The organism is Mesorhizobium sp. P2_C4, assembly GCF_056404575.1.
This window is the reverse complement of sequence record NZ_JBFUDT010000001.1, coordinates 1,075,334-1,130,170: the sequence shown is the minus strand read 5'-3', so window position 1 is coordinate 1,130,170 and position 54,837 is coordinate 1,075,334. Positions and strand designations below refer to the sequence as shown.

Here is a 54,837-nt window from a genome sequence, read left to right as displayed (position 1 = left end):
CTTCAGCTTGACCTCGATGATGTCGCAGGTGAGCCGACAGGCATCGGGTTCGAGTTCCGCCCAGGGTGTGTCGCGGAAGGTTTCGATGCCGCCTTGCAGGATCGCCTCGCCGACGCGCAGATTGTTGATGCCGGCGGGCAATTTGCCTTCGAGCAGAAGGGTCAGCGACGACGATGCGCCGCCGGAAATCAAATCGAGCCTTGTGCCGGCAAGACGCTCGGTCTTGTAGGCATGAGCGACGAGCTGACCGAGATTTTCCTGCGTCGGCATGATGGCGCCGAAGCAGCCGAGATTGGTGCCGATGCCGGCAATGCGCACGCCCTTGAGCGCCAGTATCTGCTCGACCGTCGGCACAAGATCGTTCGGCCAGATGCCTTCGCGGAGGTCGCCGAGATCGATCATCAGCATGATGTCGTGGACGCGGCCCATGCGCTCGGCGATGCGCGACAGTTCGCGGATGGTGGCGAGCTCGGATTGCAGGCTGATGTCGACGGTGCGAACCACCTCCTCGATGCGCGCCATAGGCGGGCTGCGCAGCAGCATGATCGGCGCGTTGATGCCGCTGTCGCGCAAGCGGCGGATGTTTTCGAAGCGCGATTCGGCGATGCCCGCGACGCCGCCGCGCAGCATGGCCCGCGCCACTTGCGGCATGCCGCATGTGCCTTTGGTGACGCCGAAGACCTTGATGCCCGACAGCGCGCAGCGTTCGACGATGGTGCGTGCGTTGCGCTCGATGCGGCCAAGATCGATGGCGACTTGCGGTCCCGACATCGCCTAGTTCCTGTAGACCAGCCCTTGCGGGTCGATCTCCGGCTTGCGGCCGGCGACCACGTCGGCGAGGAATTTTCCCGAGCCGCAGGCCATGGTCCAGCCGACATGGCCGTGGCCGGTGTCGAGATAGAGGTTTTTGTAGCGCGCCTGGCCGATGACCGGCACCGAGTTCGGCATCATCGGCCGCAAGCCCGCCCACAGCACGGCCTTCTTCTCGTCGAAGGCGCCAGGGAAAAGATCCTTGCCGGTCCTGAACATGGTGGCGAAGTCGCCTGGTTTGTGGGTGCGGTCGAAGCCGGTGAACTCGGCGGTCGAAGCGAGCCGCAGTCGGTTGCCGAGCCTGGAATAGCCGATCAGCTGGTCCTCGTCGGCGCCGCCCATAGTCGGCCCCTTGCTCTCGTCCTCCAGGGGAATGGTCGCGGTGTAACCCTTGACGGGATAGACGGGCAGGTCGATGCCGTAGCGGCGGCCGAGCAGGCCGCTCTCCGGCCCCATCGAGATCACCACGGCGTCGCCCGCTATCGGTCCGGCCGAGGTCATCACCGCGCGCACCCGGTCGCCTTCGATGTCGAGGCCTTCGACCGTCGTGCCATAGAGAAATTTCACGCCGAGTTTTTCAGCGGCGTAGGCGGCGAGGTTTTGCGTGAACTGGCTGGAATCACCGGTCTGGTCGATCGGCGAATAGACGCCGCCGGCGATCTTGTCTTTCACGCCGGCAAGGCCCGGTTCGATCTCGACAAGCCGGTCGCGGCCGACGATCTCGATCGGCAGGCCATGTTCGGCAAGAAAACGGTAATTGTCGGTACCGGTGTCGAGACTGTGCTGCGAGCGGAAGAAATAGAGAATGCCCTTCTTGCGCTCGTCATAGTGGATGCCGGCGTCGGACGAGATGGCATTGATGCAGTCGCGGGAATAGAGCGCCAGCCGCAGCTTGACCCGGCTGTTGGCGCGCAGACGCTCTTTCGTGCACTGGCGCAGGAAACGCAGGCTCCAGGCGATGAAGTACGGATCGAAGCGCAACCGCACCTTGATGCCGAGATCGTGGTTGTAGAGCGCGCGCAGGAACGTCTTCAGCGCCGCGGGCGAGGCCCAAGCGGTGGCGTCGCCGGGCGAGACCAGGCCGGCATTCGACTGGCTGGTGCCGCGCGCCGCCGCCGGATGGCGCTCGATCACGGTCACGTCGTGGCCGTCGCTGGCCAGATAGTAGGCCGCCGCCGTGCCGACCACGCCGGCTCCGAGCACCAATATCTTCATGCGCCCCCCAAAACTCTTCGCCGCGGCGCCTCCACGCCGCGAATGCCTTCAATAGCGCGTCTCGGCGTGTGGGACGAGCCCTTGTAATAGTAGAGGGCAGCAGCGCCGCCCCTCATTGCCCTGCCGGGCATTTCTCCCCGTATAGTGACGGGGAGAAAGGGCTTGCCGCACCCTCGGCACTTGTTCCTGCAACGTCGAAGATTGGCGAAATCGGCGATGATACGCCCCTCTCCCCGTCACTATACGGGGAGAGGATGCCGGCAGGCAGGTGAGGGGCAGCGCCGGCGGATGGAGAAAAGCCTTATGCCACGCGAAGGCGACGTCAGCCCCGCGCCGAATTCTTGCTGGTCAGGATGCGTTCCCAGGCCAGCGCATCAGCGACGATGAGGTCGAGGTCGTCGCGCTGCGGCGTCCAGCCGAGTTCGCCGCGCGCCAGTTCCGAATTGGCGACCACGGCGGCGGCATCGCCGGGACGGCGATCGCCCATCTTCACCTCGAAATCATGGCCGAAAGCGCGGCGCACGCTGTCGATCACCTCGAGCACCGAATAGCCGTGGCTGTAGCCGCAATTGGCGACCAGGCTGGTGCCACCGGCACGCAGGCGCTGCAGGGCCAGCCGATGTGCCGCCACCAGGTCGCTGACATGGATATAGTCGCGCATGCAGGTGCCGTCCGGCGTCGCATAGTCGGTGCCAAATACCTGCATGAAGGGGCGCTTGCCGAGCGCGGTCTCGCAGGCGACCTTGATCAGATGCGTGGCGCCCGGCGTCGACTGGCCGGTGCGGCCCTTCGGATCGGCGCCGGCAACGTTGAAGTAGCGTAGCGCCGTATAGCGCAGCCCGTGCGCAATGGCAGCATCGCGCAGCATCCATTCGCTCATCAGCTTGGACAGGCCGTAGGGCGATTCGGGCGCCAGGCGGGCATCCTCGCGCACCGGCTCCAGCCCGGCGGCGCCATAGACGGCGGCTGTCGAGGAAAAGATGAAATTGGGCACGCCTTCGCGCACCGCGGTCTCGATCAGCGTGCGCGTCTTGCTAGTGTTGTTCTCGTAATAGCCAAGCGGATCGGAGACCGATTCGGGAACCACGATCGAGCCGGCGAAATGAATGATGGCATCGACCTTGTTGTCGCGAATGACCTGGCCGACCAGTTCCTTGTCGGCGACGTCGCCGACGACCAGCTTGGCCTCGGGCGCCACTGCCCATTCAAAACCGGTCGAAAGCCGGTCGAGCACGACGACGCTCTCGCCCGCATCCAGCAATTCCCAGACCATATGGCTGCCGATATAGCCGGCGCCGCCTGTTACCAAAACCGTCATCCGCGTCCTCTTTTACTCATGATTTATCGGAAACTGTCTCAACGACCGCCTTACTGGAAAGCCTGTGGCAAGGCCATTAGAAACTCCCGAATGTAAAATCCGTAACAGTCTCATCGGTCCGTGGCATCGTACGGAAACAAAATTGATCCACATCAAGGGAATAGGCCACGATCTGGGATCGTTAGGAACAGGCTTGGGGCGTGGCATTTTGACCAAAAAGGTCCGGTGGACGCCGAATGGGGCAATGATTATGATCCCGCGCAAAATTGGAAAGTCGACATGAATTATCAGCGGTTCTTCGAGGAAGCGATCGACCAGCTCCATGCAGAGCGTCGCTACCGCGTCTTCGCCGATCTCGAGCGCATCGTAGGGAAGTTCCCTCAAGCCATCTGGCGTTCCAACGGCCGCGCCGAGGAAATAACCGTCTGGTGCTCCAACGACTATCTCGGCATGGGCCAGCACCCCGACGTCATCGCCGCGTTCCAGGCCGCAGCCGGCAAGATGGGCTCCGGCGCCGGCGGCACCCGCAACATTTCCGGCACCAGCAACCCGCTGGTCGAGCTCGAGCTGGAACTGGCCGACCTGCACGACAAGGAAGCCGCCCTGGTCTTCACCTCGGGCTTCGTCTCTAACGAAGCCTCGATCTCGACCATTGCGCGGCTTTTGCCCAATTGCCTGATCATCTCGGACGAGCTGAACCACGCTTCGATGATCGAGGGCGTGCGGCGCTCGGGCGCCGAGAAGAAGATTTTCCGCCACAACGACGTCGCCCATCTCGAAAGCCTGCTGCAGGCGGCCGGCCGCGAGCGCGCCAAGCTGATCGTCTTTGAGAGCGTCTATTCGATGGATGGCGACATCGCGCCAATCCGGCAGATCGTCGAGCTGGCCGAGCGCTACAACGCCATGACCTATATCGACGAGGTTCACGCCGTCGGCATGTACGGACCGCGCGGCGGCGGCATCACCGAGCGCGAAGGCCTGGCCGACCGCATCGACATCATCGAAGGCACGCTGGCCAAGGCGTTCGGTACGCTCGGCGGCTACATCACCGGCACCAATGCGGTGATCGATGCCGTGCGCTCCTATGCGCCGGGCTTCATCTTCACCACGGCGCTGCCGCCGGCCGTCGCCGCTGCCGCCACCACCTCGATCCGCCACCTGAAGCGCTCGCAGGCTGAGCGCGACGCGCAACTGCGCCAGGCGACGCGGACCAAGCAGGTTCTGGCCGCCGCCGGCCTGCCGGTGCTGGAGTCGCCCACCCACATCGTGCCGCTGCTGGTCGGCGATCCCGAGCTCTGCAAGATGGCCAGCGACCGCCTGCTCGGCGTGCACGGCATCTACATCCAGCCGATCAACTATCCGACCGTACCGCGCGGCACCGAACGGCTGCGCATCACGCCGACGCCGTTCCATACCGATGCGCTGATCGCCTCGCTGCAGGACGCACTGGTCGAGACCTGGGACGCGCTTGGCATCCCCTACGGTTCGGCAGGCCGTCCCTCGGTTGCCAAGAGCGACCGCATCATTCCGCTATTGGTGCCGAAGTCAGGCGGCTAGACGCCGGGCGGCCAGGCGCCGCCGCCTGCTCAAACAGTCTTCATCCACTTTGCCAGGCGGTGTGCGGCTTCCTCGAGCTGGTCGAGGCGGCGGTGGAAGCACAGCCTGAGGAAGGCTTCGCCGCCGGGTCCGAAGGCGGTGCCGGGCGCCAGGCCGACATTAGCCTTGTCGACGATGTCGAAGGCCGCGGTTCGGGAATCGGTGATGCCGTCGACGGTGAAGAACAGATAGAACGCGCCCTGCGGCACGGTGAACCGCGCCTTGCCGGTTGCGCCAAGGATGTCGCAGACTAGGTCGCGCGCCGCCCTTGCCCGCTCGACCTGTTCGACGATGAAGGCATCGCCCTCGTCCAGTGCCGCAACTGCGCCGCGCTGCATGAACTGGGCAACGCCCGAGGTCGAGTACTGGATCAGGTTCTCGAACACCTGCTGCAGAGCGGGATGGGTCTTGATCCAGCCAACACGCCAACCGGTCATCGCCCAGTTCTTGGAAAAGCTGTTGACGAACAGAATGCGGTCTTCCGCCGTCGCAATGTCGAGGAAGGACGGTGCGCGGCCATGGCTGTAGTGGAACAGCGAATAGATCTCGTCGGCGATAATCCACAGGCCCTTTTCGCGGGCGAGATCGAGGATCGCCTGCAGCGTCTGGTGATCGGCGGTCCAGCCGGTCGGGTTGGACGGCGTGTTGACGAACAGCGCCTTGGTCCTCGGCGTGATCGCCGCCGCGATCTTGTCAACGTCGCAGGACCAGCCATTGCCGGATTGGTCGAGCGTGACCGCAACCGGCACGGCGCCCGCCACACCGGCGGCGGCGGCGAAATTCGGCCAGGCCGGCGACAGATAGACGACCTCGTCGCCATGGCCGGCGACCGCATCGAGCGCCAGCTGGATGGCGTGCATGCCGGATGCGGTGACGATGAATTCTTCCTCGGCGAAGCTCTTGCCGAAATGCCTGACATAGTATCGGGCCAGCGCCTGCCTGAGCTCCGGAATGCCCTTCTGCCAGGTGTAGAAGGTCTCGCCTGCGGACAGTCCTCGGGCAGCGGCATCGCTGATGAAGGCAGGCGTCGGCAGGTCGCCCTCACCGGCCCAGAGCGGGATCATGCCGTCGCGCAGCCGGCCGTAGTTGACGACGGCGACGATGCCGCTTTCGGGCGCAGCCACCGCTTCGGCGCGCAAGCTATCGATCAGGGTCATGAACAGGTCCGTTTTGATGTCTGTTTTGATGCATGTCGTTGTCCCAGAACCGCTGCACACTTCTGGGCGACATGCATTGGCGGATGCTCTTAGCAGATGCGAAAACAGAAAACCCCGGCCGCGAACGACCGGGGTTTTGGTCCAAGAACCTGCCTTGCAGCTATTTCTTGGCGAGGAGATCGCGAATTTGCGTCAACAGCGCGATATCGGCCGGCGGCGGCGCGGCGGCCGGTGCGGGCTTCTCTGCTTCCAGCCGCTTGCGCAGATTGTTCACCGCCTTGACCATCAGGAAGATGATGAAGGCGAGAATGACGAAGTTCAGCGCCACGGTGATGAAGCTGCCATAGGCAAAGACCGCGCCTTGCTTCTTGGCCTCGGCCAGCGAGGTCGCGTTGACGGCCGAGGAAAGCCCAAAGAAATAGTTGTTGAAGTCCAGCCCGCCGAAAATCGCGCCGACGATCGGCATGATGATGTCGTTGACAAGAGAATCGACGATCTTGCCGAAGGCGCCGCCGATGATGACGCCGACGGCCAAGTCCATCACATTGCCCTTGGAAATGAACTCCTGGAATTCTTTCAGCATTCGACCCTCCTTGTCACGACAGGCCGCGCTGCCGCCGTCCTCCGGTGCCGGCCCACGCATACCATAACAAAAACCTGCGGTTGCAACAGAAGCAAAAGCGCAAAGCAGCCGCTTTCTGCTTACCCCGGGTCACCGACCGAGTGGGTGACCTATGCAGCCAGTATGCGCCGAAAGCCGCGATGGACTTGATCCCCAAGCTGTGATTGCGTCCTGGGGTGGCCGGATGGAAAACGGCACAGGGAGGTTTCTTCAGGCGTGCAAGGCTGGTTCATCGTCATCATTGCGGTCGCCTATGTGACGCTGCTGTTCGCCATCGCCAGCCTGGGCGACCGGCGTTCGACGGCATCGGGGCCTGGCCGCGCCCGCCCGTTCATCTATGCGCTCAGCCTCGCCATCTACTGCACCTCCTGGACCTTTTTCGGTTCGGTCGGTCTGTCCTCCGAGCGCGGCCTCGAGTTCCTCGGCATCTATATCGGTCCTGTGCTGGTGTTCGTGTTCGGCTTTCCGCTGCTGCAGCGCATCGTCAAGCTGGCCAAGACCGAGAAGATCACCTCGATCGCCGACTTCCTCGGCGCGCGCTATGGCAAGAGCTTCACCGTCTCGGCGATCGCCACGCTGATCGCGACCATCGGTGCTGTGCCCTATATCGCGCTGCAGCTGAAGGCGATCTCCGGCTCGGTCAGCCTGATGGTCGAGCACTATACCGGCTCGCCACCCTCCTTCGATCCCTTCGTCAGCGACATCTCGCTGGTTGTCGCCATGCTTCTGGCGCTGTTTGCGGTGCTGTTCGGCACCCGCCACGCCGACGCCACCGAGCACCAGGACGGGCTGGTGCTGGCGGTGGCGGTCGAAACCGTGGTCAAGCTCGCCGCCTTCCTGGCGATCGGTCTGATGGTAACCTTCCTGATCTATGGCGGGCCGGGCGACATGGTCGACAAGCTCGCCCAGAACCCTGAAGTGCAGCAGGCGATGGGCTACTCGACCTCGCTCGCCACCTGGCTGGTGCTGACCGGCTTGAGCGGCTTTGCCATCATCATGCTGCCGCGCCAATTCTACGTCACCATCGTCGAGAACCGCGGCGAGGCCGAATTGCGCACCGCGACATGGGTGTTTCCGCTCTACCTCCTGGCCATCAACCTGTTCGTGCTGCCGATCGCGCTTGCCGGCCTGTCGCTGGTCGGCACCAGGACCAGCAGCGACCTCTATGTTTTGTCGCTGCCCCTGTTCAGCGGTCACGACGTGCTGGCCATGGCGGCCTTCATCGGTGGCCTGTCGGCGGCAACCGCGATGGTGATCGTCGAAAGCGTCGCACTGTCGATCATGATCTCCAACGACCTCGTCATCCCGCTGTTCGTGCGCAGGCTGCTCAAGACCACGACCTCCGAGAACGAGGACTGGTCGACGCTGATCCTCAATGTGCGGCGGGCGGCGATCTTCATCATGCTGTTCATCGCCTTCCTCTATTATCGCGAGAGCACCAACAGTGCGCGGCTGTCCTCCATCGGCCTGATGTCCTTCGCGGCCATCGCGCAGTTCGCGCCGGCATTGATCGGCGGCCTGATCTGGCGCGGCGCCAATGGCAGGGGTGCCGCGCTCGGCATGGTCGCCGGCATCGCCGTCTGGGGCTACACCCTGCTTTTGCCTTCGCTCGCCGCGTCCGATGCCGGCATCCTGGTCCACGGCCTGTTCGGTTTCGAGGCGCTGCGGCCGCAGGCGCTGTTCGGCACCAGTGCCGAGCCGCTGAACCACGGCGTGCTGTGGAGCCTGTCGATCAACACGCTGTTCTTCGTGTTCGGATCGCTATCACGTGCTTCGGTGCCGCTGGAACGCATCCAGGCCTCGATCTTCGTGCCGCGCGAGGCCGGCCCGATGCCGAGCCTGCGCCGCTTCCGCACCGCCATCACCGTCAACGACCTCAAGGACACCATCTCGCGCTATCTCGGCGTCGAACGTACGGAACGCTCGTTCCAGTCGTTCGAAAAAAGCAGCAACACGTCGCTGCATGGCAACGAGCAGGCCAGCATGGACGTCATCCGCTTCTCCGAGCAGCTTTTGGCCAGTGCCGTCGGCTCGTCTTCGGCGCGGCTGATCCTGTCCTTGCTGTTTCGCCGCAACGACCGCGAATCCAAGGATGCCTTCCGCCTGCTCGACGACGCCACCGAGGCGCTGCAGCACAATCGCGACCTGTTGCAGATCGCGCTCGACCAGATGGAACAGGGCATCACCGTCTTCGACCGGGATTTCCGGCTGATCTGCTGGAACCGCCAGTACCGGGCGCTGTTCGACCTGCCCGACGAAATGGGCCAGGTCGGCGTCTCGCTCGACCGCATCCTGCATCACCTGGCCGAGCGCGGCGACATTCCGGCGGAGCAGCGGGTGGCGATGCTCAACCGCCTCACCAGTTTCGTCAGCCCCTGGCAGATGGAATTGAAGACCAGCGGCCGGATCCTGGAGTTGCGTTCCAACCCGATGCCCGATGGCGGCATGGTCGCCACCTATGCCGACATTTCGGGGCGCGTCGAGCAGGACCTGGCGCTGAAGCGCGCCAATGAATCGCTCGAGCAGCGGGTCAAGACGCGCACCGTCGAACTGACCCGCGTCAACGAGGAACTGGCGCAGGCGCAGATGCTGGCCGAGGAGGCCAACCTCGGCAAGACGCGCTTCCTTGCCGCCGCCGGCCACGACATCCTGCAGCCGTTGAATGCTGCCCGCCTCTATTGCTCGTCGCTGATCGAAAAGGCCGGCAAGGGGGCGGCGGGCAAGGCGGCAAGCAACATCGAATCCTCGCTGGAATCGGTCGAGACCATTTTGGGCGCCGTGCTCGACATCTCCCGCCTCGACGCCGGCGCCATGAAGCCTGACGACAGCGCCTTCCGTCTCGACGGGCTGCTCAGCCAGATCGGCAACGACTTCCGGCCGCTCGCCGCCGAAAAGAAGCTTGTGCTGACCATCATGCCGTCGTCGCTCAGCGTCATGACCGACCGCAATCTGTTGCGCCGCCTGATCCAGAACCTGGTCTCCAACGCCATCAAATACACGCGCCATGGCCGCATCCTGGTCGGCGTGCGCCGGCGAGGCGAACTGGCCGAAATCCAGGTAATCGACACCGGCATCGGCATTGCTGGCGACAAGCTGAACACGGTGTTTCACGAATTCACCCGGCTCGACGAAGGCGCGCGCGAAGCCGAGGGCCTCGGTCTCGGCCTCTCCATCGTCGACCGCATCGCCAGGGTGCTGCGGCTGGAAATCCGCATCTTTTCGAACCCGGGCAAAGGCACGCGCTTTTCCGTCCTGCTGCCGGTGGTGGCGGTGCAAGCGCCGCAGCGCGAGATCGAAAGCAAGGCGCCGGCGCGGGTGACCGCTTCGCTTGCAGGCCTGCACGTGCTGTGCATCGACAACGACGCCCGCATCCTCGACGGCATGCGGCTTCTGCTCGAAGGCTGGGGCTGCAGCGTCGACACGGTTTCAGGCTCGAAGGATTTCGAAGCATCGGACATCCGCCGCCCGGACATCGTGCTTGCCGACTATCATCTCGACGGCGAGACCGGGCTTGGCGTGATCAGGAAGCTGCGCGCCGTCTATGGCGAGGGCATGCCGGCGGTGCTGGTCACCGCTGACCGCTCAAACGAAGTGCGCACCGCCGCCGAAAGGCTCGACGTACCGGTGATCAACAAGCCGCTGAAGCCGGCCGTGCTGCGCTCGATGATGGCCAGGGTCAGGCCGCTGGCTTCGGCGGCTGAATAACCGCCAGGGATCCGGCCCTATCTCAGCGGTGTCCAAGGCCTGCGATGTAGGCGCAGAACATGTCGGCCATGGCATCGGCATAGGCTTCGATTTCCGCGTCGGTGCGGGGGCTTCCTGAAAAATCCTTTCCCACCGCGCTCAGCGTCATCGTGATCAAATCGCCGGCCAATTCCCGGACTGCGTCAGGGACTTGGGGCAGCACCTCGCGCATGAACACCTGGACGGTGCGCTCCCCCGACGCTCTCGCCTCGTGGGCCTCGGGCGCGTCACGGTAAAGCGGGGCGGCGTCACTGAGCGCCACGCGCACGGCGGCCTCCGCGCACTCTGAGCGGATGAAGGCATGGACCAGCGTGCGCAGCCGTTCGAGGGGTGGCCGCTGGTCGTCCTCGAGGATGGTGCGCAGCAAGCCGCCTGTCTGCCGCCACTCGTCGCTCTGCAGCCTGAACAGCAGCGCCGCCTTGTTGGGGAAATACTGGTAGAGCGAGCCGACGCTCACACCGGCCCTTTCGGCCACGCGCGTGGTGGTGAAACGTTGCGCCCCCTCGCTCGCCAAAACCTGAACAGCAGCCTCGAGGATCGCCGAAACAAGCTCCGTCGCTCGGGCCTGTTTTGGTTGTTTTCGTGTGGAAATTGAATGGCTTGGGCGTTCGATCATGGCACGGCTCGGCAATGCGAATTGGAAACCTGAAGGACTATTCGTATTTTCAGCACGACACAAGAACGCAGTCATTTCTGGATTGGAGACTTTTCATGACAACGCTCACCAACGCCCCGCTCGCTCCCCTGCTCGCCCGCCTCTTCAAGGAAGCCAAGGCGGCGACGAGCCCCGCAGCGGCCGGCTTCTCGCCCGAGGAGCGGGAACGCCTGCTGCGCAGCAAGACGGAATATGTCGATCTCTACGGACGGCTGAAGGATCTCTGGCTCGCGGTTTCGCCGGATACCGGCACGCTGCTCTACATGCTGGCGCGCAGCAGCGGCGCCCGCGTCATCATCGAATTCGGCACCTCGTTCGGCATCTCGGCGCTCTATCTCGCTGCCGCACTCAGGGACAATGGCGGCGGCCGTCTGATCACAACCGAGTTCGAACCGTCCAAGGTGATGCGGGCCAAGGCCAATCTGACCGAAGGCGGCCTCATCGATCTGGTGGAAGTGCGCGAGGGCGATGCGCTGCAGACGCTGAGCGCCGATCTCCCTGAAGCGATCGACCTGCTGCTGCTCGACGGCGCCAAGGCGATCTATCCGGAGATATTGAGCCTGGTCGAAAGCCGGCTGCGGCCCGGCGCGCTGGTCATCGCCGACAATGCCGATTTCAGCCCCGAATATCTGGAGCGCGTGCGCTCACCGGCATCGGGCTACATGTCGACGCCTTTCGGCGAGGACGTCGAGCTGTCGGTGCGGCTCGGCTGACGCCGCCCGAAATAGCCATGTTGCTCCCGAGGCGGCCGTAGGCTGAGCGCTCCCGACGCTCAGTTCACCGGCTGCAGCGGATCGTTGCCGATCTTGGACAAGAGGATCACCGCCTGGGTGCGGCTGTCGACGCCAAGTTTTTGCAGGATCGCCGAGACATGTGCCTTGATCGTCGCTTCGGAGACGCTGAGCTCATAGGCGATCTGCTTGTTAAGCAGGCCTTCCGCCAGCATGCCGAGCACGCGTGTCTGCTGCGGCGTCAGCGCCTGCAGCCGCTTGATCAGGTCAGAAATTTCGGGGTCGCGCTCGACGCCGAGATCGATGCCGATGGGGGCGGCGATATCGCCGGCCAGCACCGATTGCACAGCGCCGCGGATTTCCTCCATGCTGGCCGATTTGGAGATGAAGCCGGAGGCGCCGAGATCGAGCGCACGCCTGATCGTCACCGGGTCGTCATGCGCCGAAACCACCACCAGCGGCACTGCCGGGTGGATGCCGCGCAACGAGATCAGTCCGGAAAGGCCGCTGGCGCCCGGCATCGACAAATCGAGCAGCACCAGATCGACATCCTCATTGGCCACGACCAGCGCCTTGGCGCTTTCGAAATCGCCGGCCTCGTGGATGGCGGCAACGTTGCCGATACCGGCAAGCGCCTCTCTCAAGGCGCCGCGAAAAAGCGGATGGTCGTCGGCGATGACGAAAGTGTAGCCCGACGGCAAATATCCCTCCCCGAATCCCATTGATGGTTTTCTGCTTTTGCGGGATCAGTCGAACGATTATGCGGCGTTGCCAGCTGTTTTCAAGCGGCAAAGCCCCAGACAAATCGCCATTCGGCGATTTTGTCTAGCGGCGCTCAGGTCTTTTGCGGACTGAGCTGCGCGCCGTCGCCATTGTCCTTGTCCATATCCTTGACGATGCCCATGAAGCCCTTCAGGAAGCGTTCCATGTAGCTCATCGTCTTGTCGAAATCCTCTTCGCTGGGCAGCTTCGATTCGAGGCGGGCGGACAGCGAGTTTTCGAGCTTGGTGACGCGCTCGTCCATCGCCTTCATCGAGCTCTGCAAACGGTCCACCTCGTCCTGGAAGGCGGCGCGTTCGTCGGCCGCCATCTTGCAGACGAGCTGGCCGGTGCGTTCCTCGCAAATCGACATGGCGCCGGTCTGCGTGTCCATGCGGACATAGCCGTTGGCCGACTTTTCCAGCCGGTAGCGATCGGTTTCCTCGGAAAAGGCTGATGCCGCAACCAGCGAGACCAGTGCTGCGGGGATCAAGACGTGCTGCAGACGCATGTTGTCCTCCATGGGCAAGTGAACACAATCTAGCGCATGTTTGCGCCGGAAATGGGGAAGAGCTTACGAGTGCCCTTCCCCGCCTGATTGGTTCGGACTATAGCGCAACCATGTCTCAGTTTATCTACAAGATAGCCCCTGAAGCGCTGTGGCGCGAGGCGGAAACAAACGGTCGCTTCACCGGTGCGCCGATCGATGTCGCCGACGGCTTCATCCATTTTTCCACCGCCGGGCAGGTTCGCGAAACGGCGGCCAAACATTTCACCGGCCAGACCGAGCTGCTGCTGGTCGCCATCGACGGTACCAAGCTCGGCGATGCGCTGAAATACGAGGTCTCGCGGGGCGGTGCGCTGTTCCCGCATCTTTATGGTCCGCTCGACCTCAAGGCTGTGCTGTGGGTTCGCCCCCTGCCGCTTGGCGCCGACGGCACGCACCAGTTCCCGGCACTGGAGGCCGAATGAGCGTGCTCGACCGGCTCGGCCAAAAACTGCTGTTCACATTCGATCCGGAAACCGCGCATGGGCTGTCGATCGCGGCGCTGCGATGCGGGCTGCCCATGACCGGAAGTCCACCGCGTGACGTCAGGCTGAAGGTCAGCGTCTGCGGCCTCGAGTTTCCAAACCCGCTCGGCATGGCGGCCGGCTATGACAAGAACGCCGAAGTGCCGGACGCGCTGCTTGGCCTCGGCTTCGGCTTTGCCGAAGTCGGCACCATCACGCCGCTGCCGCAGGCCGGCAACCCGAAGCCGCGCATCTTTCGGCTGACCCAGGACGACGCGGTGATCAACCGGCTGGGTTTCAACAATGAGGGCCACGCGGCTGCCGAAAAACGCCTTGCCGCGCGCAAGGGGCGCAGCGGCATTGTCGGCGTCAACATCGGCGCCAACAAGGACAGTGAGGACCGCATTGGCGACTATGAGCGCGGTGTCTCCCGGTTTGCGAAATATGCCAGCTATCTGACGGTCAACATCTCGTCGCCCAACACGCCGGGCCTGCGCACCATGCAGGCACGCGAGCAGCTCGGCGAGCTTTTGTCCCGGGTCGTCGCCGCGCGCGCGGCAGCATCGGTCAAGCCGCCGATTTTCCTCAAGATCGCGCCGGATTTGGTCGAGGCCGAACTGGAAGACATCGCCGCAGAGGTAACCGAGAAGCAGATAGACGGCGTCATCGTCTCCAACACCACCATTGCGCGGCTAGGCCTGCGCAGCGGCGCTGTATCAGGCGAAACCGGCGGGCTCTCCGGAAAGCCGCTGTTCGAGCGTTCCACTATCGTGCTGGCCAGGATGCGCAAACTGCTTGGTCCGCACCGCGCCATCGTCGGTGTCGGCGGCGTCGATTCCGCTGAGGCGGCGCTGGAAAAGATCCGCGCCGGCGCCGATCTTGTGCAGCTCTACACCGGCATGATCTATGCCGGGCCGGCGTTGCCGGGGCGCATTCTCCAAGGCATGGTCCGTTTCGCCGAGAAGGAAGGGCTTTCGTCGATCAGCGCATTGCGCGATATCAGGCTCGATCACTGGGCGTCCAAGCCGCTCTAAGCGCTAGAACGCTGTGCGCATCCTCAGCCGCAAAATGGCGAGCAGGCTGAAGCCGCGCACCAGCAGGAAGACGTGCAGCGACGCCCACAGTCCGTGATTGCCAAAGGCAGGCGCCAGCGTCAGCAGCGCCGCTGTGAAGGCGAGGAACGACAAAAGCATCATGTTGCGCATGTCGCGCGACCAAGTGGCGCCGATGAAGACGCCGTCCATCTGGAAGGCGAGCACACCGCTGAGCGCGGTGAACGCCGCCCAGGGCATGTAGGTGTCGGCCACCGCGCGAACGTCTTGCGACGTGGAGATCACGGCAACCAGATCGGCGCCGCCAAACAACAGGACGAGTGTCGCTGCACCGGCGAGGCCAAAGCCCCAGAACAGGGTCAGCCGCACCGCCTGACGGAAGGGGGTGGCCGCACGCGCACCGACGGCACGCCCCGCGAGTTGTTCGGCGGCGGTGGCGAAGCCATCGAGGAAATAGCCGGCAACGAGGAAGAAGTTCATCAGCACGGCATTGGCGGCCAGCGTCACCGTGCCGAACTGCGCGCCCTGGCGGGTGAACAGCGCGAAGGCGGCGAGCAGCGAGAACGAGCGGATCATGATGTCGCGGTTGAGCGACAGCATGTGCAGGAATGCCGGCATGTCGAGCACGCGATGGCGCGGCAGCCGGGGCGCTTTCCAGAAGCGCCTGACAACGATCGCCAGGCCAAGCAGCATGGCCAGGAATTCGCCGGTGACGGTCGCCCAGGCGACGCCGGCAACGCCCCAGCCGAGTTTCAGCCCAAGCAGGATGCAGAGCGCGATGTTGATGCCGTTGAGCACCAGTTGCAGCATCAGCCCAAGCCCGCCCTCGCCGCGCCCCAGCACATAGCCGAGGATGGCGTAGTTGATCAGCGAGAAGGGTGCGGCGAGCAGCCTGATGCGGATGTAGATGGCCATCGCCTCGCTGACGCGCGCTTCGGCGCCCATGAATTTTTGGCCGGCAATGGCGAACAGGGGCGCAAGCGCTGCCAGCACGATGCCGGCGACGACCGCGATCAGCACGGCGCGCCAGAACACCGCTTGTTCCTCCAGCTCGTCGCCGCGCCCGAACGCCTGGGCGACGAGGCCGGTGGTGCCGGAGCGCAGGAAGTTGAAGGTGGTGAAGACGACATCGAAAACAAGCGAGCCGGCCGCCAGCCCGCCGAGCAGCGCCGCATCGCCGAACTGGCCGACCACAGCCGTGTCGACGAGGCCGAGCAGCGGCGTCGTCAGATAGGCCAGCGTCATCGGCACCGCGATGGCGAGCACCGTGCGGTTGGTGACGACGAAATATCTGGCGTCGGCTGGGGATACACCCTTGTCCAAGGATTGCTGCCTTGCTGATTGCGGCTTGATCGAGCCGCCGATGTGCCCCAGTTTCCTCCCGCTGCGCAACCATCCATCCCCTGATGGTCAACCGAAACCCGCCTCTGGTGCACCGGCCGTAATCCGTTCCATGCCTCTGCAGATCGTCCATCACCCCGATTATGATGCCGGCTTCGCCGTCAATCATCGCTTTCCGATGAGCAAGTATCCGCTGCTGATGCAGGCCTTGGCTGCGCGCGGACTGGCCCGGCGCGACGCACTCAACCTGCCTGAGCCGGCGCCGGCTTCATGGCTGAAGCTCGCCCATGCCGCCGACTATGTCGACCAGGTGATCTCCTGCACGGTGCCCGAAAAGATCGAGCGCGAGATCGGCTTTCCCGTGGGACCGCGTGTGTCGCTGCGCGCGCAACTCGCCACCGGAGGCACGGTGCTGGCAGCGCGGCTGGCATTGCTCAACGGCATTGCCTGCAACAGCGCCGGTGGCAGCCATCATGCGCGGCGCGCGCAAGGCGCCGGCTTCTGCACCTTCAACGACGTTGCCGTCGCCGCCTTGGTGCTGCTGGCCGAGGGTGCCGCGCAAAACATCTTGATCGTCGATCTCGACGTGCACCAGGGCGACGGTACGGCGGATATTCTGAGGGATGAGCCACGCGCGTTCACCTTTTCCATGCATGGCGACCGCAATTACCCGGTGCGCAAGATCGCTTCCGACCTCGACGTCGCCTTGCCGGACGGCACTGGCGATACGGCCTATCTCGAGCGGCTGAGCAGCATCCTGCCCGAGCTACCCGCCAGGGCGCACTGGGATATCGTGTTTTACAATGCCGGGGTCGATATCCATGCCGAGGACCGTCTTGGCCGGCTGTCGCTGTCGGACGACGGCCTACGCGCCCGTGACGAGATGGTGATCCGCCACTTTCGCGCGCTCGGCACTCCGGTCTGCGGCGTCATCGGCGGCGGCTATTCGACGGACGTGGCGACACTTGCGGCGCGCCATGCCATCCTGTTCGAGGTGGCATCCCGCTACGCTTGACGCTTCACTTGCGGTAGCTGGCCAGCCTCAGCAGGATGAAGGCCGGCACCACGATCGCCGCGCCCAGCAGAATATAGCCGAGGAAACGATCGATGGCGTGGAAGCCGAGATTCCACAGGTCGATGAAGAATTTCCGGATGCCGTAGAACACGTCCATCGGCGACCAGCCGAAGGCGTTCATGACCAGGCCGACGAGGAATGACACCACAAGCAGCTTCAGGATCACCCTAAGCGGCGAGTCGCCGAGAAAGCGCGTCAATGCGGACAAGGCCTGTCTCCCGATTGGGGTACCCGGATTCGGGCACGGATCCAGAAATACTGACTTAGCTGGCTCGCAGCAAGCCGGACCGCATTGTTCGGCCGCAAGTGACGCAGAGTGGCTTCATCACCAAGCGTCGCATTCTTGTCTCCAGTGAAGGCCACCCCCTGAACCCTTAAATATGCGTAAACATGTTGGGTACAATTTATTGAAAATAAAGCGAAAAACCTTCTTTTCCAAATTTCGCGCAATGTGCACGCAATTTTCGCCTGCAAAACAAGCGATGTCTTTCAAGCAGTAGGTTGCACGGAAAATCCGATCCGACAGGTCAAGCGGTCCACGCCAGTCCGCGTGGCGCATCTGCGGACGATTGCCGGCGAGAGACATCCGAGCGGGAGCATGACCGCGCAAATGGTCAGGCTCTCAAAGGTTCAATATGCGCATCGATCCCTATGCGCATGCGTGTTTTGGAGTAATGCAGTGCCCTCTCAAAGAATGACTATCCTGGCCGCCCTTGCACTCGCAGTGTGTTTGAACGGGGCGGCGATGGCCGCCGATCTCACGCCGGCCTACAACGATCCTCCGGCCTTCCAGTGGAGCGGCGCCTATGTCGGTGTGCATGGCGGGACCGCGTTCACCAAAATGCCGAACCCGTTCGCCGATCGCAACGGCTGGAGCGGCGGCGTCCAGGCGGGCTACAACATCCAGACGGGTCCCGCTGTGTTCGGCGCCGAGATCGAAGGCTCCTATCTGGGCGGCGCAGAGCACGCTGTCGAAGGCGGCAAGATCAAGGAAAAGTGGCGCGCCGCCGCCAAGGCCAGGGCCGGCGTCTCCTTTGACCAGACGCTGCTCTTCGGCACCGCTGGCCTGGCGATGACCACTTTCGACAAGAGCGGCGGCCTCAAAGATAGCGACGGACGCAAGCTCGGCTATCTCGTCGGAGGAGGCATTGAGCAAGCCTTTGCCGGCGGTCTCTCGGCCAAGATCGAGTACAACTACATTCGCACTTCCGGGGTGGAAACGACCTCGGCCTTCGGCAAGGCCAAGACCGACATCGGCAGCCAGGAATTGAAGGCCGGTCTCAACTACCGGTTCTAAAGCCCGTCGCGTTGAAAAAGGATTCAGTCGACGTGCTTTAAGCCTTTGTTTTTATGCATGTCGTTATCCCAAAACCGCTGCGCACTTTTGGGCGACATGCATTAGAGCCCGTCCCATCCGAACCCGAACAACCCCGCCTCGCGCTCACCCGCGCGAGGCGGCAATCCATGCCCTGCCTGTAATGTCGGTGCAATCTTCGCGGCTTAGGTGCGGGCAGCATTTTCATGACAGGAACCAAACATGTCCAAGCCCTGTACGGGTCGCCTCGGCCCGGCCCTGAATGCATCTTTCGTGGCGATAATCCTGACGCTGGCGGGATGCGCCTCCGACATCATGAAAAACTACATCGGACAGCCGATTGAATCGATCGTTCTGGACTATGGCCCTCCGACCGCTGTCATTGATGTCGGTCAGGGCGAACGTGCCTATCAGTGGCGCAAGGTATCCACCAACGTCGTCTCCGGCTCGTCCAGCAGCGAAGTTCGCCACACAAAGCACGGCACGGAATATGAGACGACGGAGACGCCGGGCTATCTGGAACGACAGGAATGCTTCTACACCTTCTACGCCCGCTCTTCCGGCGGTCGCTGGTTCGTCACCAATTTTCGCCAACCGAAGCTGGAGTGTGAATGAGCGGCATCAGGCGGCTTCTGGCTCTTGTCGGGGGACCGTTTCTGCTTCACAGGCATGCGATGACTGCCGCATCGTTACCCGGGCAGAGGCCGCCGGCGGCGCCGACGGAGACTTTTCAGCTGACGGAGTTCGGGCATGCGCATCCTGCTGATCGAGGATGAGCCGGAGATGGCGTCCGTGCTGAAGACCGCGCTGGAACGCCGGGACATCGTCGTCGATCACGTTTCGACATTGGCCGACGCCGAGGCCATGGCACGGCTGGGGTCCTTCGATGCCGTGGTGCTCGATCGCCGGCTGCCCGATGGCGACGGCCTCAGCCTGATCCCTCGCCTGCGTGCATTGCATATGGATGCACCGGTGATCGCGTTGACGGCGATGAGCGGTCTCGACGATCGCGTCAGCGGGCTGAATGCCGGCGCCGATGACTACATGGTCAAGCCGTTCGCGACCGAGGAACTGGTCGCAAGGCTCCATGCCTTGCATCGGCGCCAGTTCGCCTTGCGGGCGGAACAAGCGGTGGTCGGCCGCCTCACCTATGATTTCCGCCACCGCGAAGCGCTGGTGGAGGACCAGGCGCTCGATCTGCCGCGGCGTGAACGCCTGGTGCTCGAAACGCTCATCCGCAGGCCGGGCCGGGCGATCATGCGCAGCGCCCTCGAAGGGGCGGTCTATGCGCTGGACGACGAGATCGGCTCCAACGCACTGGATGCGCATATATCGCGGCTGCGCCGCAAACTCGAGGATGTCGCCGCCGGCATCGAGATCATGGCGATCCGCAATATCGGCTACCTGTTGCGAGCGGTGCCATGAAAGAGCCGCGCACGCGATCGCTGCAATGGGTGCTGGTGCGGCGGCTGATCCTGCTGCAGGCGGCGACGCTGGCCATTTTCATCGTGCTGTGCGCCGCCGCGCTGTGGATCTCCAATCCGCACTGGCTGGTCGACAACGAGGCCGCGGTCGCGGCGTTGAAGGGTGCCGTCGAGCGCAGCGACGACGGCGGGCTGGTGGTGCGTGAAACGGAAGAGCTTCGCCAGTTCCGCGAGCGCTTCCCGCACCTCTGGTACATCATCCGCGACAGCAACGGCCAAGCCCTTCGTGCCGGCGCCGTTCCCGATGTCTATGCCAAGACCCCAGGCGATTTGCTGAGTGGCGTGGACCGCGCGACCCTTGAATTCTCCAGGGACGATGCGCGGCCCGAGGCCTATGTCGAAAACGTCGCTACCAAGGCCGGCCTGGTGCAGATCGTCACCTCGACACGTTCATCGCGCGGCGAGACCGACGGGCTTGAGATCAACATCTCGGCAACGGTCGACGTCGCTCATAATCCCGACGGCAGTAGAAACTGGGAGCGAGCCTTGCCGGCGCTTGCGCTGATCATTGCCATACTGCTTTTGCCCATCGTCGTGGTCATGGGCGTTACAACGCTGGTGACGACACCGGCCGTGGTTCGCCGGTCTTTTGCCGGGCTTGTCGATACCGCAAAGCAGGCGGCGCGGATCGACATCAGCACCCGGGCAATGCAGCTTCCGGTCAGCCAGGTGCCGCTGGAAATCGCGCCGCTGGTTCATGCCTTCAACCAGACGCTGGCGCGCCTGGCTCAGGGCTATGACCGCCACAACCGCTTTCTAACCGATGCCGCGCATGAGCTGCGCACGCCGATCGCCATTCTGCGCACACGCGCCGAATTGCTGACAAAGGAGCCGCAGAGCATGCGGCTGCTGCAGGATATCGAACGCCTGTCGCATCTGGCGCAGCAGCTGCTCGACCACCAGATGCTCGAGCGCCCGGCCAGCGAGCGCCAGATGGTCGATCTGAGCGAGCTTGCCAGCCGGGTCGCCGCCGATTTCGCCCCGCTGGCCATCGAAGCCGGCTACGATCTTGCCTTCGAGCCGCCGTCCTGCAAGGTCGAGATCGAGGCAAATGCGTTGCAGATCGAGCGCGCTCTGGCCAATCTCGTTCGCAACGCCATCGACCATGGCGGCGGTTCAGGCATGATCACCATCGCAGCCGACACAACAGGTGGCCTCGAAGTGCGCGACGAAGGGCCCGGCATCCCCCTGGCAGAGCACGAGAACATTTTCGAGCCGTTCTATCGCCTGCGGCCGCAATCGCGCGGCGCGGGCCTCGGATTGAATCTCGCCCGGCAGATCGCCCAGTTGCACCACGGGACGATCAAGATCGTGAACGGTTCATGGCGGGGCGCTCGCGTGCGCATGGAACTCCCCGTTCGGCAATGATCCGCACCGCGGGCTTCGCCAATGCAACCTAGCTCGCTCCTCCGAGAGGCGCGACGAAGTTGGACCTATAGGTATCCATCGTCGCGCCACTGCGATCTTCGTCGAACAGCGTTCCGGTGCCAAAGCTGGCGCGCAAGCCGATCATGTACTTGTTGCCGGTGAAGTCGTGGAATTGGATCGAAGTCCGATCAAATTGATAGCGGCCAAACAGCGACCACGGCGTGCCCTCGAAACGGTACATGGCCTGGGCCGCAACGCTGACCGTGTCGAAATTCGCAGACCCTGCGTCGAAGCTGTTGAAGGCGATTTCACCGTCGAACCTGAGGTTCGGCTGCACGAAATAGCGCACGACACCTCGCGCTCCCCACTCGTTCGGATGGTCGAAATCCAGATCGAACTTGCCGTAGTAAGCCTGTCCATAGAGCGTCAGATTGCCGAAATAGACCTGCGCCTCCGGCCCGACCGTATAGTCGCTGATATCATCCGAGAAGTTGTTGCCGTAGCGCTTGTAGGTCCCGAACAAACCAGCTGCGAAACGCTGTGGATCGCGGTAATAGGCATGGACGGCCCCGCCGAGCCCGTCGATGTAGTCGCCATCGTCCCAGAGGCGATCATAAGTGCCGTCGACCTGGACATTCCATTTGTCGGCGAAGGGAATGTTCACGCGCCCGGCGCCACCGCCGGCCCGAAGGCTGTTCTCGTCTCCGAAAAATGAAAGCTGCAGGCCGCCGAGATACAATTCCCCATATCCGGAGATGTGCGGCACGACTGGCTCTATGGCGATCGGCTGCACCGCGTCGGCGGCGAAAGCGGCAGAGGTCGCGACCAGCGAAGCAGCAAGAATGAATGGACGAAGCATGAAATCCCCTTGGTATCTGGCATCCTCTTCGACGCCGTTGGTTGAACTCGACGTTGTTGCGTCGTTGACCACTTCCGCCGCGCCTTGCCGGCCGCGCGCCCCAATCTCCGCTTGGCCGGGAGGCCGTGGCGGCGGATTTCAGGTCGCGCGTGCCGGTGCCCCAATGGGAGCGATCGAAGCGCATCTCAACCCGCTGTAGAGGCGTGGCATCTGCCGCGCATCCCCCGCGCGGGGGATGCTGCTCACCTGAATGACAGGGCGATCAATCGCTTGCATGAGAGGTGATTTTTGCGTGCAAGCCGGCAATCTGGACCGGAGCAAAGATAGTCAGGGACAGGCCAAAACACCCGGCTCCAGCGAGGTTTTCCTGTGGTAGAGCTTGCCGGAACTACATAAGCCCAGCCTTAATTATTCAGAGAGGAACGGTACATGCTTCAGCGACGTGGCGGAAAATTTTCCAGGGCTGTTTTCAGTCTGGCCTGGGCGCTGCATCTTGCTGCAATTCCTGTCTCCTATTCGACCAACGCCTATGCGCTGAAGGGCGATGTCAAATTGCCCGAACCCTATATTTCCAGGGCGATCGAAGCGGTTCTGCTGCCGATCAACGACACCGTGCGCAAGGAGTTCAAACTCGGGTCACACGCCCACGGTGTCCTCGTCCTGTCGGTCAAGCCTGGTGGCACAGGCGAAAAGCAAGGCATCAAGCCGGGCGACGTGATCACCAAGGTCCACGGCCATAAGATCAAAGAGCCGATCGACGTGGATACGGTGGTCTACTACTGGGCAAAGGCGGGCAAATCCGACTTCCGCTTCGATTCCTATCGTGACGGCAAGGCCTACAACTCCACCGGCACCATCACGCTCAGCACCTACGAAACCGTCATCGATGTCGTCACCGTCGCGACATGGACAAGCTGGTCGGTTGCCACGGCCTTCAGCTATTCCGAGTTCTACAGCGAATACAGTCAGGAAATGACGACAAGCTACGAATCATCCGAGACGACAATCGAGGAGACTGCCTCTTCCGAGGAATTCACCGCCGAGGCCAAGAGCGAGGCTACCGACGAGAGTTCGGACGCGGACACGACAGCCGACGACGCGAGCGACTCGGCGACGGAGCCGGACGCTTCGGGAACCGATGACAATGATGCTCCCGCGGCGGAAGACCCTGCCGACGCTGGTGATGACGGCGCCGACGACAATTCCGGCGGCGATGATTCCGACAGCGGTGACGACGGCGGCAGCGATGACGGTGGCAGCGACGACGGCGGCGATAGTGGCGGCGACGACAACTAACCCGCCGACAACGACGTCTCCGCCTTCGGCTGCCCGACCTGGCTCAAAATCGAGCCCGGCGGGACGGCGCGGCTGGAGCAGCCGTCAGTTCTTCCGGCGGAAGATGCGGGTCCAGGGCGACCGCTTGCGATAGACTTCCCGCGAACGCCAAAGCCGGTTGTAGCGATTGCCGCTGGAAATCCCGAGCTGCGACATCGGCCCGCCTCCGCGCTTGCGCTTGATCGCCACAAGATCCCCCTTGTGGCTGAGGCAATGACTGGACTTGTCTAAGGGTTCGGGCGCCGACGGCGGCTGCGCCAGCCGGACCGCCTCTCCGACAATCAGGTCCTCGGGCTCGCATGTCAGGGCGATGGCCTTGCCGAACAGGGTCGGACCGGTGGTGCACAGCGCGGTCGGTCCATAATATTCGCGTTTGACATTGGCGCAGACGAGATCGATGGCTTTTGCCAGAGCCTTGTGGCGCCGCGGCGCGGCAACCACGCCGACGCTGGTATCCCATGGGGTCGAGCTGAGGAAGTCGCGAAAGACCGACAGCCGTTGCTCGTCGCGAGGAACGCCGCGTACGAAGAAATAGGCAAGATCGGCATAGATGCCGCCGCGCTCGTAAAGCAGGCAGTATTTGGCGAGATCCGCCTTATAGGCATAGGGCCGCAGCGTTCGGAACGCTGCAAGCACGTCGGCGTCGAAATGGGCGCCAATGAACTCGATCAACGCCGCTTCCCTGAACAGCACATGCTCTTCGCCTGGGTGGCAGGCCTTGAACGACTCGATGTTTTCCGCGACCAGCTCGGAAAGATCGTCGCCGTCGCCGTCCGTTATGAGAATGCTAAACAGCATTTGATCTTTCCTGGCCGTCAGCCGGGTTGAAAGCCGTCAGTTTCTCCCAGTCTCGCCATTGATGCGGCCGGCTATGAAGATACGGCAAATGCCGGTTGGCGAAGTCCTGCGCCGCACTCTGGATCAGTTCGGCCTTGTCCTGGTGACGGCTGAGATCGATGGGCCGCTCCACGGTCACATGGAACTTGCCTGTGCTGTCATCGCGCAGGACAAAGACCGGCAACAGCGGAGCGCCGGCGATCCTGGCCAGCCGGGGCGCGCCGCTGGCCATTTCCAGGGCGGCTTCGCCGATGCGCGCCTTGACCAGCAGTTCGCCCTGCCAGGCGCCGGCGGTTATCGAAACGAACTTGCCCTGGTGCAGCAGCCGCCTGGCTTCATTCATGCTGGCCGCGGGATTGCCGCGGTCGATGACGATCCGGCCCGCCGCATATTTCAGCTCGGCGCCGGTTCTGATCGGATTGAGGAAACGCACGCCGAAGCGCGACTTGGTGAAGCCGTGCTCGGGCCTGCTGACATGGAACACCTCGAACCCGGCCTTGGCAAAAGCCATCTTGGCCGCCAGCGAATTGAAGCTGAAATGCGCGATCCACAACACCGCGCCATGGCCGGCATGTCGCGCCGCTTCGAGATGCTCGAGGCCCTGCATCTCGATATCCGGTGTCCACCTGGCGAGCCGCTCGCGCACGATCTGGATATGGTGCTCGTGGCGCGTCGCGCGCACCCGGCTGAGATCGTCGGCGCTAGCCAATCCGAAGCAGGCAAGGGTCTGTCGAACGCGGTCGTCGCCCGGGCCGGAAGCAGCACGGATCAGCCGCTCCATCGACAGGCAAACAGCTCGCCAGCGCCTTTCGGACAAGAAAAGCGAGACGACCGCAAAGACAGGAAGCTGTAGCAGAAACCCAAGGTCTGCCGACGCAAACATGGTTCTGCGCTCAGAGGCTTTTTTCCTCTTGCGTATGCTGAATTCCAAGCTGGGTCCCCACCCATTCACCATTTGGACTGCAGGACCGCCGGACAAAACAGGTTGCCGATTCCCGAAGCGTAGCCGCTTCTAGCATGGCCGACGCCGGCATAAAAAGCGGCGTTGCCGTATTTGGCGGCTTCCTGATTGCCCGAGGCCAGCCCATCATGGTAACGAGGGCCGACGCGGGTATGATGTAATGGTAGCTTGTCAGCTTCCCAAGCTGAACGCGCGGGTTCGATTCCCGCTACCCGCTCCAGCAAAAATCAATGATTTAGACGGATCGCCCTGCCGCAGGCCGCACATTGGTGTTCATGCCAGCACCTCGGCGCATGTGGGAAGGTGCATTGCCACCTCGTCGGCATCCATCCGTATCAGGGTGTGCGACAGGCCGCCGTGCTCTTCGATCCACTGCCGCACCCAATCGGGATATTGCGAGAGCAGGTAGTTGGCAGCGACGGCGTTCTCATGAGCGCCGACGCCGTACGGCAGGTGGAAGCCGAAGGATGCACGCGGGGTAGCGCAAAGCTGCTCGGCAGGCAGGGACAAATAGAGCGTACAGGCGCTGTCGCATTCCCCGTCAAAGTGCACCGGCTCGTCGGCGGCGCGCAGTTTGGCGACGTGCAAAGCGAAGGTCACGATCTGGCCACCGGGATTGCCGCGCACCGTCTCCGCGTTCGCGGGCGGCATCGTCAGGACGGCGAAGAACCCAATCGCCATGGCCACCGTCCATCCAACCCATGCAGGCGGCAGATTGGTGGGCATTGCTGTTAACCTCGCGCTCGTCACATGACATCCACGCTAACATCGAGATGGTTAACAACAGGCTGCCTTTGAATTGTAGCCGGCGCTAATATATATCGAAGGCGGTCTTTGCAACCGACGCAATCGCGGCATTTAAGCGCGTGGAAAAAATCATTTTCGTAGGCAGTGGCTTGATGAGAAGTTGGAGGCTCTTCGGGAGGTCCCCATCGGCCGAATAGCTCGTAGTGGAGCACCGGCCACCTTGTGATGGCCGGTGCTTCAGTCGCCGGCTCTCAGAGCCAGATGCCCAACCAGACACGCCTGCGCCAGCAGCGGACGTGACGCCGGCCGTGGCGCCAATAGTGGCGGCAGACTCGTCTCCAGACGTGCCGCCGATGATAGTGGTGGTGATGCCGGCGATGGGAGACCTGCTCCACTTCGGCCCGATCGTCTCCCTCGAAAAACGCTGGATCCGGTTTGTCGAGTTCATCGAGAATTCCGTTGCCGTCCGGAATGCCGGCAACCGCCTTGCCGGGTCTGGCTATGCCAGCAAGCGTGACCATCCCCGCTACGCCAAGCATTCCGGTGAGAAACAAGCGACGTTCCATCGAAACCTCCCTGGTTGTTGACCACCGGCAATCTCGCCCCCCGGCTTAGAACAGGCTCCAGTGCGAAATGCCGATTGGATTGAACGCAGGATTTCGATTCTCGTTCCAATCAGCCCACTTCCCGCAGAATGAAGTCGTGCAGCATCTTGGCTGCCGGCGACAGCACGCGGTTCTTCACCGTGATCAGGCTGTAGGGCCTGACCTCGATGTCGAACTCGGTCTGGACAACATCGATGGCGCCTGCCAGCCCATCGGGGCTCTGGATGAATTTCGCCACCTGGATTGAGACCGGCGCGATGGCGTCGGACTGAGCGACCATGACCAGGGTCAACAGCAGCGAGCTGGTGTTGAGGATGCGGTCCGGCAGCGCGATGTTGCGGTTCAAGAAATTGCTTTCCATTGCCTGGCGCAGCGGCGAGCCACCCGACTGAAAAACCCAGTCATAGGCGGCAGTGTCCTCCAGCCGCACCGCTTTGCCGTTGCTCAGCGGGTGGCCGCGGCGCACGATCAGGCAGGCCTTTTCGACGCCGATGACGCGCGATTCGAACAGCCGCGGATTGAGGTCGTCGGGGATGCGGGCGATGATGAAATCATGGCGCGTGGCGATCAGTTCGCGCGCCAGCACGTTGGAGGTCTCGACCTGCATGGTGATCTCGATGCGCGGGTAGATACGGCGTATCTCGCGGATCGCTGGCACCGCCAGCTCGATCGCCGGCGCGGTTACAGCGCCGAGGAACACCGCGCCGCCCTTGCCCGCCTTGAGCTCGGAAATCTCGCGGTCGGCCTCGCGCATCTCGAGCAGGATCGAGCGCGCGCGCCTGGCCAGCGCCTTGCCGTAGGGGGTGAGCGTGATGCCGCGCGGCAGCCTTTCGCACAGCTTGACGTCGAGCACGGCTTCCATCTCGGCGATCATGCGCGACGCCGCCGGCTGCGAGATATTCATCACCTGCGCCGCCGCGCTCACGCGGCCGTGGTCGTCGAGCGCGACGATCATGCGCATGTGGCGCAAGCTGAGGCCGCTGCGCAAAAGGGTTTCGCTGTTCCCCGGGAGCTCGTCGTAACCATTTGAGATTCCATCGGGATTGCGCAGCGCTGCCATGATTTTCCCCTGCTCTCCGCTTGCGACCAGCCGGCAGTCCGGCCATGCCTTCAGCTGCATCTAATATATATCAGTTTCGATATAGCAACTATCAAAGATCGCATTTGACAGTTATGGCAAAGGGACACACTTTGAGCGCGTCTTGAGACTTGACGGTCGGTGATGAGCAAAATCGTATCGATTGAAATCAGCGTCTCGGGACGATTGGGAGGATACCAGAGATCGATATGCCGGCGGTGGCGCGTTTGCGCTTCCGCTCGACTGCGCGGCCCGCGAAGCCCCGGGGTGCCGCGTCCATCAACCAGGGAGAGTTAAGTGAAAATCATCAAGACGCTGGCCGCCGTCGCGGCCCTTGGCATCGCTGCCATGACCTACTCGGCGCACGCAGCAGACAAAGGGCTGATCGGCGTGCTGATGCCCACCAAGGAATCGCAGCGCTGGATCAATGACGGCGACGCCGTCAAGTCCCAGCTCGAGGCTCTCGGCTACACGGTCGACCTGCAGTATGCGCAGAACGACATTCCGAACCAGCTCAGCCAGTTGGAAAACGAAATCACCAAGGGCCCGAAGGCGCTGATCATCGCCTCGATCGACGGCACCACCCTGTCGGACGCGCTGCAGAAGGCCGCTGACGCCGGTGTCGTCGTCGTTGCCTATGACCGCCTGATCAAGAAGACCGCCAATGTCGACTACTACACCACCTTCGACAATTTCGGCGTCGGCGTGATCCAGGCGAACTCCCTGGTCAAGGGCCTCAAGGAGCGTTTCCCGAACACCAAGCCGTGGAACGTTGAACTGTTCGGCGGCTCGCCGGACGACAACAACGCCTTCTTCTTCTACAACGGTGCGATTTCCGTCCTGCAGCCGCTGATCGATGACGGTTCGATCAAGATCAAGTCTGGCCAGACTGGCATGGACAAGGTCGGCACGCTGCGTTGGCTCGCCGCCACCGCCCAGGCGCGCATGGACAACCTGCTCTCCGCCAACTACTCGGACGGCAGCCGCGTCGATGGCGTTCTGTCGCCCTATGACGGCCTGTCGCGCGGCATCACCGCCTCGCTGCGCGCTGTCGGCTACGGCACGGACGCTCAGCCCTGGCCGATCGTGACCGGCCAGGACGCCGAGACCGCTTCGGTCAAGCTGATCATCTCGGGCGAGCAGTACTCGACCGTGTTCAAGGACACCCGCGAACTGGCCAAGGCGACTGTCGGCCTGATCGACAAGGTGCTCTCGGGCGGCAAGCCGGAAGGCCTCGACGAAAAGACCTACAACAACGACGTCAAGGTCGTTCCTTCGATCCTTTTGACGCCGCATGATGTCGACAAGTCGAACTACCAGGCGCTGGTCGTCGACTCCGGCTACATCAAGGCCGAAGACCTGAAGTAATCTCGGTTACAAAGCCTGGGGTCCCGCGTACAGCGGGGCCCCTTTTTGCTAGCGCGGCGAATCCAAAATTCGCATACTAGCCTTCCGGCATTGATCCGGACCTCGAAGGAGCGGTATTCCTGATGGCCTCGACGATTTTGGAGATGCGCGACATCACCAAGACGTTCCCCGGCGTGAAGGCGCTGTCGAACGTCAACCTCAGCGTCGAGGAAGGCGAGATCCATGCCGTGGTCGGCGAGAACGGCGCCGGCAAATCGACGCTGATGAAGGTGCTGTCGGGCGTCTATGCATCCGGCACCTATGATGGCGCGATCGTCTACCGTGGTGAGGAATGCCATTTCAAAGGCATTCACGACAGCGAACACAAGGGCATCGTCATCATCCACCAGGAACTTGCGCTGGTGCCGATGCTGTCGATCGCCGAAAACATTTTCCTCGGCAACGAACACGCCAAATTCGGCGTCATCGACTGGAATGCCAACGAGACGCGCACCAGCGCCTTGCTGAAGAAGGTGGGCCTCAAGGAGGATCCCAAGACGCTGATCACCAATATCGGCGTCGGCAAGCAGCAGCTGGTCGAGATCGCCAAGGCGCTCAGCAAGGAAGTCAAGCTGCTGATCCTCGACGAGCCGACGGCATCGCTCAGCGAAAAGGACAGCCAGACGCTGCTCGACCTTTTGCTCGAATTCAAGCGGCAAGGCATCACCTCGATCCTGATCTCGCACAAGCTCAACGAGATAAACCGGGTCGCCGACAAGGTCACCATCATCCGCGACGGGCGGACCATCGAGACGCTGGCCAAGAAAGACATTTCCGAAGACCGCATCATCACCTCGATGGTCGGGCGTTCGCTCGACGACCGCTATCCGCCGCGCGAACCGAAGATCGGCGACGTCGTGCTGCAAGTGAAGAACTGGTCGGTCTATCATCCGATCCATGCCGAACGGCAGGTGATCAAGGGCATCGATATTACCGCGCGCAAGGGCGAGGTGGTGGGTATCGCCGGGCTGATGGGCGCCGGACGCACCGAATTCGCGATGAGCCTGTTCGGCCGCTCCTATGGCCGCCGCATCACCGGCGAAGTGCTGCTCAACGGCAAGCCGATCGATGTCTCCTCGGTCAGCAAGGCGGTAGCCCATGGCATTGCCTATGTCACCGAGGACCGCAAGACCTACGGTCTCAACCTGATCGATCATATCAAGCACAACATCACGCTGGCCAACCTTGGCGGCGTCTCGCGCCACGCGGTGATCGACGATTTGCGCGAACTCGCCGTCGCCAACGACTACAAGGCCAAGACCAACATCCGCTCGTCCAGCGTCTATCAGATGACCGGCAATCTATCGGGCGGCAACCAGCAGAAGGTGGTGCTGTCGAAATGGCTGTTTGCCAATCCGGAAGTGCTGATCCTCGACGAGCCGACGCGCGGCATCGACGTCGGCGCCAAGTATGAAATCTACACCATCATCGCCCGCCTCGCCTCCGAGGGTAAGGCGATCATCGTCATCTCTTCGGAGATGCCTGAATTGCTCGGCATCACCGACCGCATCTACGTCATGAATGAAGGGCGCATGGTTGGAGAAATGGCGGCGAGCGACGCCAGCCAGGAAAAGATCATGCGCGCCATCGTTCGGGGAGAAGGAAAAGCATCATGACCACAGAAAGCGCTCCCGCGCCGAAAAGCGGCGTCGCCGAAGATGTGCAGCAGGGGCCGCGCGTTGCCGTCTCGGCGCTGATCACCAATTTGCGCGACTACGGCCTGATCCTGGCGCTGATCGCCATCATGGTGTTCTTCCAGTTCACCACCTCAGGCACCCTGTTCAAGCCGGTGAACCTGAGCAATCTGGTGCAGCAGAACTCGTTCATCATCGTGATGGCGCTGGGCATGCTTCTGGTCATCGTCTCCGGCCATATCGACCTCAGCGTCGGCTCCGTCGCCGGTTTCATCGGCGCGCTGGCGGCGATGATGATGGTCATCTGGCCGCTCGGACCGTTCAGCAATCCGCTGGTGGTGTCGATCATCTGCCTCATCATCGGCGGCGGCATCGGCGCGGCACAAGGCTACTGGATTGCCTATCACCGAATACCGAGCTTCATCGTCACGCTGGCGGGAATGCTGATCTTTCGCGGCATCTGCCAGGCGCTGCTGGGTGGCGGGTCGTCGGTCGGGCCGCTTCCAGACGGCTTCAAGGCGCTCAGCTCCGGCTTCATTCCAGACCTGATCGGCCCCTTGACGCTGATACCGCCGACGGTGAACGCCGCCGGCAAGACCATTATCGGCAGCGGCATGACCCTGCACATGACGACGATCGTGCTGGGCCTGATCGCCGTGCTCGCCTATGCCTATTTCGGGCTGAAGGCACGGCGTACTCGCGAAGCGCATGGCTATCAGGCCGAGCCCTTCACGCTGTTCGTCGTCAAGACCCTGGTGACCAGCGCGTTGGCGCTGTTCCTGGTCTACCAGTTCGCCAGCTACAGGGGCCTGCCGATCGTACTCATGGTGATGGGCGCGCTGATCGCGCTGTTCGTCTTCGTCACCAAACGCATGACGATCGGTCGCCGCATCTACGCCATGGGCGGCAATGCCAAGGCGGCGCAGCTGTCGGGCATCAAGACTGAGCGGCTGACCCTGATGGTGTTCGTCAACATGGGTGTGCTGTCGGCGCTTGGCGGCCTGATCATAGCGGCGCGCCTGGGGCAGGCCGTGCCTGCGGCGGGCCTTGGCAGCGAGCTCGACGTCATCGCCGCGGTCTTCATTGGCGGCGCTTCGGCGATGGGCGGTGTCGGCCAGGTCATCGGCGCGGTGGTCGGCGGCTTCATCATGGGCGTGATGAACAACGGCATGTCGATCATGGGCGTCAATGTCGACTGGCAGCAGGTGGTCAAAGGCCTGGTGCTGCTCGGCGCCGTGGTCTTCGACGTCTACAACAAGAACAAGGGTTGAAGGCGAGGGAACCAGGAAGGCATACGGGTCACATCGCGGCTGCCGGCAACCCGCCGGCGCACAGAAGTCCCCCAGGGGACCAGGCCCGCGAAGCGCTATCCCGACGAAGAATTTCACCCGTGGCGCGGAATGGTCCCGAGCCGCGACGGTCAGGGTTTGCCACGCCGGCAGCCGGGCCTAGTCACCAGAGAGAGGGTATATCATGCTGATCTCCCAGATCCTCGACGACGCCGAGACGATCCGCGTCGTCGCCCGCAACGGCGGCAAGACCCGGATCATCAACGGCGCGCGCAGCGTCTATTCGCTGGCGATGGAAGCCGCGCGCACCGGCACCGGGCTGGTCGCGCTGATCGAGCGCAAAGGCTTCGGCGAGGCCGTCGATCTCGACGGCGCCTACAAGAAGGGGCGGCTGCTGTCGCCGATCAACCACCCCGATCCCGCACATCTGCATCTCACCGGCACGGGGCTTACGCATCTCGGCTCGGCGGCAACGCGCGATTCCATGCACAAGAAGCTCAGCAGCGACGGCGAGGAACAGCTCACCGATTCAATGAAGATGTTCCGCATGGGTCTGGAAGGCGGCAAGCCGGCGAAAGGCCAGACCGGCGTGCAGCCGGAATGGTTCTACAAGGGCAACGGCACCATGGCGGTGGCGCCGGGTGCGCCGCTGATGTCGCCGGCTTTCGCCCAGGACGCCGGCGAGGAGCCGGAAGTCGCCGGCATCTATGTCATCGGCGACGACGGCGCGCCGTTCCGCGTCGGCTTCACGCTGTCGAACGAGTTTTCCGACCACGTCACCGAGCGGGTGAATTATCTGTTTCTGGCGCATTCCAAGCTGCGTAACGCTTCGTTCGGGCCGGAGATCCTGATCGGCGACCTGCCGTCGGATATCAGGGGCGCCTCGCGCATCGTTCGCGACGGCAAGGTGCTGTGGGAAAAGCCATTCCTGTCGGGCGAAGCGAACATGTCGCACACCATCGCCAATCTCGAACACCACCATTTCAAATATTCGGCCTTCCGCCAGCCGGGCGACGTGCATGTTCACATGTTCGGCACGGCGACGCTGTCGTTTGCCGACGGCATCAGGACCGAGGCCGGCGATACGTTCGAAATCGAAGCCAAGGATTTCGGCCTGCCGCTGCGCAACCCACTCGAAATGGAGCGGCCGGTGAAGGTGGCGGTGAAGGCTCTGTGAGACTGGGTAATCTCCCCCCTCGTGGGGGAGATGGCCGGTAGGCCAGAGGGGGCGCTGTCCCTCCAGCGTCTCAATCGAAAACAACTGTGACTTCAGGTTGTTTCCTACCGCCGAAAAGGAGAGGTCGCGATCTTTCGCGCCCCCCCTCTGCCCTGCCGGGCATCTCCCCCACGAGGGGGGAGATTGCAGCTCCAACCTCAATAGATATCGAAGTCGAAATACTTGGCCTGGATCTTCTTGTAGGTACCGTCGGCGACGATGGCGTCGATGGCCGCATTGAGCTTGTCGCGCAGTGCGGTGTCTTCCAGGCGCACAGCAATGCCGGCTTGCGTCTCGGTGCCCTTGATATCGCCGATCATCTTGCAGCAGCCGTCGCTCGCCTTCTTCATCCAGTCGACCAGCACGAATTTGTCCGAGATGACAGCGTCGAGGCGGCCGTTGGTCAGATCGGTGATCGCCTCTTCCTGGGTCGGGTAGAGCTTGGCCTCGGCGCCGGCCTTGCCATAGACGTCCTGGGCATAGTCGGCCTGGGTGGTCGACGCCTGAGCGCCCACCGTCTTGCCGGCCAGGGCCGCCGCTTCAGTCGAGGTGAGCTCGCTGTCCTTCAGGGCCACCATGGCAAGCGGCGTCGTGTAATATTTGTTGGTGAAAGCGACCTGTTTCTTGCGTTCCTCGGTGATGCTCATCGAGGCGATGATGGCGTCGAACTTCTTGGCCTGGAGCGCGGGAATAATGCCGTCCCAATCCTGCGTGACGATCTCGCACTCGACCTTCATCTGCGCGCAAAGCGCATCGGCGATGTCGATGTCGAAGCCGACGACCTTGCCGTCCGGCGTGATGGTGTTGAATGGCGGATAGGCACCCTCGGTGCCGATCTTCAGTTTTTCCGCGGCCTGCGCCGACAAGGAGCCGGCAGCAATGACCAGCATGGCAGCGCTTGCCGCCGATAGGATCCATCTCGAAATCTGCATTTTTGTTCCCCTTGATTTACGTCTTTCTGACGGCCTGGTTGCAGCCAAGCACGGCGCGCCGGGTCAGGCAAGCGCAGTCTGACGGTGACAAGGAAGATCAGCGCGCGGCGCGGAAGTGCTTGGACAGCTTCAGGCCCTGCGCCTGGTAGTTGGAGCCGAGATCGGTACCGTAGAGCGCCTGCGGCCGCTTAAGCATGTGTTCGTAGACCAGCCGCCCGACGATCTGGCCATGGTCGAGGATGAACGGCACTTCGTGGCTGCGCACTTCGAGCACCGCCCGGCTGCCGGTGCCGCCTGACGCCGAATGGCCAAAACCCGGATCGAAGAAGCCAGCATAATGGACGCGGAATTCGCCAACCAGCGGATCGAAGGGCGTCATCTCGGCGGCATAGAGCGGCGGCACATGCACCGCCTCGCGCGACACCAGTATGTAGAACTCGTCGGGATCGAGCACCAGCTCGCCGGCGCCGCGCTTGTAGAGCGGCTCCCAGAAGTCGACGACATCCTGCGCGGCGCGCTTGTCGACATCGACCAGGCCGGTGTGATGCTTGCCGCGATAGCCGACCAGCCCATCCTTGTCGCCGTCGAGATCGATCGACAGCGCAATGCCGCCGCCGGAAATGTTGGGTGGCTCGGTGGCGACCAGCATCTCGGCGCGATGCAATTCGCTCAGCTCAGCCTCCGACAAAAGCGCATTGCCGGTGCGGAACCGGATCTGCGACAGCCGCGAGCCGGTGCGCACGACGATGGGGAAGGTGCGCGGGCTGACTTCCAGATAGAGCGGGCCGTCATAGCCGGCGGCGATCTTGTCGAACTCGTGGCCGCGATCGGTCATCACCCGGGTGAAGATGTCGAGCCGTCCGGTCGAACTCTTGGGGTTGGCCGATGCGGAAATGTTGGCAGGCAGCGCCAGGCTTTCGAGCAGCGGCACGATGTAGACGCAGCCGGTTTCCAATACGGCGCCTTCGGCGAGGTCGATCTCGTGCAATTTCAGCCGGTCGAGCTTCTCGGCGACCTTGTGGCTCGGCCCGGGCAGAAAGGAAGCGCGCACCCGCCACGCTTTGGCGCCGAGCCTGAGATCGAGGCTGGCCGGCTGGATCTGGTCGGCATCGAGCGCGCGCGGCGACTTCAGCGCACCGGACTGGAACAGCGCCGAGATGTCCTGATCGGGAAGAATGCCTGTCTGCCGCAAGGCTCTGCTCCTTAGCCGCTGGTACAAACCTCTTAATCAAGCCGGGAATTGACGCAAGCGCGGTGCAGGTCTAAAGGGTCGTTATCCCGTGGTGATTTGGCCGGTCGGCTTGCAGCCACGTTAAACAAGTCGCTAAAGGACCGTCGGGCCGCAAGGCCGTATGGACCGGTTGCGACTTTCGCGGCCGGTTTTTTTGTGTCTGGAACAAAAGCGATGAGCACCAAGAAGCGTAACTGGAAGCCTCAGACGGCACTCGTGCATGCCGGGACCCTGCGTTCCCAATTCGGCGAAACGTCGGAGGCGATGTACCTCACCCAGGGCTATGTCTATGAAACGGCGCAGGCAGCCGAAGCCCGCTTCAAGGGCGAAGAGCCGGGCTTCATCTATTCGCGCTACGCCAACCCGACCGTCGACATGTTCGAAAAGCGCATGTGTGCGCTGGAGGGTGCCGAGGACGCGCGCGCCACCGCGTCCGGCATGGCGGCGGTGACGGCCGCCCTTCTGTGCAGCGCCAGGGCCGGCGACCATATCGTGGCGGCGCGTGCGCTGTTCGGTTCCTGCCGCTGGGTGATCGAGACGTTGGCGCCGAAATACGGCATCGAGGCAACGCTGGTCGACGGCACCGACATCGCCAATTGGGAAAAGGCGGTGAGGCCGAACACAAAACTGTTCTTCCTGGAAAGCCCGACCAACCCGACACTGGAAGTGGTCGACATCGCCGCGGTCGCCGCGTTGGCCACTTCGATCGGCGCACGGCTGATCGTCGACAATGTCTTTGCCACCCCCTTGCAGCAAAAACCTTTGCAGCTCGGCGCCCACATTGTCGTCTACTCGGCGACCAAGCATATTGACGGCCAGGGGCGGTGCCTGGGCGGCGTCATCCTGTCGGACAAGAAGTGGATCGACGAGAATTTGCACGACTATTTCCGCCACACCGGCCCCAGCCTGTCGCCGTTCAACGCCTGGACACTGCTGAAGGGCCTGGAGACGCTGCCGCTGCGTGTGCGCCAGCAGACGGAAAGTGCCGGCAAGATCGCAGATTTCCTGGCCGAGCGGCCGGAAATCGCCCGCGTCATCTATCCGGGCCGCGCCGACCACCCGCAGGCTGATATCGTCAAAAAGCAGATGTCGGGCGGCTCGACGCTGATCTGCCTCGACGTCAAGGGCGGCAAGCAGGCGGCGTTCGCCTTGCAAAACGCGCTCGACATCGTGCTGATCTCCAACAATCTCGGTGATGCCAAAAGCCTGATCACCCATCCGGCGACGACGACGCACAAGAACCTGAGCGACGAGGCGCGCGCCGAACTCGGCATCGGGCCGGGCACGCTCCGGCTGTCGGTCGGTCTCGAGGATGCGGACGATCTGCTGGCGGATATCGAACAGGCGTTGAAGTCGGCCAAATAGGCTTCGCCCGATACCAAAAAAGCGCGGGGCGCTCAGGCGCCCGACGGCGTCTCTTCCAGTTCGGCAACGGCCTTGGTGTGGATGGTCATCGCGTTGCCGCGCCAGTCGACGGCGCCACCCAGCCAGCCGCGCACCCAAAGCGCGGGAAGCATCACGTCGCGCGCCATCATCGCCGCGATCATGCGCGGCGACAGGTACCAGCCTTTGGCCCAGGCCAGGGCGCATTCCGGAAGGTAGGCGAGTGAGAGTACAGCGACAGCAGTTGCCGGCAGGCTGAGGCCTGCACCCGCCGCCGCCAACAGCGCCAGCACCAGCGGCACCGCCGCGCCGGTCAGGATCTCGGGTGCGAAGAACAACGGGAAGGTGACGCGGCGCAGGCGCGCCCAACGCGCCTGGCGTGACCAGATTTCGTCGAATTTGCGCTGGCCAAGCGGCTGCTCGAAGGGCGAGGCGACAAGGTTGACGCGCAGCCCGAGCCCATTGACCAGCTTGGTAGCAGCGGCGTCCTCGGCGATCTCGGCGGCCAGCGCGCGGATGCCGCCATTGGCGTCGAGCATCGGCTTGTTCCACAGCATGCTCTTGCCCTGGGCAAAGCCGAGGCCAAGCGCGTCGCCGGTATATTGCCAGCGTGCCTGCAGCGTGTTGAGGAAAGCGCATTCGACCTCCGCCCAGAACCCGTCCGGACGCGAGCCGATCGGCGTCGAGCAGACAAGGCCGGTGCCGTCGCGCCATGCCGCCAGCAGATGCTGGACATAGTCTCGCGGCATCAGCACGTTGGAATCGGCAAGGATGACCCAGTGGTGGCGCGCCGCTTCCCAACCCTTGACGCAATTGTTGAGTTTTGGATTGGCGCTGATGCGGTCGTCGCCAAACAGCAAGCGGGCCGGTATCTCAGGAAACCGGGCGATCGCCCTGTTTATCAGCTTGACCACCGGATCGTCGGCGTGGGCGACGCAGAAAAGGAGCTCATAGCGCGGCCAGTCGAGCGAGAAGGCGCGTGCCAGGGTCTCCTCGGTAAACGGTTCGACGCCACGCGCCGGCACCACGATCGACACTTCCGGCGCCTTGCCGGCGGGCGGCGCGATGATGCGCGGCCGTCTCAGCTTGAATGAAGCAAGCAGGATGCCGGCGAGGTTTGAAAGAAGCAGGACTATCGAAAGCAGGGCAGCAGCTATGACTGTCAGTTCCATCGAGATCTGGTCACTCCGGGAAAAGCCGGCCGCGAATAGCCGTTTTGAACAGTTCGACAGAGCGCTTGAGTCGCCCGGCACGGTCCGGACACACCATCATTGTCATGTGTCACTTAAATGACATTGTTTGGCGGCACCTGCGCTTGAGGTCGTTGACCGGGCCGGGGAGAGCGCCGACAGTTCCGCTCACATCGCCTTGGAGTAGCCCATGTACCGCGCCGTAACGCGCAACATCGAAGTGCAGGTCAGGCCGTTCTATCTGGAGGATCGCTCAGATCCCTCGGAGAACCGCTATGTCTGGGGCTATCAGATAACCATCGACAACCAGTCGGACGATTTCGTGCAGCTTTTGTCGCGCTATTGGCACATCACCGACGGCACCGGCCGGGTCGAGGAAGTGCGCGGCGCCGGCGTCGTCGGCGACCAGCCCGAACTCAACCCCGGCGACAGCTATCAATACACGTCCGGCTGCCCGCTCTCGACGCCGTCCGGCATCATGGTCGGCCACTACACCATGCGCAACAAGCGGGGCGAGACATTCGACATCGCCATCCCGGCGTTTTCGCTGGATCTGCCGGGGACAAGGCGGACGGTGAATTAGCGTCTTTCTCCCCGTCTTTATACGGGGAGAAATGCCCGGCAGGGCAATGAGGGGCGGCGCCGACCTCCGGAGACTTCTTGTGGATATGACTGAGTGACGCGGAGACTATGCGCCAGCGTCGCGCTGCCCCTCATCCGCCCTTCGGGCACCTTCTCCCCGTAGAACGGGGAGAAGGAAGAGATCTTACTGCGCCGCTGCAAACTCCGCCGGGTCGAAGTCATACTGCTTCGAGCAGAACTCGCAGGCGACGTGGATGCCGCCATCCTCGGTCGAGTCCTTGATCTCCTGTGCGGAGAACCCTTCGAGGATGCCGCGGATCTTGTCGCGCGAGCATGAGCACTGGTCGGCGACCGGAACGCCGGCGAAGACGCGCACGCCGTGCTCGTGGAACAGCCGGTAGAGCAGCCGCTCGGCGCCGATCGTCGGGTCGATCAGTTCGGTCGGCTCGATGGTGCCGAGCAGCGCCACTAGTTCCTGCCAGGAATTGTCGGCCGGTTCATGCGTGATGTCGCGCGGGTCGCCGTCGCCGCCCGAAATGTCGGGCACGCGCATGCGCTCGGGCGATTGCGGCAGGAACTGCGCCAGGATGCCGCCAGCGCGCCACTGCTCGCGGGCACCGCCAGGGCCTGGCGTCAGAAGCTTGGCCACCGAAAGCCTGAGATCGGTCGGGATCTGCTCCGACTGGCGGAAGTAGGTGCGCGCGGCGTCTTCCAGCGCCTCGCCGTCGAGCTGAACGATGCCCTGATAGCGCTGCGTGTGGGCGCCCTGGTCGATGGTCAGCGCCAAAACGCCGCTGCCGAGCAACGTCTGCTGCGACGTTTCGCCGGCAGCGATCAAGGCTTGCAGCCGGTCGGCATCGAAGCGCGCATAGGCCCGCAGCGCCGAGGGCGTGGAAAAATCCGCGACCAGCATGTCGACCGGCCCGTCGGTGCGGGTCTGCAGGATGAACTTGCCCTCGAACTTGAGCGAGGTGCCAAGCAGCACCGTCAGCACACAGGCTTCGGCCAGCAGGCGGGCGACCGGCTCGGGATAGTCGTGGCGGCTGAGGATGGCGTCGAGCATCGGCCCGAGCTGGACCGTGCGGCCGCGCACGTCGAGCGGGCCGACCTCGAAGGGCACGACATGATCGTCGCCGGCATAGCCGAATTCGCCGAGTTTGGGGTGATGTTCAGTCACTTCATAGGTTTCCAACATGACAAAGCTCCAGGGCGCGGCCATGCGGCCCGGAGGGGCACATGCGTCCAAACGCGCTTGATTTGCGTGATGCGGCGCAAATAGGGATCGCGCCCCCGCAGATCAAGCGCCCAGACACCTCAGGCGCCCAGACACTTCAAGCGCCAAGACACCAGGCGAGCACCGCCTTCTGGGCATGAAGCCTGTTCTCGGCCTCGTCGAACACCACCGAATGCGGCCCGTCGATGACCTCGTCGGTGACCTCCTCGCCGCGATGCGCCGGCAAGCAGTGCATGAACAGGGCGTCGGGCTTGGCCTTCGCCATCAGCGCCGCGTTAACCTGGTAGGGCGAGAACACATTGTGGCCGCGGGCGCGATGCTCCTGGCCCATCGACACCCAGCAGTCGGTGACGATGCAATCGGCCTCATGAACGGCTTCCTCGGGCGAGCGGGTGAAGCTGAGCTTGCCGCCATTCGCCTTCGACCAGTCGATGTGCTTCTGCGCCGGCTCGCTGCCTTCGGGCACGGCGACATTCAGGTTGAAGCTGAACCGCGCCGAGGCCTCCAGCAGCGAATGCAGCACATTGTTGCCGTCGCCGGTCCAGGCGATGGTCTTGCCGGCCACCGGACCGCGATGTTCCTCGAAGGTCATGATGTCGGCCATCAGCTGGCAAGGATGGGTGTCGTCGGTCAGCCCGTTGATGACAGGAATGGTCGCGTTCTCGGTCAGCTCCAGCAGCCGCTCATGCGAGGTGGTGCGGATCATGATCGCGTCGACATAGCGCGACAGCACCTTGGCGGTGTCGGCGATGGTTTCGGAGCGGCCGAGCTGCATCTCGGTCCCGGTCAGCATGATGGTCTCGCCGCCGAGCTGGCGCATGCCGACGTCGAACGACACGCGCGTGCGCGTCGACGGCTTGTCGAAGATCATCGCCAGCACCTTGCCTTCGAGCGGCCTGGTCCGCTCGCCGGCCTTGAGCCTGGCCTTTCGGACCACCGCGTCGTCCAGCATGAAGCGCAGGTCGCCTTCGGAAACGGCGGAAAGATCGGTGAAATGGCGAAGTGACATCAGGAATGGTTCCGGGATTACTTCGCGGCAGCCGCGGCGATGGCATCCGCCAGGCCCCGGGCACCGGCGCGGATGCGGTCGAGCGCCTCGTGGATCTCGGCGTCGGTAACGGTGAGCGGCGGCAGCAGGCGAATGACGTTGTCGCCGGCCGGCACCGCCAGCAAATGCTGGTCGCGCAGCGCCATGTTGACCTTGGTGTTGGGCATCGCGCATTTGAGGCCGAGCATCAGCCCGGTGCCTCTGATGCCTTCGATGACATCGGGAAATTCGTCGGCAACAGCCGCCAGCCCCTGTTTCATCAGCAGCGCCTTGCGCTGGACGTCCTCGAGGAAGCCGTCTTCCAGCACCACGTCGAGCACGGCGTTGCCGACGGCCATGGCCAGCGGATTGCCGCCGAACGTTGTCCCGTGCACGCCTGCGGTCATGCCGACCGCGGCCTCGTCGGTGGCAAGGCAGGCGCCCATCGGGAAGCCACCGCCGATACCCTTGGCAATCGCCATCAGGTCAGGGGTGACGCCCGACCATTCATGCGCGAACAGCTTTCCGGTGCGGCCGATGCCGCACTGGACCTCGTCGAAGATCAGCAGCAGGCCGTGCTGTTCGCACAGCTGCCGCAGCCGCTTCAGCGACTGCGTCGGCACCGGGCGGATACCGCCCTCGCCTTGCACCGGCTCGATCAGGATCGCCGCTGTCTCCGGCGTGATCGCCTTTTCGGCGGCGTCGATGTCGTCGAAGCCGACCTGGTCGAAACCTTCGACCTTGGGGCCAAAGCCTTCCAGGTATTTATACTGGCCGCCGGCGGCGATGGTCGCCAGGGTGCGGCCATGGAAGGCGCCTTCGAAGGTGATGACGCGGAAGCGCTCGGGATGGCCGTTGACGAATTGATAGCGCCGCGCCGTCTTGATGGCGCATTCCAGCGCCTCGGCGCCGGAATTGGTGAAGAACACCTTGTCGGCGAAAGTCGCGTCGGCCAGCCGTTCGCCGAGCCTGCTCTGCGCCGGAATCTCGTAGAGGTTGGAGACGTGCCAGAGCTTGGCTGCCTGCTCGGTGAGCGCGGCGACCAGGTGCGGATGGCTGTGGCCAAGCGAGTTCACGGCGATACCGCCGGCAAAATCGAGATATCGCTCGCCCTTGTCAGTGACCAGCCAAGTGCCTTCCCCGTGGTCGAAAGCCAGGGGTGCGCGAGCAAAGGTCTCGAAAAGCGCCGAACCGCTCATTATATGCGTCTCCGGAACCGGAAAATCAAAAAAGCCGCCCAAGCGGCGGCCTTTGCGGCTTATCGTGTTTTTCGGCCATGAAGTCAACGAAAACGTCGTGCAAAGGCGCGCGGCAAGCCCTCCGACGAGACGCCGGCTCATAAGCGACCGGGCAAGTTGGGGAAAACCTAAAAAACCGATTCGTGTTGCACTTCGGACTCTTGTCACCGAGTCAGCGCATGAGGTAATTGTAGTCGGGAAATAACTAGATTTCGTGCGGCGGACCTAATCACCTGATATATGTGGTGTCTGCCCCGGCAAAAAATTGCCGGGTCGGGAATGGATTCCGGCCGTCGCACGCTTACAGGAGCGCGGTCTCATGAACTGGACTGACGAGCGGGTCGAACTTCTCAGGAAATTGTGGTCGGAGGGTCTGAGCGCCAGCCAGATTGCCGCACAGCTTGGTGGGGTCAGCCGTAACGCGGTCATCGGCAAGGTGCACCGGCTGAAGCTGTCGGGCCGCGGACGCTCGACCGCGACGCCGGCGCGCCAGAAGAAGGCGGTGCAGGGGTCGACCATCCAGAAATCGGTGGCGCGCGCCGCAAGTGCCACGCGCCATGTCACCACCTCGATCGGCGCCAACGCGCTCCAGACGCAGTTCGATGCCGAACCGGTGGCGCGCCACTATATCCGCCCGGTCGAGAATGTCGTCCTGCCGATCTCGCGGCATCTGCAGCTCGTCGAGCTGACCGAGCGCACCTGCAAATGGCCGAATGGCGATCCGCTTTCGGAGGATTTCCACTTCTGCGGCAACGACGCCGCCGAAACCGGACCATATTGCAAGTACCATGCGCGGGTTGCGTTCCAGCCGGCTTCGGAGCGGCGGCGGAGTCGCTGAGCGAATAGCGAATAGCGAATAGCGAATAGCGAATAGCGAATAGCGAATAGCGAATAGAACGGCTTGGCTTCCGTAACAGGGGCAAGCCGTTTTTTGTGCGCTATTCGCTACTCGCTCTCTTACAGCCAGCCGTTCTTGCGAAACCGCCAGTACAGGAACGAGCAGATCAGGGCGATCGTCGCCAGCACCACCGGGTAGCCGTATTCCATCTTCAGTTCAGGCATGTCGCTGAAATTCATGCCGTAAATGCCGGCGAACGCGGTCGGCACCGCGAGGATAGCGGCCCATGAAGCGAGTTTCTTGGAGATCGCCGTTTCCTGGCTCTGGCCGACCAGCAGGCTGGCCTCGAAGGCGAAGGCCAGCACCTCTCGCAAACTGTCGATCTTCTCCTGGACGGTGCGGATGTGGTCGGTGACGTCGCGAAACAGTGGATGCATGGCGGTGTGGATCTGCGGCAGGTCGGCGCTGGTCAAGCGGCGACAGACTTCCACCAGCGGCAATGCCGCGTTGCGCAGGCGCAACAGATCGCGGCGCAGCATATAGAGCCGCTCGATGTCGGGACCGGTCATCGGCTTCAGCAGGACCCTGTCCTCGATCACCTCGACCTCGTCCTCGATCTGTTCGAGCACGGGCATGTAATTGTCGACGATGAAATCGAGGATTGCGTAGAGGACGAAATCCTCGCCCTTGGCCAGCGAATGCGGGCAGCTCTCCCAATGCTGGCGAACGGCGGCATAGGAGGTCGACGGACCGTGCCTGACGCTGACGATATAGCCTGAGCCGACGAACAGATGCGTCTCGCCGAAGGTGACGCGGCCATCGATCAGCTGAGCGGTGCGGGCAACGATGAACAAGGCGTCGCCATATTGCTCGATCTTCGGCCGCTGGTGCGGATGTTCGGCATCTTCGATCGCCAGTTCATGCAGTTGGAATTGCGCCTTGACGCGCAGCAAGAGCTCGCGGTCGGGCTCAAGCAGGCCGATCCAGACGACGTGGCCGGACTTCTTGGCCCATTCGCCGGCTTCCTCGATGGGAATGTCGGCGACACGCCGGCCTGCTGTATAGACACTGGAAGCGATGATGCCCGCCGTTGGCGGTGCAGGGGCGAACTCTCGGACATATTCCATCGCGGCCTCCTGAAAACGTGGCCTAGGGAACGAGAAGCTTAACGTCCGGATAGTTTAGCGCAATAGGATGAAGCGTTCGAGTGGCGACCGTTCACTTCACCGGTAGCGTTGCGGGAGCACCGATCTTGTCGGTCTTGTCGCCCTTCGGCCGCTCGGCCGGCATCTGCTCGCCGGTGACGATGTAGTAGATCGTCTCGGCGATATTGGTGGCATGATCGCCGATGCGCTCGATGTTCTTGGCGCAAAACAGGAGATGCGTGCACGGCGTGATGTTGCGCGGGTCTTCCATCATGTAGGTCAGCAATTCGCGAAACAGCGAGGTGTACATGGCGTCGATCTGGTCGTCGCGGTCGCGCACGAAGCCGATCTTCTCCACCGAGCGCGACGCATAGACGTCGAGCACTTCCTTGAGCTGTGTAAGCGCCAGGTTTGCCAATGCCTCGAGACCGCGGAACAGGCTGGTCGGCTGGCGACCGTCAGTGACGGCGACGACCCGCTTGGCGACATTCTTGCCGAGATCGCCAACGCGTTCGATGTCGGCCGAGATGCGGATCGCACCGACGATCTCGCGCAGGTCCGTCGCCATCGGCTGGCGCTTGGCGATGATGACGATGGCCTTGTCGTCGATCTCGCGCTGCCCTTCATCGAGCACGATGTCGTCGCGGATGACTTTCTGGGCGAGGCCGGGATCGGCGTTGACCAGAGCCGAGATCGCCTGTTCGACCATGCGCTCGGCGTGCCCACCCATCGCAGCGATGCGCTTCGACAGGTACTTCAGCTCTTCATCATAGGCGCTGACGATATGCACGGACTGCATGGACGAAATGCCTTTCCGGGATCTTGAGTCGTTTCCTCGAATCCTCCGCTGATACCCTAGCCGGATGACAGAAAAAAGAAATGAACCGTTAGTACATAGTGTCGCGTTAGCGAGCCGGCAAATGAACCGTGAACGCCGCGCCCTTGCCAACTTCCGACTTGATCGAAAGCCTGGCGTTGTGACGTGTCAGGATGTGCTTGACGATGGACAGCCCAAGGCCGGTGCCTTTCTGGGTGCGGCTGTTCTCGACATCGACACGGTAGAAGCGCTCGGTAATGCGCGGAATGTGTTCTTCGGGAATGCCAGGGCCGAAATCCCTGATGGTGACGTCGATGCCGGGTTCGGAACCGGCATCGGTGCGCGCGATCGACACTGTGACGCGCCCGCCCGATTGTCCGTATTTGCAGGCGTTTTCGAGCAGGTTTTCGAAAACCTGGAACAGCTCGTCCCGGTCGCCGGGCACGTCCAGCGGCCCCTCGGCGAACGTCCGCTCGATGACGATGCCGTTTTCCCGGGCCAGCGGCCCAAGCGAATCGATGACGCTGTCGATGGTCTGGCGCAGATCGACCTCGGTTCCCGGCGCCAGATAGGGCTTCATTTCCAGCCGCGACAGCGACAACAAATCGTCGATCAGGCGCGCCATGCGACCGGTCTGGTTCTGCATGATCTGCAGGAACTGCTCGCGCGCCGCCGGGTCGTTGCGGGCCGGCCCGCGCAAGGTCTCGATGAACCCTGAGATCGAGGCCAGTGGCGTGCGCAGTTCGTGGCTGGCATTGGCAATGAAGTCGGCGCGCATGCGGTCGATCCGGCGCGCCTCGCTCTGGTCCTTGAACACCAGCACATAGAGATCGGTGGCGTGGCCGACCGAAGACGCGCTCACCCGATAGGTGCGCTCCACCGGCAGCTTTTCGGTGTAATCGACGACATCGGAGGCGACGTTTCCCGACAGGACGCTGTCGAGCAGGGCCTGCATTTCGGGAGCGCGGAACTTCAACGACAGCGACATGCCCGGTGCGATGCCGCCAAAGGCGGCAAAGGCGGCGGCGTTGGCGTGGACGATGGTGGCAGTGCGATCGAAAATGATCAACGGATCGGCAACGGCCGCCGCGAGATATTCGCCTGAAAGCCGCTGCAGCCCGCTCGCCTCGATTGCAGCAGCACTTTCGTCGGACTGGCGCGCGGTTTCGGTTGGCAGCATCGCGGCGGCAAGCAGCACGGCACATGCCAGCAGGACGACATAGCCGGACATGCCGGCGAAACTATAGACGGCCAGGACCGCGACGATCCCGGCGGCAAGCAGCCAGCGGCTGCTCCACAGCCTGATAGCGACGGCTTGCGACGTGCTTTTCTGCTCTGCGCCCAAGTCGGCCATTCGCGCGTACGCCCCGTGCCGTTGCACCCAGTCGGCCGGCGGGAAACTTCCGCTGGACCGGCTTTGAGGCTCCCAATAGCATGAGTCCGGAAGCTGAAAAGGGTTCGTCTCGATGAAAAATGCCAAGGAAACGACCGCCGCACCCGCAACGGGTCCACGGAAGATCACGATCGACGGCAAGGAGCGCGAGTTCGATATCGAGAATCCCGAGCTTCCGGACTGGGTCGAGGACCACAAGCTGACCGCTGGCGGCTTCCCTTACGACAAGAAAATGAAAAGCGAGGACTATGACAAGACCCTCGAACTCCTGCAGATCGAGCTAGTCAAGGCACAGGCATGGCTGCAATCGACCGGCAAACGGGTGGTGGCGTTGTTCGAGGGCCGCGATGCCGCAGGCAAGGGCGGCACCATCTTCGTTCTGCGCCAGTATATGAACCCTCGAACAGCGCGCAACGTGGCGCTGACCAAGCCGACGCCGACCGAGGTCGGGCAGTGGTATTACCAGCGCTATGTCGACCATTTCCCGACGGCGGGCGAGTTCGTCACCTTCGACCGCTCCTGGTACAATCGCGGCGGCGTCGAGCCGGTGATGGGCTTCTGCACGCCGGAGCAGCACGAGAAATTCCTCGACGAGACGCCGCATTTCGAGCGGATGATCTCCAACGAGGGCATCCATTTCTTCAAATTCTGGCTGAACATCGGCCGGGAAACCCAACTCGAACGGTTTCACGACCGCCGCTGGAGCCCCTTGAAGAACTGGAAGTTCTCGCCGATCGACGTTGCCGGCATCACCAAATGGGACGACTACACCAAGGCGCGCGATCTCATGGTCGAACGCACGCACAAGGAATTCGCGCCCTGGATCATCGTGCGGGCCAACGACAAACGGCGGGCACGGCTGGCCGTCATGCGCCGCATCCTGTTGTCGCTGCCCTATGACGGTCGCGATCTCGATGTCATCGGCAAGGAGGACAAGAAGATCGTCGGCGAAGGAACGTCGTTCCTGAAAAAATAGACCCGGAGCTGGCCTGTCCTATCGGGACAGGCCAGCTCCGTCTTGCATTCACCCGTTCCGTCGCCGGGACGGCTCTAAGCCACCAGCCGGGCGATCCGCTGCAGCCGCCGCAGCGTGGTGTCGTCCTGCAGCGCCTGCTGGAAAAGCGAAATCTCGTGGTCGATGCGGTCGCAGAGCGCGCCTGTGTCGCCTCTCAGCAGGCCGCGCGTCTGCAACAGCGCGGCGACCGGCTTCTTGGCAAGCTGCCTTGCCCTGGCAAGGGCTGCGTCCTCGACGCTGCCGTCCGCCACGATCTCAGCGACAAGACCGAGCGCCTTGGCATCTTCGACGGCCAGCGTGTCGCCCAAGCAGAAAAAGCGAAAAGCGCCAGCGTAGCCAAGCTTTTGTGGCGCCAGGATGCTGGTCGCCGCATCCGGCACCAGGCCGAAATCGACAAACGGCACCCGGAACGTGCTCTTGCCAGACGCGATCACCATGTCGCAGTGGAACAGGATGGTGCAGCCGACACCGACGGCATCGCCATCGACACAGGCAAGGATCGGTTTGGGAAACGTCGCCAGCGTACGGAACATGTCGGTTACGGCGGCGATCAGCTGCTGATGCTTGGTGGCATCGAGGAATTCGGAGAAGTCGCCGCCAAGGCAAAAGCAGCCAGCCAGGCCGCGCAACACCACGACGCGCACCTCGTCGTCAGCGGCAGCTTCGTGGAAGGTCCTGGCCAGGCTTTCATAGGCCCGCCTGTCCAGCACCGGCCGACCGTCATCCGAAGACACCGTGACAATTAGCGTATGGTTGCGGAACTCGGTTTGCGGATGGATACTCATTACACTCTCCACTCTCACGGTACTTTCAACTCTCACGACGCCTGCCTCAAGCCGAACCGGTCGGGATATCCCCTGGCCAGCACAGGTGCGAAATGATTGCGGCGCGAACGCACCACATCAAGCGTGTGCTGATTGAAGGTGAGCAGCGTGGCGACGACCTGCTGGTTGCCGTAGGTGCGCTGGTAGCCAAGCGGCGTTGCCAGGAAATGCAGCTGCAGCGCGCGCAGGACCCACATCGGCTCGAATTCGATGATCACCTGATTGACGTCGCGCTTCAGCCCCCACTCGACGAAGCCGGCAATCAGTTCGGTGCCGACTGTCGACACGCCGCGCCGGCCGTCGCGAAAACCGGGCGCCACCGCATAGCGGGTCAGCTCGTAGACATTGGGGCCGGAAGGCGGCGTCCCCTCAAAAAGGTCCGTCAGCACCTCGGTCAGCAGGTGCCCCCGCGTCGTCGGCAGCATCCTTTGATAGCCGGCGAGCTCGCCGTTGCGGATGACAATCTGATGCACCGCCTCGTCGTGGTCGAACTGGTCGACCTCGAACCCGTCGGGGCGCTTCAGATCGGTCCATCCCATCTCCTCGACGAAGACCTGGTAGCGTAGACGATGGACTGCCTCCCAAAGGTCGGGACGTTCCATCAATTCCTGGGTGGTAAGGGCAAAAAGCATCCGTCTTCTCCTGGTTCAAGAGGAAAATACGGCCGTGCTTTCGCAAGAAAATTACGTGATCACGTATGCAGGAACTTCTAGGTCGGCGCGGCCGACCTAGCTAATGTAGCCCCGCCTTATCGCCTCCGCGACCGCCTGCACGCGATTGACGGCGCCGAGTTTGCCTTTAGCGTTAAGAAGGTGTTTCTCGGAGGTGTGTTCCGAGATGCCGAGGATCTGTGAAATCTCCCATTCGGACTTGCCGACGGCGGCCCATTGCAGGCATTCGCGCTCGCGCGGCGTCAACTCGATATGATCGATGGTCTTGCCCGCCATGGTGTGGAGCTGCATGGCGCGGCCGACGGCATAGGTCGAGACCAGCGACACCAGTCCGAACTCGGCGCCCGACAATTCGACGGCCTCGCCGCCGAGCGAGACCATGACGATCTGGCCATCAAGCGTGATCAGCGGGAAGGCCAGGCCGTCGCGCAGCTTGAATTCGCTGGCGTCGCCCATAACCTCGCCGCTGCTCTTGTCGATGCGAATGCCCTGAGCCGCTTCCCGCCACTGGAACGGCGCCTGAAGCTGTTTCATGTGGCTGACGACGGGATCATGATCGACATAGTTGCGCGCCACATAGCGCTCCAGCCATTCTACAGGCCAGTCGCAGAGCAGCACATGGTCCTTTTGCTGGCCACGCGGCGTGCCTGGCTGCGGAACCGTCCCGGCCATCAACGCCGTGAGGCCGAAATTCGTGGTCACGCCAAGCAGCGTTTCGCAGACCGCGGCCGCCGTGTTGGCGTGCTGCAGCTGATCTATGTATTCCAGAGTGCGATCGAAATGGCCCATCGCAACATCCACCCCATGTTGCCTCCCGATATTTGGACCAATGGTACGTGCCCAACCCGCACTTAGCCATCAACCCCGGATTGCAAAGCTGTATTCCCTTTGTGGCGCCTACAACTGCCCCCTCCAGTCGACGCCATGCAACTACTTGCAAAATACACTAAAGCATATCCCTAAATCGGCGTATTTAAATCAAAAAGCGTTGTGCCTGCGCCGTTTTCGTACCAAAAGCCAAAAAAGAGGCAGAACCGGGTGGAGTTTAGTCGTGCCATTTCCGTCGATATCCGTCGCCCTGGCGTCAATATTTATATTTATCGGGACGCAGTCGCTTGCCGGCATCGCGCGTGCCGCAGAGCCGCAGGTGCCGGTGCTTTGGGACGCCAAGGAGCGACTGCCGAAGCCCGACCTTTCCGCGCTGCCGCGACTGCGATTCCTTACAACCACCGATTTCCCGCCCTTCAACTTTCTCGACAGCGCCGGCCGGCTGTCCGGCTTCCACATCGACCTAGCGCGGGCCATCTGCGCCGAACTCGACATCGCGGATAAATGCCAGATCCAGGCGCTGCCCTGGGCCGAGCTTGAGGGCGCACTGCAGAAGGGCGAAGGCGAAGCGATCATCGCCGGCATCGCCGCGACGCCGGAATCGCGCTCGAAATTCGGCTTCTCACGCTCCTATCTGCAGTTTCCGGCGCGCTTTATCATGCCGAAGACCAAGGCCCTTGCGGAACCGATCTTCGACAAGCTGCGAGCCAAGCGCGTCGGCGTCATCGCCGGCTCCGCGCATGAGCGCATGCTGCGCGATTATTTCGGCAACGTTCAGGTCGTCCCCTTCGACGGGCCGGAGGCGCTGTACGGCGACCTCAAGGCCGGCAAGATCGACGCAGCCTTCGGCGACGGCATGCGCTTTGCCTTCTGGCTGGGCGGCTCGGACGCCGCCGGCTGCTGCCGCTTTGCCGGCGGTCCGTACCTGGCGCCCGAATATCTGGGCTCGGGCATGGCAATCGCCACCAGGGCCGGCGATCCGGCGCTGGCGGCGGCGATGGACTACGCCCTGCAGGAGATTTCCACAAAGGGCACGTTCGCCGAATTCTATCTGCGCTATTTCCCGGTCAGTTTTTTCTGATCCGGGCCGGTCAGCTTTTTCTGATCCGGTCCCGGTCAGCTTCTTCTGATCCGGTCCCGGTCAGCTTTTTCTGACCCCAGGGCCTCGAGCTAGGTGAGCGTGCGCAGGCGGGCCTTGGCGGCACGGCCTATTGCAGCGACGGTCAGCGTGTCGAGATCGAGCTGACGGCGGATGAGCTGCAGCACACGCACCTCTTCCATGCGCATTTCGAGATCGACGGCCGCAACTTCGAAGGCGGCGGCATAGGCGGTGTCGCGCAGGCGTTCGGGCAGTGCCTCGGCGACGCGCTCGAGAAGGCCTTCCAACCCATCCCTTTCTTGCAGCATCTTCTGGCAGTCCTGCGCAATGGCAATCAGCCTGTCCTGCTTGAAATCCTCGAACACCGGCCAGGAGCGGACGACATCTCCGATCCGCGCCAGTTCGACATCGGTCATGTCGCGGTCGGAGGCCGAGGTGATGACCATCAGGTAGATCAGGGCTTCATGCGGTGTCGGCAACGACATTCACAAACTCCTCGAACGGGCCTCGAAGGTAGGAAGGCGGCATCGGCGCCGCAAGGAAAAAGCGCCGGGATCGTTGACGCTCCGGCCATGCACGCCTAGAGACCGGGCTGAACTCCACCTTCCGGCTACCGCCGGCGAACGATTTGGAAAACAGTGACATGGCGGGATCAAACATCATCGATCTCAACCCCGAAGTGCTTGCGGCAGCGGCTGAAAGCAAGGCGTGGCCGTTCGAGGAAGCCAAAAAGATCGTCGAGCGCTACAAGGGCACGGACTTTCCCGAGACCGTGCTGTTCGAGACCGGCTACGGTCCCTCGGGCCTGCCGCATATCGGCACGTTCGGCGAAGTGGCGCGTACCTCGATGGTGCGCCACGCCTTTCGCGTGATCACGCAGGACAAGGTTGCGACCAAGCTCCTGTGCTTCTCCGACGATATGGACGGTATGCGCAAGATCCCCGACAACGTGCCGGATCGCGCAGCGCTCGAGCCGCATCTGCACAAGCCGCTGTCTTCGGTCCCCAATCCTTTCGGCGGCGACTATGCAAGCTTCGCGGACCACAACAATGTGATGCTTTGCCGCTTCCTCGACACGTTCGGGTTCGACTACGAATTCGCCAGCGCGACGCAATACTACAAGGCCGGCCGTTTCGACGCGATGCTGCTGCGGGCCGCCGAGCGCTACGACCAGATCATGGCGGTGATGCTGCCGACGCTCGGGCCGGAGCGGCAGGCGACCTACAGCCCGTTCCTGCCGATTTCGCCAAAGAGCGGCCGCGTGCTTTACGTCCCCATGAAGCATGTCGACGCCAAGGCCGGCACCATCACCTTCGACGATGACGGCACCGAGACCACGCTCTCGATCACCGGCGGCAGAGTGAAGCTGCAATGGAAGCCGGATTTCGGCATGCGCTGGGCAGCACTTGGCGTCGATTTCGAAATGTTCGGCAAGGACCACCAGACCAATGCGGTAGTCTACGACCGCATCTGCAACATCCTCGGCGGACGCGCGCCGGAGCATTTCGTCTACGAACTGTTCCTGGACGAGAACGGCCAGAAGATCTCGAAGTCGAAGGGCAACGGCATCACCATCGACCAGTGGCTGGCCTATGCGCCGACCGAAAGCCTCGGGCTCTATATGTACCAGCGGCCGCGGCAGGCCAAGAAGCTCTATTTCGACGTCATCCCGCGGGCCGTCGACGAATATTACACCTTCCTCGCGGCTTACCCCAGGCAGGATTGGAAGGAGCGGCTGGGCAACCCGGTCTGGCATATGCATGACGGCAACCCGCCGAAGACAGACATGCCGGTGCCGTTCTCGCTGCTGCTCAATCTGGTCAGCGCCTCCAACGCCCAGAACAAGGACGTGCTGTGGGGGTTCATCTCGCGCCATGCGCCGGGCGTGACCCCGCAGACGCATCCCGAACTCGACAGGCTGACGGGTTACGCGATCCGCTATTTCGACGATTTCGTGAAGCCGGCCAAAGTGTACCGCGCCGCCGACGATGTCGAGCGCGAGGCACTGACGAACCTCTCAGCGGCGCTCGCCGCATTGCCGCCGGCCGCCGATGGCGAAGCGATCCAGAACGCCTCGCTCAACGTTGCGCGCAAGATCGAGCGCTATCAGGACCACAGCAAAAAGAGCCCGGACGGCGGCCCCGGCGTGTCCGGTGCCTTCTTCCAGATGATCTACCAGGTGCTGATCGGGCAGGAACGCGGTCCGCGCTTCGGTTCGTTCGCCGCGCTCTACGGCATTGCCGAGACGCGGGCGCTCATTGAGCGGGCGCTGGCTGGTCAACTGGCGGCGTAATATCCGTCCCGGCCGGCGGCGCCTCTGGCACCGGGGCATCAAGGATCGGTTGCGACGCCGTCGGCGCGTTGACCGGCATTGGCGCCGGCGGCAGGCCGCCAAGATTGGGCGCGGCGCCGAAGATGCCCTTCTTCTCAGTGCGTGCCTTGTCGCCCACTTCGACATAGGGGCCGCCGGCGGTCGCGCGCGCCCAGCCGTTTTCGACCAGCCACTGGCCGACATCCAGCTTGCCGATGCGGCATTCGACGGCAATCAGCTCGCGGTCGGCTTCCGGCGGCATCTTGCACGCCACGGCCCGGCCGCGCAGGAAAGACCGGAACGCGGTGCGCGCCCTGACACCGCAAGCCCAGGACTTGCCGTCGTCGCTGCAGGTTTCGTCCTCCTTGACGATATCGATGCCGGACACCGCCACGGAATAGCCATTGGCCTGGATCAGGCCAGCGGCGGACGCAACCGGCTGGAACAATTTCGTCCCGCCCCAGTCGTCGACGACCGCCCTTCGCCTGCGCGGCTTGGCCGGTCCGGCCAGCGCCAGGTCGCTCAAGGGCGGGCGCGGCTCGACCCGTTCGAGCTCCTCAGGCGCTAGCGGCGGCGGTGCTACTTCCTCGGGATCGATCGTTCTCGATGGCGCCGAAGGAGACTGAGACTCAGCTTGGGTGGGCTGAATTTCGGGGATTGCCGAGGTTGCCGGCTGCTCCTCAGAGATAGGGTCAGCGCCCAAATCGTTCTGATCGATCTGATCGATGACGACGCTGCTTTGTTCGGGCTGCAGGACGCGGCCGCCCATCACGATCAGAGCTACCATGGCCGGCACCGCCAGCACGGCCAGGACCAGTTGCAGCAGCCGCACTACTGGCTTGCCCAGACGATCCGCGCCACCCATTCGACGTCATGCAAAGGGATGTCGCGGTCCGGATGGTCGGGATTGAGCGAGACCAGCACGATCGACTTCACCGTCTGGCGGTCGAGCACCTTGGCCATCACCTCGCCGGCATTGGTCTTGACGACGACACGGTCGCCCTTGCGGGTTGCCGCGCCCGGTTCGACAATCAGCACGTCGCCGTTGCGATACAGCGGCAGCATGGAATCGCCCTGCACCTTCAACGCATAGGACGTCTCGGTCGACCGCGCCGGAAGCTCGACCAGATCCCAGCCCTGCCCTGCCGGGAAGCCGGCATCGTCGAAGAAACCACCAGCACCGGCCTGGGCAAAGCCGAGCAGCGGCACCGCCGACCGCTGCATGGGCGAGGACCCTGAACCGGTATTGCTTCGGCCCTCGACCAGCCCGGTGAATTCGTCGAGCGAAGCACCCGTCGCCTCGATGATCTTGGCCAGCGATTCGGTCGACGGCCAGCGCGGCCGCCCGTCCGAGGACAATCGCTTCGACTTGTTGAAGGCGGTCGAATCGAGACCCGCGCGCCTGGCCAGACCCGAGGCCGAGAGGGAGTAACGCTCGGCCAGAGCGTCGATGGCGGCCCATACGCGGTCATGCGAGAGCAATTTCGCTGCCCTTCAAAACAGGAAAAAATACCTCTCCCGTTCTAACGCGCAGCCTTCGACTTGTCCACCGCATGACCGGCAGATCGCAAACAAAGCTGTGCGTGGCGAGAGGAGGTCCTCCCGGAAGGCTACGCTACGCCGCCTTCCGGGCCTCGCCCTTCGCATAGGGATCGAAGCGCTGGTAGAAAGTCTCGCCCTTCTCGGCCATATCGAGCAGCAGCTTGGGCGCCTTGAATTCGGCGCCGTATTTCTTCTGCAGTCCCTTGGCGATCCTGACGAATTCCTTGGCTCCGATGCCGTCGATGTAGGACAGCGCACCGCCGGTAAAGGGCGCAAAGCCGAAGGCGAGAATGGAGCCGACATCGGCCTCGCGCGG

53 protein-coding genes, 1 tRNA gene and 1 riboswitch (2 of these 55 only partly in view) are annotated in these 54,837 nt (G+C 63.0%); of the genes, 23 read left to right on the top strand and 31 right to left on the bottom strand.

Annotated elements, in window-relative coordinates; genetic code table 11:
* The 3 genes from AC1DX6_RS05375 to galE form a co-directional block, all read right to left on the bottom strand.
* Positions 1 to 771 carry the 5' end (the start) of an alanine racemase gene (locus AC1DX6_RS05375; RefSeq protein ID WP_477311677.1) on the bottom strand. 1,056 nt of this gene lie to the left of the window's left edge, so only the first 771 of its 1,827 coding nucleotides appear in the window; the start codon lies at positions 769 to 771; the stop codon falls past the left edge of the window.
* A gap of 3 nt (positions 772 to 774) precedes the next feature.
* Positions 775 to 2,025 carry a D-amino acid dehydrogenase gene (locus AC1DX6_RS05370; RefSeq protein ID WP_477311676.1) on the bottom strand — a complete coding sequence of 417 codons (1,251 nt, stop codon included), beginning with the start codon at positions 2,023 to 2,025 and terminating at the stop codon, positions 775 to 777.
* Positions 2,026 to 2,347: 322 nt separating this feature from the next.
* Positions 2,348 to 3,343, bottom strand: a complete 996-nt coding sequence (gene galE / locus AC1DX6_RS05365; RefSeq protein ID WP_477311675.1) for a UDP-glucose 4-epimerase GalE — start codon at positions 3,341 to 3,343, stop codon at positions 2,348 to 2,350.
* Positions 3,344 to 3,622: 279 nt separating this feature from the next.
* Here galE and hemA point away from each other — a divergent pair, with 279 nt between their 5' ends.
* A complete protein-coding gene (hemA, locus tag AC1DX6_RS05360; protein WP_477311674.1) occupies positions 3,623 to 4,900 on the top strand; it encodes a 5-aminolevulinate synthase in 1,278 nt (425 codons plus the stop codon).
* A 29-nt stretch (positions 4,901 to 4,929) separates the two neighbouring features.
* Here the strand turns inward: hemA and AC1DX6_RS05355 are convergent, their stop codons facing one another.
* On the bottom strand, positions 4,930 to 6,096 hold the full coding sequence (locus tag AC1DX6_RS05355) for a pyridoxal phosphate-dependent aminotransferase (RefSeq protein WP_477311673.1): 1,167 nt from the start codon (positions 6,094 to 6,096) through the stop codon (positions 4,930 to 4,932).
* A gap of 160 nt (positions 6,097 to 6,256) precedes the next feature.
* Positions 6,257 to 6,679, bottom strand: coding sequence for a large conductance mechanosensitive channel protein MscL (gene mscL, locus AC1DX6_RS05350; RefSeq protein WP_477311672.1), 423 nt, complete (start codon positions 6,677 to 6,679; stop codon positions 6,257 to 6,259).
* Positions 6,680 to 6,934: 255 nt separating this feature from the next.
* Between mscL and AC1DX6_RS05345 the strand changes: the two genes are divergently transcribed.
* On the top strand, positions 6,935 to 10,423 hold the full coding sequence (locus AC1DX6_RS05345) for a PAS domain-containing hybrid sensor histidine kinase/response regulator (protein WP_477311671.1): 3,489 nt from the start codon (positions 6,935 to 6,937) through the stop codon (positions 10,421 to 10,423).
* A 22-nt stretch (positions 10,424 to 10,445) separates the two neighbouring features.
* Here AC1DX6_RS05345 and AC1DX6_RS05340 read toward each other — a convergent pair whose 3' ends face one another.
* Positions 10,446 to 11,078 carry a TetR/AcrR family transcriptional regulator gene (locus AC1DX6_RS05340; protein ID WP_477311670.1) on the bottom strand — a complete coding sequence of 211 codons (633 nt, stop codon included), beginning with the start codon at positions 11,076 to 11,078 and terminating at the stop codon, positions 10,446 to 10,448.
* Between the two features lie 95 nt (positions 11,079 to 11,173).
* On the opposite strand from AC1DX6_RS05340, the gene AC1DX6_RS05335 reads away from it, so the two are divergent.
* Complete coding sequence (locus tag AC1DX6_RS05335) at positions 11,174 to 11,830, top strand: O-methyltransferase (RefSeq protein WP_477311669.1); 657 nt, start codon at positions 11,174 to 11,176, stop codon at positions 11,828 to 11,830.
* Between the two features lie 59 nt (positions 11,831 to 11,889).
* Here the strand turns inward: AC1DX6_RS05335 and AC1DX6_RS05330 are convergent, their stop codons facing one another.
* Both AC1DX6_RS05330 and AC1DX6_RS05325 read right to left on the bottom strand, forming a co-directional pair.
* The gene (locus tag AC1DX6_RS05330; RefSeq protein WP_477311668.1) at positions 11,890 to 12,549 is read right to left on the bottom strand and encodes a response regulator transcription factor; all 660 of its coding nucleotides are present in this window, start codon (positions 12,547 to 12,549) and stop codon (positions 11,890 to 11,892) included.
* 134 nt (positions 12,550 to 12,683) lie between these two features.
* A complete protein-coding gene (locus AC1DX6_RS05325; protein WP_477311667.1) occupies positions 12,684 to 13,118 on the bottom strand; it encodes a hypothetical protein in 435 nt (144 codons plus the stop codon).
* Between the two features lie 110 nt (positions 13,119 to 13,228).
* Between AC1DX6_RS05325 and AC1DX6_RS05320 the strand changes: the two genes are divergently transcribed.
* Positions 13,229 to 13,579: a DUF952 domain-containing protein gene (locus AC1DX6_RS05320; RefSeq protein WP_477311666.1), complete on the top strand. Its 351-nt coding sequence runs from the start codon at positions 13,229 to 13,231 to the stop codon at positions 13,577 to 13,579.
* Positions 13,576 to 14,652, top strand: a complete 1,077-nt coding sequence (locus AC1DX6_RS05315) for a quinone-dependent dihydroorotate dehydrogenase (protein ID WP_477311665.1) — start codon at positions 13,576 to 13,578, stop codon at positions 14,650 to 14,652. Before AC1DX6_RS05320 ends, AC1DX6_RS05315 begins: the two co-directional genes overlap by 4 nt.
* 3 nt (positions 14,653 to 14,655) lie before the next feature.
* On the opposite strand, the gene AC1DX6_RS05310 is transcribed toward AC1DX6_RS05315, so the two are convergent.
* Positions 14,656 to 15,993 (bottom strand): MATE family efflux transporter, encoded by a 1,338-nt coding sequence (locus tag AC1DX6_RS05310; protein WP_477311664.1) that lies wholly within the window; start codon positions 15,991 to 15,993, stop codon positions 14,656 to 14,658.
* A 130-nt stretch (positions 15,994 to 16,123) separates the two neighbouring features.
* On the opposite strand from AC1DX6_RS05310, the gene AC1DX6_RS05305 reads away from it, so the two are divergent.
* Positions 16,124 to 17,026, top strand: coding sequence for a histone deacetylase family protein (locus AC1DX6_RS05305; protein ID WP_477311663.1), 903 nt, complete (start codon positions 16,124 to 16,126; stop codon positions 17,024 to 17,026).
* Positions 17,027 to 17,030: 4 nt separating this feature from the next.
* Here AC1DX6_RS05305 and AC1DX6_RS05300 read toward each other — a convergent pair whose 3' ends face one another.
* Positions 17,031 to 17,294 carry a DUF6460 domain-containing protein gene (locus AC1DX6_RS05300; RefSeq protein WP_477311662.1) on the bottom strand — a complete coding sequence of 88 codons (264 nt, stop codon included), beginning with the start codon at positions 17,292 to 17,294 and terminating at the stop codon, positions 17,031 to 17,033.
* Positions 17,295 to 17,780: 486 nt separating this feature from the next.
* Here AC1DX6_RS05300 and AC1DX6_RS05295 point away from each other — a divergent pair, with 486 nt between their 5' ends.
* The 4 genes from AC1DX6_RS05295 (at position 17,781) to AC1DX6_RS05280 (ending at position 21,253) form a co-directional block, all read left to right on the top strand.
* Complete coding sequence (locus AC1DX6_RS05295; protein WP_477311908.1) at positions 17,781 to 18,383, top strand: outer membrane protein; 603 nt, start codon at positions 17,781 to 17,783, stop codon at positions 18,381 to 18,383.
* A gap of 240 nt (positions 18,384 to 18,623) precedes the next feature.
* Entirely contained in the window at positions 18,624 to 19,016 is a 393-nt protein-coding gene (locus tag AC1DX6_RS05290; protein WP_477311661.1) for a hypothetical protein, read from the top strand.
* A gap of 135 nt (positions 19,017 to 19,151) precedes the next feature.
* The gene (locus tag AC1DX6_RS05285; protein WP_477311660.1) at positions 19,152 to 19,826 is read left to right on the top strand and encodes a response regulator transcription factor; all 675 of its coding nucleotides are present in this window, start codon (positions 19,152 to 19,154) and stop codon (positions 19,824 to 19,826) included.
* A complete protein-coding gene (locus AC1DX6_RS05280; protein WP_477311659.1) occupies positions 19,823 to 21,253 on the top strand; it encodes a sensor histidine kinase in 1,431 nt (476 codons plus the stop codon). The genes AC1DX6_RS05285 and AC1DX6_RS05280 overlap by 4 nt, the downstream gene beginning before the upstream one ends.
* Positions 21,254 to 21,281: 28 nt before the next feature.
* Here AC1DX6_RS05280 and AC1DX6_RS05275 read toward each other — a convergent pair whose 3' ends face one another.
* Positions 21,282 to 22,112 (bottom strand): hypothetical protein, encoded by an 831-nt coding sequence (locus tag AC1DX6_RS05275; protein ID WP_477311658.1) that lies wholly within the window; start codon positions 22,110 to 22,112, stop codon positions 21,282 to 21,284.
* 429 nt (positions 22,113 to 22,541) lie between these two features.
* Between AC1DX6_RS05275 and AC1DX6_RS05270 the strand changes: the two genes are divergently transcribed.
* Complete coding sequence (locus AC1DX6_RS05270) at positions 22,542 to 23,408, top strand: PDZ domain-containing protein (protein WP_477311657.1); 867 nt, start codon at positions 22,542 to 22,544, stop codon at positions 23,406 to 23,408.
* 84 nt (positions 23,409 to 23,492) lie between these two features.
* Here the strand turns inward: AC1DX6_RS05270 and AC1DX6_RS05265 are convergent, their stop codons facing one another.
* Positions 23,493 to 24,245, bottom strand: a complete 753-nt coding sequence (locus AC1DX6_RS05265) for a glycosyltransferase family 32 protein (protein WP_477311656.1) — start codon at positions 24,243 to 24,245, stop codon at positions 23,493 to 23,495.
* Complete coding sequence (locus AC1DX6_RS05260) at positions 24,235 to 25,167, bottom strand: LpxL/LpxP family acyltransferase (protein WP_477311655.1); 933 nt, start codon at positions 25,165 to 25,167, stop codon at positions 24,235 to 24,237. Before AC1DX6_RS05260 ends, AC1DX6_RS05265 begins: the two co-directional genes overlap by 11 nt.
* A 224-nt stretch (positions 25,168 to 25,391) precedes the next feature.
* Between AC1DX6_RS05260 and AC1DX6_RS05255 the strand changes: the two genes are divergently transcribed.
* Positions 25,392 to 25,465: transfer RNA gene (locus AC1DX6_RS05255), tRNA-Gly, on the top strand.
* A 53-nt stretch (positions 25,466 to 25,518) separates the two neighbouring features.
* On the opposite strand, the gene AC1DX6_RS05250 is transcribed toward AC1DX6_RS05255, so the two are convergent.
* Positions 25,519 to 25,971, bottom strand: a complete 453-nt coding sequence (locus AC1DX6_RS05250) for a hypothetical protein (protein WP_477311654.1) — start codon at positions 25,969 to 25,971, stop codon at positions 25,519 to 25,521.
* A 341-nt stretch (positions 25,972 to 26,312) separates the two neighbouring features.
* Here AC1DX6_RS05250 and AC1DX6_RS05245 point away from each other — a divergent pair, with 341 nt between their 5' ends.
* Positions 26,313 to 26,579, top strand: a complete 267-nt coding sequence (locus AC1DX6_RS05245; RefSeq protein WP_477311653.1) for a hypothetical protein — start codon at positions 26,313 to 26,315, stop codon at positions 26,577 to 26,579.
* 88 nt (positions 26,580 to 26,667) lie between these two features.
* Here AC1DX6_RS05245 and AC1DX6_RS05240 read toward each other — a convergent pair whose 3' ends face one another.
* Positions 26,668 to 27,657, bottom strand: coding sequence for a LysR family transcriptional regulator (locus AC1DX6_RS05240; protein ID WP_477311652.1), 990 nt, complete (start codon positions 27,655 to 27,657; stop codon positions 26,668 to 26,670).
* A gap of 315 nt (positions 27,658 to 27,972) precedes the next feature.
* Between AC1DX6_RS05240 and chvE the strand changes: the two genes are divergently transcribed.
* The 4 genes from chvE to araD1 all read left to right on the top strand — a co-directional run bounded on the left by chvE (position 27,973) and on the right by araD1 (position 33,182).
* Positions 27,973 to 29,043, top strand: a complete 1,071-nt coding sequence (chvE, locus tag AC1DX6_RS05235; RefSeq protein WP_183445507.1) for a multiple monosaccharide ABC transporter substrate-binding protein — start codon at positions 27,973 to 27,975, stop codon at positions 29,041 to 29,043.
* A gap of 122 nt (positions 29,044 to 29,165) precedes the next feature.
* Complete coding sequence (gene mmsA / locus AC1DX6_RS05230) at positions 29,166 to 30,698, top strand: multiple monosaccharide ABC transporter ATP-binding protein (RefSeq protein WP_477311651.1); 1,533 nt, start codon at positions 29,166 to 29,168, stop codon at positions 30,696 to 30,698.
* Entirely contained in the window at positions 30,695 to 31,987 is a 1,293-nt protein-coding gene (mmsB, locus tag AC1DX6_RS05225) for a multiple monosaccharide ABC transporter permease (RefSeq protein WP_477311650.1), read from the top strand. Before mmsA ends, mmsB begins: the two co-directional genes overlap by 4 nt.
* Positions 31,988 to 32,189: 202 nt before the next feature.
* The gene (gene araD1, locus AC1DX6_RS05220) at positions 32,190 to 33,182 is read left to right on the top strand and encodes an AraD1 family protein (RefSeq protein ID WP_477311649.1); all 993 of its coding nucleotides are present in this window, start codon (positions 32,190 to 32,192) and stop codon (positions 33,180 to 33,182) included.
* Positions 33,183 to 33,379: 197 nt separating this feature from the next.
* On the opposite strand, the gene AC1DX6_RS05215 is transcribed toward araD1, so the two are convergent.
* On the bottom strand, positions 33,380 to 34,153 hold the full coding sequence (locus tag AC1DX6_RS05215) for an ABC transporter substrate-binding protein (RefSeq protein ID WP_477311648.1): 774 nt from the start codon (positions 34,151 to 34,153) through the stop codon (positions 33,380 to 33,382).
* A gap of 97 nt (positions 34,154 to 34,250) precedes the next feature.
* The gene (locus tag AC1DX6_RS05210; protein WP_477311647.1) at positions 34,251 to 35,345 is read right to left on the bottom strand and encodes a 2'-deoxycytidine 5'-triphosphate deaminase; all 1,095 of its coding nucleotides are present in this window, start codon (positions 35,343 to 35,345) and stop codon (positions 34,251 to 34,253) included.
* A gap of 78 nt (positions 35,346 to 35,423) precedes the next feature.
* A riboswitch (SAM riboswitch) is annotated at positions 35,424 to 35,501 on the top strand.
* Between the two features lie 57 nt (positions 35,502 to 35,558).
* On the opposite strand from AC1DX6_RS05210, the gene AC1DX6_RS05205 reads away from it, so the two are divergent.
* Complete coding sequence (locus tag AC1DX6_RS05205; RefSeq protein ID WP_477311646.1) at positions 35,559 to 36,749, top strand: O-succinylhomoserine sulfhydrylase; 1,191 nt, start codon at positions 35,559 to 35,561, stop codon at positions 36,747 to 36,749.
* A 32-nt stretch (positions 36,750 to 36,781) separates the two neighbouring features.
* Here the strand turns inward: AC1DX6_RS05205 and AC1DX6_RS05200 are convergent, their stop codons facing one another.
* Positions 36,782 to 37,939: a ceramide glucosyltransferase gene (locus AC1DX6_RS05200; protein ID WP_477311645.1), complete on the bottom strand. Its 1,158-nt coding sequence runs from the start codon at positions 37,937 to 37,939 to the stop codon at positions 36,782 to 36,784.
* 208 nt (positions 37,940 to 38,147) lie between these two features.
* On the opposite strand from AC1DX6_RS05200, the gene apaG reads away from it, so the two are divergent.
* Positions 38,148 to 38,540, top strand: a complete 393-nt coding sequence (gene apaG / locus AC1DX6_RS05195; protein WP_477241752.1) for a Co2+/Mg2+ efflux protein ApaG — start codon at positions 38,148 to 38,150, stop codon at positions 38,538 to 38,540.
* 183 nt (positions 38,541 to 38,723) lie between these two features.
* On the opposite strand, the gene AC1DX6_RS05190 is transcribed toward apaG, so the two are convergent.
* From AC1DX6_RS05190 to AC1DX6_RS05180, 3 genes are all read right to left on the bottom strand, one after another.
* Entirely contained in the window at positions 38,724 to 39,758 is a 1,035-nt protein-coding gene (locus AC1DX6_RS05190; RefSeq protein ID WP_477311644.1) for an Hsp33 family molecular chaperone, read from the bottom strand.
* Between the two features lie 112 nt (positions 39,759 to 39,870).
* Positions 39,871 to 40,782, bottom strand: a complete 912-nt coding sequence (argF, locus tag AC1DX6_RS05185) for an ornithine carbamoyltransferase (RefSeq protein WP_477311643.1) — start codon at positions 40,780 to 40,782, stop codon at positions 39,871 to 39,873.
* Positions 40,783 to 40,799: 17 nt separating this feature from the next.
* Positions 40,800 to 41,999: an acetylornithine transaminase gene (locus AC1DX6_RS05180; protein WP_477311642.1), complete on the bottom strand. Its 1,200-nt coding sequence runs from the start codon at positions 41,997 to 41,999 to the stop codon at positions 40,800 to 40,802.
* A 358-nt stretch (positions 42,000 to 42,357) separates the two neighbouring features.
* Here AC1DX6_RS05180 and AC1DX6_RS05175 point away from each other — a divergent pair, with 358 nt between their 5' ends.
* Complete coding sequence (locus AC1DX6_RS05175; protein WP_477311641.1) at positions 42,358 to 42,876, top strand: GcrA family cell cycle regulator; 519 nt, start codon at positions 42,358 to 42,360, stop codon at positions 42,874 to 42,876.
* 119 nt (positions 42,877 to 42,995) lie between these two features.
* On the opposite strand, the gene AC1DX6_RS05170 is transcribed toward AC1DX6_RS05175, so the two are convergent.
* The 3 genes from AC1DX6_RS05170 to AC1DX6_RS05160 form a co-directional block, all read right to left on the bottom strand.
* Entirely contained in the window at positions 42,996 to 44,003 is a 1,008-nt protein-coding gene (locus tag AC1DX6_RS05170; protein WP_477311640.1) for a magnesium and cobalt transport protein CorA, read from the bottom strand.
* A gap of 91 nt (positions 44,004 to 44,094) precedes the next feature.
* On the bottom strand, positions 44,095 to 44,820 hold the full coding sequence (gene phoU, locus AC1DX6_RS05165) for a phosphate signaling complex protein PhoU (RefSeq protein WP_477311639.1): 726 nt from the start codon (positions 44,818 to 44,820) through the stop codon (positions 44,095 to 44,097).
* Between the two features lie 106 nt (positions 44,821 to 44,926).
* Positions 44,927 to 46,192 carry an ATP-binding protein gene (locus AC1DX6_RS05160; RefSeq protein ID WP_477311638.1) on the bottom strand — a complete coding sequence of 422 codons (1,266 nt, stop codon included), beginning with the start codon at positions 46,190 to 46,192 and terminating at the stop codon, positions 44,927 to 44,929.
* A 112-nt stretch (positions 46,193 to 46,304) separates the two neighbouring features.
* Here AC1DX6_RS05160 and ppk2 point away from each other — a divergent pair, with 112 nt between their 5' ends.
* Positions 46,305 to 47,207, top strand: a complete 903-nt coding sequence (ppk2, locus tag AC1DX6_RS05155) for a polyphosphate kinase 2 (protein WP_477311637.1) — start codon at positions 46,305 to 46,307, stop codon at positions 47,205 to 47,207.
* A 74-nt stretch (positions 47,208 to 47,281) separates the two neighbouring features.
* Here the strand turns inward: ppk2 and AC1DX6_RS05150 are convergent, their stop codons facing one another.
* The 3 genes from AC1DX6_RS05150 to AC1DX6_RS05140 form a co-directional block, all read right to left on the bottom strand.
* Entirely contained in the window at positions 47,282 to 48,031 is a 750-nt protein-coding gene (locus AC1DX6_RS05150) for an enoyl-CoA hydratase-related protein (RefSeq protein ID WP_477311636.1), read from the bottom strand.
* 32 nt (positions 48,032 to 48,063) lie between these two features.
* Complete coding sequence (locus AC1DX6_RS05145) at positions 48,064 to 48,702, bottom strand: acyl-homoserine-lactone synthase (RefSeq protein ID WP_477311635.1); 639 nt, start codon at positions 48,700 to 48,702, stop codon at positions 48,064 to 48,066.
* A 96-nt stretch (positions 48,703 to 48,798) separates the two neighbouring features.
* Positions 48,799 to 49,530, bottom strand: a complete 732-nt coding sequence (locus AC1DX6_RS05140; RefSeq protein ID WP_477311634.1) for a helix-turn-helix transcriptional regulator — start codon at positions 49,528 to 49,530, stop codon at positions 48,799 to 48,801.
* Positions 49,531 to 49,840: 310 nt separating this feature from the next.
* On the opposite strand from AC1DX6_RS05140, the gene AC1DX6_RS05135 reads away from it, so the two are divergent.
* Positions 49,841 to 50,650 carry a transporter substrate-binding domain-containing protein gene (locus AC1DX6_RS05135; protein WP_477311907.1) on the top strand — a complete coding sequence of 270 codons (810 nt, stop codon included), beginning with the start codon at positions 49,841 to 49,843 and terminating at the stop codon, positions 50,648 to 50,650.
* Between the two features lie 89 nt (positions 50,651 to 50,739).
* On the opposite strand, the gene AC1DX6_RS05130 is transcribed toward AC1DX6_RS05135, so the two are convergent.
* Positions 50,740 to 51,153 carry a tellurite resistance TerB family protein gene (locus tag AC1DX6_RS05130; protein WP_477311633.1) on the bottom strand — a complete coding sequence of 138 codons (414 nt, stop codon included), beginning with the start codon at positions 51,151 to 51,153 and terminating at the stop codon, positions 50,740 to 50,742.
* A 158-nt stretch (positions 51,154 to 51,311) separates the two neighbouring features.
* Between AC1DX6_RS05130 and AC1DX6_RS05125 the strand changes: the two genes are divergently transcribed.
* On the top strand, positions 51,312 to 52,961 hold the full coding sequence (locus AC1DX6_RS05125; RefSeq protein ID WP_477311632.1) for a lysine--tRNA ligase: 1,650 nt from the start codon (positions 51,312 to 51,314) through the stop codon (positions 52,959 to 52,961).
* Here the strand turns inward: AC1DX6_RS05125 and AC1DX6_RS05120 are convergent.
* The 3 genes from AC1DX6_RS05120 to AC1DX6_RS05110 form a co-directional block, all read right to left on the bottom strand.
* The gene (locus tag AC1DX6_RS05120) at positions 52,924 to 53,811 is read right to left on the bottom strand and encodes a thermonuclease family protein (protein ID WP_477311906.1); all 888 of its coding nucleotides are present in this window, start codon (positions 53,809 to 53,811) and stop codon (positions 52,924 to 52,926) included. The genes AC1DX6_RS05125 and AC1DX6_RS05120 overlap by 38 nt on opposite strands.
* The gene (locus AC1DX6_RS05115; RefSeq protein ID WP_477311631.1) at positions 53,811 to 54,461 is read right to left on the bottom strand and encodes a S24 family peptidase; all 651 of its coding nucleotides are present in this window, start codon (positions 54,459 to 54,461) and stop codon (positions 53,811 to 53,813) included. Before AC1DX6_RS05115 ends, AC1DX6_RS05120 begins: the two co-directional genes overlap by 1 nt.
* A 133-nt stretch (positions 54,462 to 54,594) precedes the next feature.
* A protein-coding gene (locus tag AC1DX6_RS05110; RefSeq protein ID WP_477311630.1) for a 3-hydroxyacyl-CoA dehydrogenase NAD-binding domain-containing protein crosses the window boundary here: on the bottom strand, positions 54,595 to 54,837 show its final stretch. Its footprint extends 1,977 nt past the window's final position; the window shows 243 of its 2,220 coding nt (coding positions 1,978-2,220); its start codon lies off the right edge, out of view; its stop codon occupies positions 54,595 to 54,597.

What these genes read in the sequence shown, in the direction of transcription:
- AC1DX6_RS05370 (WP_477311676.1), bottom strand. Translation starts at nt 2,025, where the DNA reads ATGAAGATATTGGTGCTCGGAGCCGGCGTGGTCGGCACGGCGGCGGCC.
- galE (WP_477311675.1), bottom strand. Translation starts at nt 3,343, where the DNA reads ATGACGGTTTTGGTAACAGGCGGCGCCGGCTATATCGGCAGCCATATG.
- hemA (WP_477311674.1), top strand. Translation starts at nt 3,623, where the DNA reads ATGAATTATCAGCGGTTCTTCGAGGAAGCGATCGACCAGCTCCATGCA.
- AC1DX6_RS05355 (WP_477311673.1), bottom strand. Translation starts at nt 6,096, where the DNA reads ATGACCCTGATCGATAGCTTGCGCGCCGAAGCGGTGGCTGCGCCCGAA.
- mscL (WP_477311672.1), bottom strand. Translation starts at nt 6,679, where the DNA reads ATGCTGAAAGAATTCCAGGAGTTCATTTCCAAGGGCAATGTGATGGAC.
- AC1DX6_RS05340 (WP_477311670.1), bottom strand. Translation starts at nt 11,078, where the DNA reads ATGATCGAACGCCCAAGCCATTCAATTTCCACACGAAAACAACCAAAA.
- AC1DX6_RS05335 (WP_477311669.1), top strand. Translation starts at nt 11,174, where the DNA reads ATGACAACGCTCACCAACGCCCCGCTCGCTCCCCTGCTCGCCCGCCTC.
- AC1DX6_RS05325 (WP_477311667.1), bottom strand. Translation starts at nt 13,118, where the DNA reads ATGCGTCTGCAGCACGTCTTGATCCCCGCAGCACTGGTCTCGCTGGTT.
- AC1DX6_RS05320 (WP_477311666.1), top strand. Translation starts at nt 13,229, where the DNA reads ATGTCTCAGTTTATCTACAAGATAGCCCCTGAAGCGCTGTGGCGCGAG.
- AC1DX6_RS05315 (WP_477311665.1), top strand. Translation starts at nt 13,576, where the DNA reads ATGAGCGTGCTCGACCGGCTCGGCCAAAAACTGCTGTTCACATTCGAT.
- AC1DX6_RS05305 (WP_477311663.1), top strand. Translation starts at nt 16,124, where the DNA reads ATGCCTCTGCAGATCGTCCATCACCCCGATTATGATGCCGGCTTCGCC.
- AC1DX6_RS05295 (WP_477311908.1), top strand. Translation starts at nt 17,781, where the DNA reads ATGACTATCCTGGCCGCCCTTGCACTCGCAGTGTGTTTGAACGGGGCG.
- AC1DX6_RS05290 (WP_477311661.1), top strand. Translation starts at nt 18,624, where the DNA reads ATGTCCAAGCCCTGTACGGGTCGCCTCGGCCCGGCCCTGAATGCATCT.
- AC1DX6_RS05285 (WP_477311660.1), top strand. Translation starts at nt 19,152, where the DNA reads ATGCGCATCCTGCTGATCGAGGATGAGCCGGAGATGGCGTCCGTGCTG.
- AC1DX6_RS05280 (WP_477311659.1), top strand. Translation starts at nt 19,823, where the DNA reads ATGAAAGAGCCGCGCACGCGATCGCTGCAATGGGTGCTGGTGCGGCGG.
- AC1DX6_RS05275 (WP_477311658.1), bottom strand. Translation starts at nt 22,112, where the DNA reads ATGCTTCGTCCATTCATTCTTGCTGCTTCGCTGGTCGCGACCTCTGCC.
- AC1DX6_RS05270 (WP_477311657.1), top strand. Translation starts at nt 22,542, where the DNA reads ATGCTTCAGCGACGTGGCGGAAAATTTTCCAGGGCTGTTTTCAGTCTG.
- AC1DX6_RS05265 (WP_477311656.1), bottom strand. Translation starts at nt 24,245, where the DNA reads ATGCTGTTTAGCATTCTCATAACGGACGGCGACGGCGACGATCTTTCC.
- AC1DX6_RS05260 (WP_477311655.1), bottom strand. Translation starts at nt 25,167, where the DNA reads ATGTTTGCGTCGGCAGACCTTGGGTTTCTGCTACAGCTTCCTGTCTTT.
- AC1DX6_RS05250 (WP_477311654.1), bottom strand. Translation starts at nt 25,971, where the DNA reads ATGCCCACCAATCTGCCGCCTGCATGGGTTGGATGGACGGTGGCCATG.
- AC1DX6_RS05240 (WP_477311652.1), bottom strand. Translation starts at nt 27,657, where the DNA reads ATGGCAGCGCTGCGCAATCCCGATGGAATCTCAAATGGTTACGACGAG.
- mmsA (WP_477311651.1), top strand. Translation starts at nt 29,166, where the DNA reads ATGGCCTCGACGATTTTGGAGATGCGCGACATCACCAAGACGTTCCCC.
- mmsB (WP_477311650.1), top strand. Translation starts at nt 30,695, where the DNA reads ATGACCACAGAAAGCGCTCCCGCGCCGAAAAGCGGCGTCGCCGAAGAT.
- araD1 (WP_477311649.1), top strand. Translation starts at nt 32,190, where the DNA reads ATGCTGATCTCCCAGATCCTCGACGACGCCGAGACGATCCGCGTCGTC.
- AC1DX6_RS05215 (WP_477311648.1), bottom strand. Translation starts at nt 34,153, where the DNA reads ATGCAGATTTCGAGATGGATCCTATCGGCGGCAAGCGCTGCCATGCTG.
- AC1DX6_RS05205 (WP_477311646.1), top strand. Translation starts at nt 35,559, where the DNA reads ATGAGCACCAAGAAGCGTAACTGGAAGCCTCAGACGGCACTCGTGCAT.
- AC1DX6_RS05200 (WP_477311645.1), bottom strand. Translation starts at nt 37,939, where the DNA reads ATGGAACTGACAGTCATAGCTGCTGCCCTGCTTTCGATAGTCCTGCTT.
- apaG (WP_477241752.1), top strand. Translation starts at nt 38,148, where the DNA reads ATGTACCGCGCCGTAACGCGCAACATCGAAGTGCAGGTCAGGCCGTTC.
- AC1DX6_RS05190 (WP_477311644.1), bottom strand. Translation starts at nt 39,758, where the DNA reads ATGGCCGCGCCCTGGAGCTTTGTCATGTTGGAAACCTATGAAGTGACT.
- argF (WP_477311643.1), bottom strand. Translation starts at nt 40,782, where the DNA reads ATGTCACTTCGCCATTTCACCGATCTTTCCGCCGTTTCCGAAGGCGAC.
- AC1DX6_RS05180 (WP_477311642.1), bottom strand. Translation starts at nt 41,999, where the DNA reads ATGAGCGGTTCGGCGCTTTTCGAGACCTTTGCTCGCGCACCCCTGGCT.
- AC1DX6_RS05175 (WP_477311641.1), top strand. Translation starts at nt 42,358, where the DNA reads ATGAACTGGACTGACGAGCGGGTCGAACTTCTCAGGAAATTGTGGTCG.
- AC1DX6_RS05170 (WP_477311640.1), bottom strand. Translation starts at nt 44,003, where the DNA reads ATGGAATATGTCCGAGAGTTCGCCCCTGCACCGCCAACGGCGGGCATC.
- phoU (WP_477311639.1), bottom strand. Translation starts at nt 44,820, where the DNA reads ATGCAGTCCGTGCATATCGTCAGCGCCTATGATGAAGAGCTGAAGTAC.
- AC1DX6_RS05160 (WP_477311638.1), bottom strand. Translation starts at nt 46,192, where the DNA reads ATGGCCGACTTGGGCGCAGAGCAGAAAAGCACGTCGCAAGCCGTCGCT.
- ppk2 (WP_477311637.1), top strand. Translation starts at nt 46,305, where the DNA reads ATGAAAAATGCCAAGGAAACGACCGCCGCACCCGCAACGGGTCCACGG.
- AC1DX6_RS05150 (WP_477311636.1), bottom strand. Translation starts at nt 48,031, where the DNA reads ATGAGTATCCATCCGCAAACCGAGTTCCGCAACCATACGCTAATTGTC.
- AC1DX6_RS05145 (WP_477311635.1), bottom strand. Translation starts at nt 48,702, where the DNA reads ATGCTTTTTGCCCTTACCACCCAGGAATTGATGGAACGTCCCGACCTT.
- AC1DX6_RS05140 (WP_477311634.1), bottom strand. Translation starts at nt 49,530, where the DNA reads ATGGGCCATTTCGATCGCACTCTGGAATACATAGATCAGCTGCAGCAC.
- AC1DX6_RS05130 (WP_477311633.1), bottom strand. Translation starts at nt 51,153, where the DNA reads ATGTCGTTGCCGACACCGCATGAAGCCCTGATCTACCTGATGGTCATC.
- AC1DX6_RS05125 (WP_477311632.1), top strand. Translation starts at nt 51,312, where the DNA reads ATGGCGGGATCAAACATCATCGATCTCAACCCCGAAGTGCTTGCGGCA.